We start from the raw sequence: 55,948 nt of genomic DNA on the forward strand, positions 1-55,948 counted from the left end.
ATCCCGATCTGCAGGGCAGGTTGCCCACGTGTTACTCACCCGTCCGCCGCTAAAGTTGAAGAGCAAGCTCTTCAACTTCCGCTCGACTTGCATGTATTAGGCACGCCGCCAGCGTTCGTCCTGAGCCAGGATCAAACTCTCCATTATAGAGTAGTTGATTGCTCAAATACTTGCTGGCGTCTCGCCACCCCGAAAGGTGCGCGAGTCGCTTGATCTGGCCGAAGCCTGATCAGTAAATTTTGCGCGGGCCGTTTTGCGCGGCCGTTGCTATCTGTTGACGTTTTGCTGTTCAGTTTTCAAGGTTCATGTTGTGTCGCCGTTATCGTTTATGTTGTTCGTTGTTGCTTGGCGACTTTTATTATATTAAAGCATGTTTATATTCCTGTCAACACATTTGAGAAAGTTTTTTCTAAAGTTCTTTTTTCTTTTTTGCTTTCTTTATCGTAACGCTTCTAAAAGCTTGCTGTTATGCGTTTTCACCAGCAACTCAACCTTCATATTTTTACATTTCATCCTCCTATTTTAACTCCAATTTGTTTTTCTGAAATTTTAATCATTGGCGTATTTATTCAAAGTTCTTTCATTCCCTATCCACTAAAAAATCACCTTAGCTTCCTTCTATTAAGAAAGAACCCAAGGTGATTTTAAAGGAATATTATTTTTTAGGGTTTGCTTGTGCTGCAGCTCTGCGCGCCGCCCGCCGCTCTTCCAGCTTCTGGCGGTCAATATCAGACTGCTCATTGTATTTTGGCAGCACCAATAGTTGATAGGCATTTACCGCCAGGAATGGAAACAACAATAAGGTCACCCAGCTGTCGATGTTTCCTGCGTCTACCATCAATGCCGGCAGCCATTCAACCGTCGTAATGACAATCATAAAGAACAAAGCAGAAATGAAAGCCTCTTTGTTTGTCCATTTCGCTTTAAAGTACGCTGTTGTAAATGCTGTTACCAGCAGAATCGCCAACAGGATGCCGTACAGCCAAACCTGTCCGGATGTTTCTGCGTTCGGACCGAATCGGAACACGATTAAATCCAAAATTACTACTACAATAATCAGCACTTGGACCCAATTCCACAGGCGCAAGGTCCGGAAAATATTCATGCCGATCTGATGCACCGTCAAATAAGCGAAAAAGCACAGCTGGCTGATGATGCTCATCGTTAATCCGATAATGACCAGCCAAACAAATGCTGCAAGGACTTCTCCCCACTCACCGTTTGCTACAGGCTTTGAAAATATATCATTCCAGCGGATGAAGATGCCGAGAATACCGGTTACTGCTCCACCGATTAAAAGCGCTTTAAAGAAAAATTTAACCCAATTTCGTATAGTCACGTAAATGCCTCCATTGTTTGAAATCCTCTTAAGATTGTATCAACCCCCAACCAAAAAATCCATTGGCCGCACGTGTTTGATGTGAACAATGCTTGACAGTCGTGACAATTTGTCAAATATGAAAAAATCCCGAAAGCCAAAATCGGCTTTCGGGATCGCTTTTTTTATTTTTTGGCAAACTGAACCAAAATCTGTTCAGCAATTTCGCCGTAAATTTTACCTGTCGGATGATCTTCGAGATATACCGACGGCGCAAAGTCTGCTTCGTTCCAATCCGGCTGGCCTAAAGGAATCTGGCCAAGCAATGGCACTTGCAGTTCTTCTGCAAGCTTAGGGCCTCCGCCTTGGCCGAATAAATATTCTTTCTTGCCTGTTTCCTTGCTTTCAAACCAAGACATGTTTTCAATAACCCCTAGAACTTCATGGTCCGTTTGAATAGCCATCGCACCAGCACGAGCTGCTACGAATGCGGCAGTCGGATGCGGAGTCGTCACGACGATTTCTTTTGAAGCTGGCAGCATCTGGTGGATGTCCAACGCAACGTCGCCTGTTCCTGGCGGCAAATCGAGAAGAAGATAGTCCAGGTCTCCCCATTCAACGTCGCGGAAGAATTGATCCAACACTTTCCCAAGCATTGGGCCGCGCCATACAACTGGCATATTGTCTTCTACAAAGAAGCCCATTGAAATTACTTTCACGCCAAAGCGCTCTACTGGAATAATGGTCTCTCCGCGAACCACAGGCACTTTATCGATTCCCATCATATCCGGAACACTAAAGCCGTATATGTCCGCGTCAATCAACCCGACTTTTTTGCCAAGGCGTGCAAGGGCAACAGCCAAGTTGACAGAAACCGTTGATTTGCCGACGCCGCCTTTTCCGCTCGCAATCGAAATAAATTCGACTTTATTCAGCGGAGACAGTAGATCCTGTGCTTCCGACTCACTTGCCGTTCCACGGAACTGTGCCAAAGTTTCCGGCGCCAATTCTTCAAAGCGGATACCGACAGATCCGGCTCCCGCTCCTTTTAAAATTTCTACCACTTTCATTTGCATTTGCATCTGTTCAGGCGTATTCGTTTTGGCAATCGCCAGCTTAACGCTTACGTGATTTTTTTCTTCTTTTATTTTCACAGACGTGATGCCGTTTGTTTCCGTCAGCGATCTATGTAAAAACGGATCTTGTAACTCTCCGAGTAACTCGCGAACTTGTACTTCAGTCAACATATCCTACACTCCCTATCACTTTTGCTCACCGTAAATTATATCATAGACCCTTTCATTTTAAATGTATTCTGTCTTCTAAACGAAAAGAGGAAAGAGCCGGTTAGCTTCAGTGTGCAAGAAGCATGAAGTGCCGGAACGGTTTTTCATGTCTCGACGCCAGCCCAGCGATGCAACGCTCTTTCATGTCCCGAAGCTAGCGCAGCGATACAGGCACAGAGACAGGAGCAATAAGAAGTTTGACCAATTGGCGGCGGCGCTCTTTGCCGCACAGCCAGAGCGCCTTATGACCCGATAAGCTGGCTCTTGCAGCTGGACAAGACAAGCGGAAGCATCGCTGCACGCAAAACTCTCAGGACCAAAACAAAACCCCTTTTCTCCGGAGAGAAAAGGGGTTTCTGTAATATTAACGTTTTGAGAACTGTGGTGCACGACGAGCTGAACGCAAACCTGGTTTCTTACGTTCTTTCATACGTGGGTCACGAGTTAGCAATCCAGCAGATTTCAAAGCTGGACGGAAAGCAGGGTCTACAGTAAGTAGAGCGCGTGCGATTCCGTGGCGTACTGCTCCAGCTTGACCTGTGAAGCCTCCGCCTCTTACGTTTACAAGCACATCATAGCTTCCTAGAGTTTCAGTAGCTACTAGTGGTTGTTTGATGATTTGTTCAAGTGTTTCGTATGGAACGTAATCCGATACGTCACGGTTGTTGATTGTAATTGTGCCGTCTCCTGGTACTAAACGTACGCGAGCTGTAGAGTTTTTACGGCGACCTGTACCAATATATTGAACTTGTGCCAAGGGTGTATCCTCCTCTTATTTACTAATGATTAACCGCGAAGCGTGTAAGCTTCTGGCTGTTGTGCTTGGTGGTTATGATCTGGTCCAGCGTATACGTGCAATTTTTTGAACTGCTGACGGCCTAAAGTGTTTTTAGGAAGCATCCCTTTGATAGCCAATTCAAGCATTTTTGTTGGGTAGTTTGTGCGCATTTCAAGAGCTGTACGCTGTTTCAAACCACCTGTGTATTGCGTGTGGCGGTAGTAGATTTTGTCAGTAAGCTTTTTGCCTGTAAGGTGAATCTTTTCAGCGTTGATGATGATTACGTGATCACCTGTGTCAACGTTTGGTGTGAATGTTGGTTTGTATTTACCGCGTAAGATTGAAGCGACTTCAGAAGCTAAACGTCCAAGAGTTTGCCCTTCTGCATCGACAACTAACCATTTACGCTCGACTTCGTGACCTTTAGCCATGAATGTTGTACGCATGTATATTGTCCTCCTAAAATATCATCTCTTTTTATAATCATGTTCCAATGTTCCGTTGTTACATGTTCGTTTCGTTGTTCCGTTTTTTCGTTATCCCATAACACAAATAACCTTCCGGGGCATATCGTGGGGGTAATGAAAATACCATACATCATCATATAACGGATGAACTCGAAAGTCAAGGGTTTTTCCAAAAACACCTGGAAAAGTTGTTTCAGCTTTCGTAGGCCACATTTTCCAGGTATAAGCCGTGGGCTGCTGCGGTTTTCCCCGCCTTGCTCCGGTCCGCTGCTGCGACGATTCCGGCAAGGTCGGAAGCAGCTCTTCGGCCGGTTCCCACTTCCATCAAAGTACCTGCAATGATGCGCACCATATTGTACAGAAAGCCGGATCCTTCAATCACCATATGCAATTCTTCCCCGTGCTCTTCCAGCTCCAGGCGCCGGACAGTGCGGACTTTGTCTACGACACCGGTATTCGCCGCACAGAAACTTGAAAAATCATGGGTGCCGAGAATCGCTTCTGCCGCTATCCTCATTTGTTCCACATCCGGTCGCTGTTTGACATGCACCATGTAGTTGCGGGTAAACGGGCTGATGATCGGGCTGCGGTCCCATTTGTAGCGGTAAGTTTTGCCGCTTGTATGGTAACGCGCATGGAAAGAAGGATCCGCTTCCGCAATCGCATGCACCCGGATGTCTTCCGGCAGCAGCACATTCAGCGCTTTTAGCCAGCCGCTCAAAGGAATATTGAACGGGCTGTCGAAATGGATGACCTGGCCTGTGGCATGTACTTTGGCATCCGTGCGCCCGCTCGCCACGACTTGGACCGTTTCCCCTTTATGGATCGTTTTTAAAACCTTCATCAATTCTTGCTGGACGGTACGCGAATCCGGCTGGACCTGATAGCCCGCAAACCCGGAACCGTCGTAAGCAATGGTTGCTTTGTATCGTTTCATAGTTCTCTCCTTACGTCCGGAAATACCAGAGCACTGCCGTGAATCCAACCAGCATCAACAAGCTCAGCGTATCTCTCATCCGCCAATCCAGCTGGCGGTAGCGTGTTCTGCCTTCCCCTCCCCGGTAACCGCGCACTTCCATGGCAGTTGCCAAGTCTTCAGCGCGCTTAAAGGCGCTGACAAACAAAGGAATCAGGAGCGGCACGACCGCTTTAATCCGCTTCTTCAACGGACCGGAGCCGATATCTGAACCTCTTGCCATTTGCGCTTTCAGGATTTTGCCCGTCTCATCCATCAAAGTCGGAATGAATCGCAGCGAGATTGACATCATCAGCGCCAATTCATGGACCGGCAGTTTGATGCGTTTAAAAGGCCCAAGAAGCACTTCAATGCCGTCCGTAATCGAAATCGGTGACGTCGTCAGCGTTAAAATGCTCGTGATGAACACCAGCACCAGGAAGCGGATTGAGATGAATATCCCTTGCCGAAGCCCCTCTTCGTAAACCTCGACAAAACCGAAGCTAAAAAGAAGGTCGCCTCCCTTCGTAAAGAAGATATGCAGCATAAAAGTAAAAATCAACAGAATAAAGACCGGCTTTAAGCCATTCACTAAGAAATAAAGGCGTATTTTTGATAAAAACACCACAAAAAAGGTAAAAGCCAGCAAGAGCAAATACGTCAGCGTATTATTGGCCACAAAAACAATGGCAATAAACAAAAAGACAAACAGAATTTTCGCCCGAGGGTCCATTCGATGGACGAAAGAATCACCTGGAATAAAACGGCCAAATATCATTTTTTCCATCATTCAGCTTCACGTCCTTCCAAAAAAGCAAGGGCCAGATTTTTAGCCAGGGCTTCTTCAGTCAGCGAAATGCTATCCAGTTTTATCCCCATCTTTTCCTCGAATTTCCGTTGAAGCCGAATTGTCCGCGGCGGCTCCAGGCGGTAATCAAGCAATTGCTCTTCATTTGAAAAAATGTCCTTAGGTTCCCCTGTCGCCACGCATTTGCCCTGATGCATGATGGCCACTTGATCGGCATATCGGGCAGCATCTTCCATGCTATGGGTAACGAGAACCGTAGTTAAGCCTTTCTTTACGTGAAGCTCATGAAACAGATCCATGATTTCACGCCGGCCCTTCGGATCCAGTCCGGCTGTCGGTTCATCCAATACCAGTACGTCCGGCTCCATCGCCAGAACACCGGCAATGGCCACACGGCGCATTTGCCCACCGGATAAATCAAATGGCGATTTTTCTAACACGTCTGCCGGCAATCCCAGTTGTTCCACCAGTTCGTGTGCCCGCCGGCTTGCTTCTTCTTCAGAAACTCCATAATTCAACGGCCCGAACATGATGTCTTTCAGCACCGTTTCATCAAATAGCTGCTGTTCCGGAAATTGGAAGACAATGCCGACTTGGCGGCGGATGTCCCGCAAATGCTTGCCTTTTGTCTTGGCATCCACTTGCTGCTCACCAATTACCACCGACCCTTCAGTCGGCTTTAGCAAAGCGTTCAGATGCTGCAAAACGGTCGATTTCCCCGACCCCGTATGGCCAATGATTGCTGTATACGAGCCGGACGGAATATGAATATTGACATTGTGCAGCGCCCTTTTTTCAAACGGCGTATTCATGGCATAACTGTATCCTACTTCTTGGAGTAAAATGTCCATAATTCCTCCACCAGCTCGTCTTCTGTCATATGTTCTCCTAAAACCTGGACACCCGCTTCTCTCAGCAAATGCGTCATGCGCATCGCAAAAGGCAGATCCAGGCCGAGCGTTGTCAGTTCATTGCCGGTCAGAAATACTTCTTCCGGCGTTCCTTCTTTGTGCTTACGGCCCGCATTCATCACAATGATGCGGTCTGCAAGCGCCGCCTCTTCCAAGTCATGGGTAATGGAAATAACCGTCAGGCCGGTTTCTTCCCGCAATTCACGGATGGTCTCAATTACTTCCATCCGCCCTTGTGGATCGAGCATGGAAGTGGCTTCGTCCAAAATCAACAGCCGCGGCCGTAAAGCGAGAGCTCCTGCTATGGCCACCCGCTGCTTTTGCCCCCCTGAAAGGTGATGCGGTTCATGGTCAAGGAATTCCTCCATTTTTACTTGGCGGAGAGATTCTTTCACGCGCACCACCATCTCTTCATGGGGCACTCCGTTGTTCTCCAAAGCAAAAGCGACATCGTCCTGGACGGTAGCCCCTACAAACTGGTTGTCCGGATTTTGAAAGACCATCCCCATTTGGGAACGGATATCCCATAAACTTTCTTCGGACATCGTCAGGTTCATCGCTGCCACTTCTCCCGCTTGCGGAAACAGCAATCCATTCATCAATTTGGCAATGGTCGATTTGCCTGAGCCGTTATGGCCGACTAAAGCAATCCATTCCCCTTCTTCTATTGAAAAGGACAGGTCCGCAACTGCGGGCCTTACCGACTGATCGTCCGGCGTATATGTAAATGTCACATCTTTGAATGACATAATAATCGAATTCATCTCAGCTAACCTCCTCTGTACTGCCTATCTCTACTCTACTCGGTCTAGTAAGCATATGTAAAATGGTAAATAAATAAAAAAAGCGCGCACCTCATTCAGAGAAATGCGCTTATCTGTCTATGGCTCTCCGGGTGCTTAAGCCGGAGCTGAATGAGGTGCGTAGAGCTAGACAAGTCGCCGCCTTTCGGCTCGCTCATCGTAACGCTCAGCTTTTCATATTTGTCGTATAAATCATGATGCTAAAAGAAGAGGGCGCGAACCCTCTTCAACTAATTTAATGGTGCTTCGGAATATTTCATCCGAAGGCTTTGATCCGAATCGGATGATTCAGATTAAACTAATTCGATGATAACGATTGGTGCACCGTCTCCGCGACGAGGACCCATTTTCATGATACGCGTGTAGCCGCCTTGGCGTTCTGCGTAGCGTGGAGCAACGTCATCAAACAATTTTTGCAAAGCAAAGATTGTGTTTTCGTTACCTTCTGCGTCAGTAGATGTTACTAGCTCACGGCGGATATATGCTGCAGCTTTACGGCGTGCGTGAAGATCTCCACGTTTACCAAGCGTAATCATTTTTTCTACAGTAGAACGCACTTCTTTCGCACGAGCTTCAGTCGTTTGAATGCGCTCATGTACGATTAAGTCTGTTGTAAGGTCACGTAATAGTGCTTTACGTTGAGAACTTGTACGTTGAAGCTTTCTCATTGAAGTTTCCCTCCTTTGTTAAATAGTTCGGATCAGATTCCTGGTATTCAGTCTTCTTTGCGAAGGCCTAGCCCTAAATCTTCCAACTTCACTTTAACTTCTTCTAGTGATTTGCGTCCAAGGTTGCGGACTTTCATCATGTCGTCTTCCGACTTGCTTGCCAGTTCGTGTACCGTGTTGATACCCGCACGTTTTAAGCAGTTGTAAGAGCGAACCGAAAGATCAAGTTCTTCGATAGTCATCTCAAGCACTTTTTCTTTTTGGTCTTCTTCTTTTTCAACCATGATTTCAGCCGTTTGTGCCTCGTCAGTCAATCCAACGAAGATATTTAAATGCTCAGTAAAGATTTTAGCCCCAAGTGCAATTGCCTCTTTTGGACCAATGCTGCCATCTGTCCAAACATCAAGAGATAATTTATCGAAATTAGCGAGTTGACCCACTCGTGTATTTTCTACTTGGAAGTTAACACGTGAAACGGGCGTATAGATTGAATCAACCGGGATAACGCCAATCGGCAAATCGTCACGTTTGTTCTGATCTGCACGTGCATATCCACGGCCTCGGTTCGCATACATGCGCATACGTAGGTGGCCGCCTTTAGCGATCGTTGCAATATATAAATCCGGATTCAAAATTTCCACGTCACTGTCGTGCGTGATATCTGCAGCCGTAACCGTTCCATCACCTTTGACGTCAATTTCAATGACTTTTTCTTCGTCAGAGTAAATTTTCAAAGCCAGCTTCTTAATGTTCAAAATGATAGAGGCTACATCTTCTTCTACACCTTCAACAGTGGAGAATTCGTGTAATACACCGTCAATTTGAATCGAAGTAACAGCAGCGCCTGGTAAAGATGAAAGTAAGATTCGACGTAAGGAGTTACCTAAAGTGGTTCCATATCCACGCTCAAGCGGTTCAACAACAAATTTTCCATATTTGGAACTGCTGTCGATCTCGACCGTTTCAATTTTTGGTTTTTCTATTTCGAGCATTCATTTTACCCTCCTTCAAAACGTCGGTGTTTTTTTCGTTTAATCAAGAATTCGATAGTCACAGACTTTCGCTACAAGTTGGTACACATTCAGTAAGTCGTGATGTTCAAAAATCTTATTCAGATTAACGATTACACGCGGCGGCGTTTCGGTGGACGGCAACCGTTATGAGGTACTGGAGTTACATCTTTGATAGCTGTAACTTCTAGTCCGGCAGCTTGAAGCGCACGGATTGCAGCCTCACGACCTGAACCAGGACCTTTAACTGTAACTTCTAGAGTTTTAAGACCGTGTTCAATTGAAGTTTTAGCAGCGGTTTCAGCAGCCATTTGAGCAGCGAAAGGTGTAGATTTACGAGAACCTCTAAATCCTAGAGCACCAGCGCTTGACCATGATACTGCGTTCCCTTGCATATCTGTAATTGTAACAATTGTGTTGTTAAATGTTGAGCGGATGTGAGCAATACCTGATTCGATATTCTTTTTCACACGACGCTTACGAGTTTGTTGTTTACGTGCCATGTTAAGAAGAAACCTCCTTTACTGATTATTTTTTCTTGTTCGCTACAGTTTTACGAGGACCTTTACGCGTACGCGCATTGTTCTTCGTATTTTGACCGCGTACAGGTAGTCCACGGCGGTGGCGGATGCCACGGAAGCTTGCAATTTCCATCAAGCGTTTGATGTTCATTGATACTTCACGGCGAAGGTCACCTTCAATTTTGTATTGATCCAATTGTTCACGGATATTGTTCAACTCGTCTTCAGTAAGATCACGAACGCGTGTATCTTCAGAGATACCAGCAGAAGCAAGTACTTTCTGAGCCGTAGTTTTACCAATACCGAAAATGTATGTTAATGAAATAACAACGCGTTTGTCGCGCGGAATGTCAACACCAGCAATACGTGCCATGTGTATGATGCACCTCCTTCATATTAGCCTTGTCTTTGTTTATGTTTCGGATTTTCACAGATTACCATTACTTTACCGTTTCTGCGAATAACTTTACATTTTTCACAGATCGGTTTTACAGATGGTCTCACTTTCATCTAACCCAACCTCCTTAGTAGTCCGGAGTGCAAAAGATTATTTAAAACGGTATGTGATACGACCGCGTGTTAAATCATAAGGAGATAATTCTACTGTAACTTTATCCCCTGGCAGAATGCGGATGAAGTGCATGCGGATCTTGCCGGATACATGCGCAAGAATCGTATGGCCGTTCTCCAGTTCCACTTTAAACATCGCGTTAGGCAAAGTCTCAACGACTGTTCCTTCAATTTCGATTACATCGTCTTTCGCCATCGACCCAGTCTCCCTTCTGTATACAAATCAGGTTCTCATCTTCAAACAGTATTTGCTGATTGAATTGTTCTATTCATTCACCAGGAATGCATGAGTGACATTCGAAAGACAGTCTCCGAGTTCCACTGCCCGCAGATGCGGAGAGGGGGTAATCCGGTTTAGCCAGTCTGACTCATGTTTCCTCGACCGTCCGGACTGCCTTGGATGAGTTCCAAACCCGTTACACAGATGCTTCCACGAAACCCATTATACTATTTCCAGTGCATAATTGCACATCGTGCACCCTGCACCGGATTTCATATAATTAGGCATTGTTTGCTTTTGCAGCTCTCGAAAATTCATATCTCCGGTGCTCCTTAAAGCCACATGGAGGCAACTAACTGCGCCCGGCGCCGGGACTTAACCTCGGTCGCCCTTTAGAAGAGCATCAATGTCAGCAAATACTTTTTGAATATCCTGCTGTCCATCTATATTTTTCAGCACACCTTTGTCTCCGTAGAAATCAAGAAGCGGCTGTGTTTGGTTAATGTTGACTTCTAAACGTTTCGTGACGGTTTCAGGCTTATCATCTTCACGCTGGTAGAGTTCTCCGCCATCTTTGTCGCAAACGCCCTCAACTTGAGGAGGATTGAACGCAGTATGGTAAGCAGTTCCACAAACTTTACAGATCCATCGGCCTGTTAAACGTGCAATTAGTTCATCTTGTTCAACTTGGATGTTTACGACATGCTCGATTCTTTTGCCAAGGTCGGCAAGAAGAGATTCCAGCGCTTCAGCTTGTGGGACTGTACGCGGAAAGCCATCTAATAGAAAGCCTTCTGCACAATCCACTGCACTAAGACGCTCACGGACGATACCGATAGTCACTTCATCAGGCACTAATGCCCCTTGATCCATGAACGATTTTGCTTCCAAGCCTAGTTTCGTTCCGCCTTTGATGGCGGCACGGAACATATCACCTGTAGAAATATGAGGGATGTCGTACTTCTCAACAATTTTGTCTGCTTGTGTACCTTTGCCGGCACCTGGCAGACCCATTAATACGATATTCATACGGTTTTGCCCCCTCAGACAAGTAGCAAGGAACGTGTTAGCGTTCCAAAGACCCTTGATTATTTCATAAAGCCTTTATAATGACGTTTAACAAGTTGCGATTCCAGTTGTTTCATCGTCTCCAGTGCTACCCCTACGATAATCAGAAGGCTAGTACCGCCGATTTGAGCCGATTGGGGCAAGCCCGCAAGGTTGATGAAAAGGATCGGCATAACCGCAATGACTGCAAGGAAAATAGCGCCGACGAATGTTAAACGGTACAACACACTTGTTAAATAATCTTGCGTATTTTTACCCGGGCGGATTCCTGGAATATAAGCGCCTTGCTTTTTCAGGTTATCCGACATGTTTTCAGGGTTCACCTGAATGAATGCGTAGAAGTACGTGAATGCAATAATCAAAGCGACATAAATAATCATGCCGACTGGACGCGTGTAGTCAAACGTATTCTGGACCGCATCCGTAAACGCGTTGGCACCAAAGAATGAAGCAATGGTTTGCGGCGTGATGATAAACGCCACTGCGAAGATTACCGGAATAACCCCAGCCGAGTTTACTTTCAAAGGTAAATGCGTTTGTTGTGCATTCGTTGTCTGGCCGCGGCCAGCAACTCGTTTTGCATACTGGATTGGAATTTTGCGCAGCGCTTGCTGAACATAAATGACCAATACAGTAACAGCAACAACTGCTAATGCCAGCAATGCCATGATAGCAAGGTTGATCGGGAGTTGATCTCCAGCCCCTTCGATCTGCTGAGCATATAATTGGTTGATAGCTCCAGGTATTGCAGCGACAATCCCAGCGAAGATGATAATCGAAATACCGTTCCCCACACCTTTTGCCGTAATCTGCTCACCAAGCCACAGTAGAAAAGCTGTACCGCCAGTCAAAACAATCGCGATGACTGCATAAGTTGCAATCGTATCGTTCTGAATTAAAGATCCGCCATAAATCTGGTTGAATCCGTAAGACATTCCGATCGCTTGAATAAAGGCTAGTACAATTGTGAAGTAGCGAGTGAATTGAGCAAGTTTCCGTCTTCCGACTTCTCCTTGTTTCGCCCACTCAGCAAATTTCGGTACAACGTCCATCTGCAATAATTGCACGATGATTGACGCTGTAATGTATGGCATGATTCCCATCGCTAAAATCGAGAAATTAGCAAGGGCGCCTCCACCGAAAGTATTTAAGAATCCAATCAAGCCAGCTTGATCGGTAGCTTGCAGAACTGCTGCATCGACATTAGGCACCGGAATGAAAGTTCCGAGCCGGAAAATGACGAGCATCAGTAATGTAAAGAAAATTTTATTTCGAATATCAGTCACGCGCATAAAATTAGAGATTGTCTGAAACATTAAAGCACCTCGGTTTGTCCACCGGCAGCTTCAATCGCTTCTTTAGCTGATCCAGAGAATTTGTGAGCTTTAACAGTCAGTTTCTTCTCCAAGCTACCGTTGCCCAGAATCTTGATTCCAGAACGTTCGTTGCTCACAACACCTGATTCGATAAGCAATGCAGGTGTAATTTCTGTGCCTTCGTCGAAACGGTTCAATACATCAAGGTTTACGACAGCATAGTCTTTGCGGTTGATGTTTGTAAACCCGCGTTTAGGCAAACGACGGAACAATGGGTTTTGTCCACCCTCGAATCCAGGACGAACTCCGCCGCCTGAACGTGCGTTTTGACCTTTATGACCTTTACCTGCTGTTTTACCAGTACCTGAACCGATACCGCGTCCGATACGCTTTCTAGAACTGCGTGAACCTTCTGCTGGTTTTAATTCATGAAGTTTCATTTGGTTGGCACCTCCTTCTATAGAAATCAGGGATTAAACTTCTTTGATAGTTACTAAGTGAGCGACTTTATCAAGCATACCGCGAACGGCTGCATTGTCTTGCTGCTCAACTGTTTGATGCATTTTGCGAAGTCCAAGTGATTGAACGACTTTGCGTTGATTCGGTTTTGCGCCGATTACGCTTTTTGTGAGGGTAATTTCTAGTTTAGTAGCCATGTAATTTTCCCTCCTTATCCTAATAGCTCTTCTGTAGTTTTGCCACGAAGTTTTGCAACTTCATCAGCACTTTTCAGTTGAGTTAAACCGTTGATAGTTGCACGTACCATGTTGATTGGTGTGTTTGAACCAAGAGATTTAGACAAAATGTCTTGTACTCCAGCAAGTTCAAGTACCGCACGGACAGGTCCGCCTGCAATTACTCCAGTACCCGGTGAAGCAGGTTTGATAAGAATTTGGCCTGCACCAAAGCGGCCGATTACTAGATGTGGAGTTGTACCTTTAACCATAGGTACTTCGATTAGGTTTTTCTTCGCATCTTCAATAGCTTTACGGATCGCATCTGGAACTTCTTGTGCTTTACCAGTACCGAAACCGACATTACCATTTTTGTCGCCTACAACAACTAATGCGGAGAAACGGAAACGACGTCCACCTTTTACAACTTTCGCTACGCGGTTAATCGTAACTACGCGTTCTTCAAGTTCAAGTTTGTTTGGATCAATACGACGCATGAAATGTGTCCCTCCTTCTTTTAAAATTGTAAACCATTTTCACGTGCAGCTTCTGCAAGTGCTTTAATACGCCCGTGATACAAATAACCACCGCGGTCAAAAACAATCGATGACAATTGCTGTTCTACAGCACGTTTAGCGATAGTTTCGCCAACTTTAGCTGCAGCTTCGATATTGCCTTTTGAACCTTCGAAGTCTTTTTCCATTGATGATGCGCTAACTAGTGTTACACCGTTTACGTCATCGATCAATTGAGCGTAGATATATTTATTTGAACGGAATACGTTTAAACGCGGGCGTGATGCTGTACCCGTGATTTTTGAACGTACGCGAGCATGACGCTTTTTACGAGATGCGTTTTTATCGAGTTTCGTAATCACTGAGGTCACTCCTTTCAGCCTGCCTAAGCAGCATTATTTACCTGTTTTACCTTCTTTGCGGCGAACTTTTTCCCCTTCGTAACGAATCCCTTTGCCTTTATATGGCTCTGGAGGACGTACTTGGCGAATGTTAGAAGCTAGAGCTCCAACGCGTTCTTTGTCGATCCCTTTAACGATTACTCGTGTGTTCGATGGAACTTCAACAGAGATTCCTTCTTCCGGAGTGAATTCTACCGGGTGAGAGTAACCTACGTTAAGAACCAATTTCTGGCCTTGCAGCTGAGCACGGTATCCAACCCCAACCAATTCAAGCACACGCTCGAATCCTTGTGAAGTTCCTAGAATCATGTTAGCAAGCAAAGCACGAGTAGTTCCGTGAATTGTGCGGTGTTGTTTCGAGTCAGAAGGACGTGTTAGTGTTAGCACGTTTTCTTCTTGAGAAATTGTAATATCTTGGTTAAATGCGCGAGTCATCTCGCCTTTAGGTCCTTTAACAGTTACTACATTGCCGTCAGCGACAGTTACAGTAACGTCAGCAGGTACCTCGATTGGTTTTTTACCTACACGTGACATTCTATTGCACCTCCATTCGTTTGTTTCTGATTACCAAACGTATGCTATAATTTCTCCGCCGATTTGTTTCGCGCGGGCTTCTTTATCAGTTACCAAACCTTGTGATGTCGATACTAAAGCGATTCCTAGACCGTTTAGTACACGAGGCACCTCATTAGTTTTTGCGTAAACACGTAGTCCTGGTTTTGAAATACGTTTCAATCCAGTAATAACGCGTTCGTTGTTAGCTCCGTATTTCAAGAAGATACGGATCATGCCTTGTTTGTCATCTTCAACGTATTCAACGTCACGGACGAAACCTTCACGCTTCAAAATTTCAGCGATGTCTTTTTTCACATTAGAAGCCGGAAGCTCTAATTTCTCGTGACGAACCATGTTCGCATTACGAATGCGTGTCAGCATATCTGCAATCGGATCTGTCATTGTCATTACTTTTACCTCCTTCCCAAATTAGGGGATTACCAGCTGGCTTTTTTGACGCCAGGAATTTGTCCCACATATGCAAGTTCACGGAAACAAATACGGCAAAGTTTAAATTTGCGTAATACTGAATGCGGACGTCCGCATCGTTCACAGCGTGTGTACTCTTGTACTTTAAACTTTGGCGTGCGTTTTTGTTTTGCGATCATAGATTTTTTAGCCACGTTTACGCCTCCCTCACGTTTACTTTTGGAACGGCATTCCGAATTGTGTTAATAACTCACGAGCTTCTTCATCAGAGTTCGCAGTTGTTACAATTACGATGTCCATACCGCGTACTTTAGAAACTTTATCATAATCGATTTCAGGGAAGATCAATTGTTCTTTCACACCAAGTGTGTAGTTACCGCGTCCGTCGAAAGATTTTTTCGAAACGCCACGGAAGTCACGTACACGTGGAAGAGAGATAGCAATCAATTTATCCAGGAAGTCATACATACGCTCTCCGCGTAGTGTAACTTTACATCCGATAGGCATACCTTCACGAAGACGGAAGCCAGCGATAGATTTCTTAGCTTTAGTAATAACTGGTTTTTGACCAGTGATCGTTTGTAATTCTTCAACAGCCGAGTCTAGAGACTTAGTGTTTTGAACAGCTTCACCCACACCCATGTTGATAACGATTTTATCGACTTTAGGTGTTTGCATTACTGATTTATATTCAAACTTGCTCACTAGAGCAGGAGTGATTTCATTCACATATTTTTCTTTTAGGCGGTTCATGTGTGTACCTCCCTTCATTCAGGAATTTTATTTATCTAATTTTTCACCGGATTTTTTTGCAACACGAACTTTTTTACCATCTTCAACCTTGTATCCTACACGAGTCGGCTCGCCGGATTTAGGGTCAAGTAACATAACGTTAGAAACGTGAATTGCTGCTTCTTGGCTGACAATTCCACCTTGTGGGTTTGCCTGGTTCGGTTTTGTATGCTTTTTGATGATATTGATACCTTCAACAAGCACACGGTCTTTCTTAGGTAGAGCAGCCAAAACAACACCTGTTTTGCCTTTATCTTTACCGGAGATTACCTTAACTGTATCGCCTTTTTTAACATGCATTCTGTCGCACCTCCTTGGTATGGCACATTGATTTATTAAAGAACTTCAGGAGCAAGTGAAACGATTTTCATGAAGTTGTTGTCGCGAAGTTCGCGTGCAACAGGTCCGAAAATACGTGTTCCACGTGGACCTTTATCGTCACGGATAATAACACATGCATTTTCATCAAATTTAATGTAAGTACCGTCTTTACGGCGAGCTCCGCTTTTCGTGCGAACGATGACAGCCTTAACGACTTCACCTTTCTTAACAACGCCACCTGGTGTTGCTTTTTTCACGGTACAAACGATTACGTCACCGATGTTTGCAGTCTTACGACCAGAACCACCAAGTACTTTAATCGCTAGTACTTCACGAGCACCCGAGTTGTCTGCAACTTTTAAACGACTTTCCTGTTGGATCACTTAGGTTACCTCCCTTCGGAATTTCTTAGGTTCCGAAATTATTTAAATTAGATAATAACCGCTTTTTCTACAATTTCCAATACGCGGAAACGTTTAGTAGCTGATAGCGGACGAGTTTCCATGATGCGAACGATGTCGCCCATTTTAGCTTCGTTTAGCTCATCATGAGCCTTGAATTTCTTAGAGTATTTTACACGTTTGCCATAAAGTGCGTGCTTCTTTTGAGTTTCAACCATTACTGTAACGGTTTTGTCCATTTTGTCAGACACAACACGGCCTGTGTATACTTTGCGTTGGTTACGCTCAGTCATACTTGCAAACCTCCTCTCGAATTATCAGTTATTGCCACTGATTTCTCTTTCATGAATCACAGTTTTCATACGCGCGATCGCTTTACGTACTTCGCGGATGCGAGCAGTATTTTCTAATTGACCAGTAGCCAATTGGAAGCGAAGGTTGAAAAGCTCTTCTTTCAGTGATTTCACTTTTTGTTCGATTTCAGCAGTGGTTAAGTCACGGATTTCATTAGCTTTCATTCGATTCACCACCAATTTCTTCACGTTTTACGAACTTTGTTTTGATCGGAAGTTTGTGAGATGCAAGGCGCAATGCTTCGCGTGCCACTTCTTCAGATACTCCAGCTAGTTCGAACATTACTTTACCTGTTTTAACAACCGCTACCCAGCCTTCAGGCGAACCTTTACCGGATCCCATACGTACCTCAAGAGGCTTTTTCGTATAAGGTTTATGCGGGAAAATTTTAATCCAGACTTTACCGCCACGTTTCATGTAACGAGTCATGGAGATACGAGCTGCTTCGATTTGGCGGTTAGTGATCCAAGATGATTCCAAAGCCTGGAGACCAAATTCACCGAATGCGATTTCTTTGCCGCCTTTAGCTTCTCCGCGCATTTTTCCGCGGTGCTCACGACGATATTTAACGCGTTTAGGCATTAACATATTATTTGCCTCCTTCCTCAGATTTCTTCTTAGTTGGAAGGACTTCACCGCGGTAGATCCATACTTTTACGCCAAGTTTGCCGTAAGTAGTGTCTGCTTCAGCATGTGCATAGTCGATGTCAGCACGAAGCGTATGGAGCGGAACAGTACCTTCACTGTAGTGTTCAGCACGCGCAATGTCAGCGCCGCCTAGACGTCCAGATACTTGAGTTTTGATCCCTTTAGCGCCAGAACGCATAGTGCGCTGGATTGCTTGTTTTTGTGCACGGCGGAAAGACACGCGGTTTTCCAATTGACGTGCAACACTTTCAGCAACTAGTCTCGCATCAAGGTCAGCTCTTTTGATTTCGATAATGTTGATGTGTACACGCTTGCCAGTCATAGAGTTAAGCTGTTTGCGAAGTACTTCTACTTCAGAACCACCTTTACCAATTACCATACCTGGTTTCGCAGTGTGAATTGTTACGTTTACACGGTTTGCAGCGCGCTCAATTTCGATTTTAGAAACTGAAGCTTCTTTCAAACGTGCTTCGATGTATTCACGGATTTTAATATCTTCGTGAAGAAGTGTCGCATAGTCTTTTTCAGCGTACCATTTTGACTCCCAGTCACGAATGATTCCGATACGCATCCCGATTGGATGTATTTTTTGTCCCACGAATTATCCCTCCTTCTTCTCAGATACCACTAGTGTGATGTGGCTTGTACGTTTGTTGATTGCGCTCGCGCGTCCCATTGCACGTGGACGGAAACGTTTCAATGTTGGGCCTTCGTCAACGAATACTTCGCTAACAATCAGGTTGTCCAAGTTCATTTCGTAGTTGTGTTCAGCGTTAGCAGCTGCAGATTTCAATAACTTCTCAATTACAATCGATGACGATTTTGGAGTATGTTTTAAAATTGCAACGGCTTCGCCGATTTGCTTGCCTCGGATCAAATCTACTACTAAACGGACTTTACGAGGAGCAATACGTACTGTTCTAGCAACAGCTTTTGCTTGCATGGGGAAATCCTCCTCTCAATTAACGTCTTGTTTTCTTATCGTCTGCACCATGACTAGCGTATTTGCGTGTTGGCGCAAATTCACCTAGTTTATGGCCTACCATATCTTCAGTTACGTATACAGGGATGTGCTTACGGCCATCGTATACTGCAATTGTTTGTCCGATGAATGTCGGGAAAATTGTAGAACGGCGAGACCAAGTTTTAATCACTTGTTTTTTCTCAGAGTCCTTTTGCGCTTCAACTTTTTTCATAAGATGATCGTCAACAAAAGGTCCTTTTTTCAAGCTGCGGCCCATTTGGGATCCTCCCTTCGTGATTGCACCACGGTTCTTATGCTGAACCGCAGCGGAATCAAATTATTTTTTACGACGACGCACGATGAACTTGTCTGACTTGTTCGTTTTCTTGCGTGTTTTGTATCCAAGAGTCGGTTTGCCCCATGGAGACATTGGTGATTTACGTCCGATTGGCGAACGTCCTTCACCACCACCGTGTGGGTGATCGTTCGGGTTCATTACAGATCCGCGGACTGTTGGGCGTTTGCCTAACCAGCGGCTGCGGCCTGCTTTACCAATGTTAATCAATTCGTGTTGTTCGTTGCCTACAGCACCGATTGTAGCGCGGCAAGTAGCAAGGATCATGCGAACTTCGCCTGATTGCAAACGAACAGTTACGTATTTGCCTTCTTTACCAAGAACCTGAGCTGAAGTTCCTGCAGAACGAACTAGCTGTCCGCCGCCGCCTGGCTTCAATTCAATGTTATGGATTGTAGAACCCATTGGGATGTTAGACAACGGAAGTGCGTTACCTGGTTTGATATCAGCTTCAACGCCTGACATGATTTGCGTTCCAACTTCGATTCCTTTAGGAGCCAAGATGTAACGTTTTTCTCCGTCAGCGTAGTGAATTAATGCAATGTTAGCAGAACGGTTTGGATCGTACTCGATTGTAGCAACGCGTCCTGGAATGCCATCTTTGTTACGTTTGAAATCGATGACACGGTATTGGCGTTTATGTCCACCACCGTGATGGCGTACAGTTATTTTACCTTGGTTATTACGGCCGCCTTTGCGTCTAGTTGGTTGCAGAAGCGACTTTTCCGGCTTGTTCGTTGTGATTTCAGCGAAATCCGAAGTAGTCATGTTACGACGACCGTTAGTGGTAGGTTTGTATTTTCTAATCCCCACGTTGTTTCCCTCCTTCGTTAGTAGTTCTTTAAGAACTTATAGAAATTAAATTTCGAACAATTCGATGTCTTTAGAGTCAGCAGTCAATTTAACAATCGCTTTGCGGCGTTTGTTTGTATAGCCTGCGTGTTTGCCCATGCGTTTGAATTTGCCTTTGTAGTTCATGATGTTGACTTTCTCAACCTTCACGCCAAAGATTTCCTGAACAGCATGTTTAACTTGTGTTTTGTTAGCGCGAGTGTCCACTTCAAAAGTGTACTTCTTATCTGCCATTACTTCAGAAGAACGCTCAGTAATGACCGGACGCTTTAGAATATCACGTGCTTCCATTAACTAAGCACCTCCTCAATTTTCTCAATCGCTGCTTTAGTCATAACAACTTTGTCATGTCCAAGCAAGTCTAAAACGTTGATGCCAGTTGCTGCTACCACTGTCATACCTTGGATGTTGCGAGCAGACAATGCTACGTTTTCATCCGGGTCAGCAGTTACGAACAAAGCTTTTTTACCAATTGAAAGATCTTGCATCAATTTAGTAAATGCTTTTGTTTTTGGTGCATCAAAAGTCAATCCTTCAAGTACCATCAATTTTTCTCCAACTACTGCAGATGAAAGCGCAGAGCGTAGAGCCAAGCGACGGACTTTCTTAGGCAATTTATAGCTATAGCTACGTGGTGTCGGACCGAATACGATACCGCCTCCACGCCATTGTGGTGAACGGATCGAACCTTGACGGGCACGTCCAGTTCCTTTTTGGCGCCATGGCTTTTTACCACCACCAGCTACTTCAGAACGGTTTTTTACTTTATGGTTACCTTGGCGAAGTGAAGCGCGTTGCATCACTACTGCGTCGAATAACACGGCTTCATTTGGCTCGATACCGAATACATAGTCGTTCAATTCGATGTCGCCAACTTGAGAACCAGTTTGATTTAATAAAGCTACTTTAGGCATTCGTGTTTCCTCCTTCCTCTAAAAAAATATTATTTCGATTTGATAGCTGATTTAACGCGTAGCAATGCTTTGCGTGAACCAGGAACATTACCTTTGATTAGAAGCAAGTTACGTTCAGTATCAACCTTAACGATCTGAAGGTTTTGAATCGTAATTGTCGTTCCACCCATTTGACCAGGCAATTTCTTCTGTTTGAATACGCGGTTAGGAGCAACCGGACCCATTGAACCAGGACGACGGTGGTAACGTGAACCGTGAGCCATTGGCCCGCGTGATTGTCCGTGGCGTTTAATAACACCTTGGAAACCTTTACCTTTTGTTGTTCCTGTAACATCTACTACATCGCCTTCTGCGAATACATCTACTTTGACTTCCTGACCAATCTCGTAATCAGCTAAGTTTACATTGCGAAGTTCGCGAATGAAGCGCTTAGGAGCAGTGTTCGCTTTTGCTACGTGTCCTTTAGCAGGTTTGTTAGAAAGCTTTTCGCGCTTGTCTTCAAAACCTAATTGGATTGCTTCGTAGCCATCAACCTCAACTGTTTTCTTTTGAAGCACTACGTTTGGAGCAGCTTCAACTACAGTTACAGGGATTAAATCACCGTTCTCAGCAAAAACTTGCGTCATACCGATTTTTCTACCTAAGATTCCTTTGGTCATGTTGTCACACCTCCTGTGATTATTTGTGTTTTTCTATTTCGTTTGCCGATTAAAGTTTGATTTCAATGTCGACGCCTGATGGTAAATCTAATTTCATTAACGCGTCCACTGTTTGTGGAGTAGGGTTAACGATATCGATTAAGCGTTTGTGTGTGCGCATTTCAAATTGCTCGCGTGAGTCTTTGTAAATGTGCACTGAACGCAAGATTGTGTAGACCGACTTTTCAGTTGGCAACGGGATTGGACCCGATACACTTGCACCTGAACGTTTTGCAGTTTCTACAATTTTCTCAGCAGACTGATCAAGTACTCTGTGATCATATGCTTTCAAACGGATACGAATTTTCTGTTTTGCCATTACTTTCCCTCCTTTTCGCCTATTTTGGATAGACATTCTCCACGAAAATTTTCCAATCACTCGCCATGGCAAAGCGGCCGGGTGTATCGGTAACCTCTCGCTTCATCGCAGTCAAAGACCAACATTCACCATTATACATAAGAAAAAAGAATTCCGCAAGGCTTTCCACGAAATTCTTTCTGATTCGCTTTTATTAGTATAACAGGATATTTTAGATATTCAACTCTCAAGCAAATAGTCCGAACATTTTTTTCTTAAGCCAAGAACATGACGGCAATCCAGCCGAAAACAATCAGCGGAATATTGTAATGGAGGAAGGTCGGCACGCACGTATCCCAGATGTGATTGTGCTGGCCGTCGACATTCAGCCCGGCTGTCGGCCCGAGTGTCGAGTCGGAAGCAGGCGATCCGGCGTCCCCTAGTGCCCCCGCAGTTCCAATCAGCGAAATGATGGCAATCGTCGAGAATCCGAACTCCATACTCAGCGGCACAAAGATTGCAGCGATGATTGGAATGGTTGCAAACGACGACCCAATTCCCATCGTCACGAGCAGGCCGACCACCAGCATGAAGAATGCAGCGACTCCTTTATTGCCATCGAATACATCCGCCACACTGGAAACAAGCGGCTCCACCGCTCCTGTCGCAGTGATAACCGATGCAAATCCGTTCGCTGAGATCATGACAAATCCGATAAAGGCCATCATGCGCATGCCGGCAGTCAGTACATCGTCAGCCTCACGCCATTTCATTGCCCCAAAGACATATAACACCAGAATGCCCGAAAGCGCCCCGATAATCATCGAATCCGTCTGGATCTGCCCATACAATGCCGCTGCCAATGCAACGAGCGTAACGATGACGTCTTTCGTCGAAGCCGTCTTTGTTTGAGTTTCTTCTATAGTATTAGTTGCTCTCGCATGATAGTCGCGAGGTTTTCGGTAAGAGATGAACACCGCGACTGCCAATCCCACCGCCATGCCTGCAACCGGAATCGCCATTGCTTTTGGAATGTCGGCCATGTCGATCGGCAATCCCGCCAGCTTCATCTGTGTGGCGACGATTTCGTGAAAGATCAACCCGAAGCCATACGGTAATAAAATATACGGTGCAGTCAGACCGAACGTCAGCACCGACGCAATCAGGCGTCGGTCGATCCGCAGCTCATTCATAATATGCAAAATTGGCGGCACCAATAATGGGATAAAGGCAATGTGAATCGGAATGGCATTCTGCGATAAAATCGCCATGGCAAGCAAAGCAAAAATCACCAAAGCTTTCGCCAGATTTTCTCTTGTCCCTTCCCCTTCTTTGTTTACGAGCTTCAAAACTTTTGAAACCAGCAGCTCAGGTATGCCTGTCCGTGAAATGGCCACGGCAAATCCGCCAAGCATTGCGTAGCTGAGTGCAATCGTCGCCCCTGCCCCTAAACCTTCAGTATAAGCTGCTACGGTATCCATAAGCGATAAGCCGCCGCTCAGTCCTCCGGCAAGCGCTCCAATCAATAAGGCAAACACCACATTGACGCGGAACAAACTTAAGACCAGCATGACCAGGACAGCAAGTATTACTGCATTCATATTTATTATCTCCTTTAGTGTGCTAAAGCGTTAAAGTACACTGTTAAAATTAACAAAATGCCAAAAGGATGTCAATACTAAACCCCGTGTTTGCTGGAATTAGAAAAACTCAGAAAATAAGGAGAGGTTGTTTATGTTTTAATACAAAAAAATCCCCCGCTTGCAGCGAAGGATTTTCATTTTCTACTATATATAATTACTGTTGTTGCTGTTGCTGCTGCTCGTATGCCGTGATGTAGTCATCGTACTGGAACGTCAAAGCAATCTCATCCCAGCCTTTCAGCAGCATTTCTTTCCAATAAGGGTCGATTGTGAATTCATAGCGGCTGCCGTCTTCCGCAGTCACCGTTTGCTCTTCCAGATTGACTTCCAGACCCAAAGGGGCTTTTTGCCCTTTTTGAATCAATTCATCTACCTGGCTATCGGTTAAGCGAATTGGCAAGATGCCGTTTTTGACGCAGTTATTATAGAAGATATCCGCATAACTCGGCGCAATGACCACATTAAAACCGTAATCTTGAATGGCCCACGGGGCATGTTCACGTGAAGAGCCGCAGCCGAAGTTCTCTTGGGCAACTAAAATTTCGGAGCCGCTGTAGCGGGGATCATTTAGCACAAAGTCTTCTCTTGGGGAACCGTCCGGATGGAAACGCCAATGATAGAACAAGTACTGGCCGAAGCCCGTCCGTTCAATCCGCTTCAAGAACTCCTTGGAAATGATTTGGTCGGTATCTACGTTTTTTCGGTCAAGCGGCGTTAAGACGCTGTTAATTTTATTGATGGGCTTCATCGCATTGCCTCCTTGTCCATTTCACTCATACTGTTGGCACAGGTTCTTTCATGTAATTGCGGACATCCGTCAAACGCCCTTCGATTGCGGCTGCGGCTGCCATGACAGGGCTGACCAGATGCGTCATCGAACCCGCACCTTGGCGCCCTTCGAAGTTCCGGTTCGAAGTGGAGGCACAGCGCTCTCCTGCCGGCACCGAGTCTTCATTCATCGCCAGGCACATGCTGCATCCCGTTTCGCGCCATTCAAATCCAGCTGCAAGGAAGATTTTATCCAAGCCCTCCGCTTCTGCTGCGCGTTTTACCGTTTCCGATCCCGGCACCACAATCGCCGTTACTGCTGGATGGACTTTTTTGCCTTCCACAATGGCACTTGCTGCACGCAAATCGCCGATGCGGGCATTTGTGCAAGATCCGATAAAGACATGCTGGATTTCAATCGAAGACAACGGCGCCCCTTCTTCTAATTGCATATAGCTCAACGCTTGTTTTAACGCTTCCCGGTCAGCCGGATCTTCATAGTCTGATGCAAAAGGCACGTGTTCGGCAATGCCAGAGCCCATCGACGGGTTGGTCCCCCATGTCACAAAAGGCGAAATCTCATCTGCATGGATGGTATGCGTGACATCGTAAGCGGCGCCTTCATCAGTTGCGAGTGCCAGCCAACCAGCTGCCGCTTCCTCAAATGCTTCTCCTTGCGGGACGTATCTCCGGCCTCTCATATAGTCAATCGTCGTATCATCCGGGCTGATCAAGCCTGCGCGTGCACCGGCTTCAATCGACATATTGCAGATAGTCATGCGTTCTTCCATTGAAAGTGACCGAATGGCATCTCCCGTATATTCGACAATATGGCCGGTTCCCATATCAACGCCAAATTTCGCGATGATTGCCAGGATGACATCTTTCGCAGCAACACCGAAGCCCAGTTCTCCGTCAATCCGGATTTGCATCGTTTTCGGTTTGGATTGCCAAAGCGTCTGTGTCGATAACACATGCTCCACTTCACTCGTCCCGATGCCAAACGCCAAGGCCCCGAATGCGCCGTGTGTGGAAGTGTGGCTGTCTCCGCAAACAATCGTCTTGCCGGGTTGCGTGAGCCCAAGTTCCGGCCCAATGACGTGGACGATTCCCTGGTCCGGATGGTTGATGCCTGCAAGCGGGACACCGAACTCTTCGCAATTTTCCTGCAGGGTTTTAATTTGCTTGCGGGAAATCGGATCCGTAATTTTGTCCCGGTTGCGCGTCGGCACGTTATGGTCCATGGTCGCAAAGCACAAGTCCGGCCGCCGTACCTTCCGGCCATTCAATCTAAGGCCTTCGAATGCTTGTGGAGACGTCACTTCATGCAATAAATGAAGATCGATGTAAAGCAGGTCCGGCTTTCCCTGCTCTTCGTATACAATATGCTGTTCCCAAATTTTTTCAATAATCGTTTTTGCCATCCGAACCGCTCCTCCCGATCAAACGTAAGAATACATGATGTGCTCTGACACCAATTCTCTTTCCAATTCTTCAATCACTTTTGTCACAAATCGCTCAGTGGATACTACTTGTTTGCCCGCGCTGGACAAATCGCCTGTGCAATAACCGTCTTCCAGTACACTCATCACCGCTTCTTCGATTGCTGCCGCTTCGGTATGCATACCGAACGAATAGCGCAGCATCATCGCCGCCGACAAAATAGCCGCTGAAGGATTGGCTTTGTTCTGGCCTGCGATATCCGGCGCCGAACCATGTACCGGTTCGTAAAGGCCGAAACCGTCTGACCGGACACTGGCTGATGGCAGCATGCCAAGCGATCCCGTGATAACGGACGCTTCATCGCTCAAGATATCGCCGAACATGTTCTCCGTCACCATGACATCGAATGCCCGCGGATCGGTGATCAGTTTCATCGCAGCAGAATCAACCAGCATGTGTTCCACTTCGACATCGGGATAAAACGCTTTACGCTCTTCGACCACTTCACGCCATAGCTTGCTTGTTTCCAATACATTCGCTTTATCGACCGACGTTACTTTGCCTCTGCGCCCACGCGCGATTTCAAACGCCTGATCGACAATCCGCTCGATTTCATCCCGTGTATAGACGAGTGTATCGACTCCTGCTTTTTCGGTCCGGCGCTTCGGTTCCCCGAAGTACAACCCGCTTGTCAGTTCGCGCACAATGACCATGTCCACTTCTTTTGCCACTTCTTCTTTTAATGGCGATGAACCAAGCAAAGCAGGGATTGCTTTGACCGGCCGGATATTCGCAAACAAATCGAAATGCTTGCGGATGTTCAACAAACCTTTTTCCGGGCGAAGATGCCCTGGATTCTGGTCCCATTTCGAACCTCCGACTGCACCGAGGAGAATTGCGTCGCTTGCCTCGCATGCGGCAATGGTTTCGTCAGGCAGCGGGTTATTATGTGCATCGACCGCACTGCCTCCGATCAACGCGTGTTTCAAATGAAAAGTATGTCCATAACGCATTGCGATGGATTGCAGCACCTTTACCGCCGCATCTGTTACTTCTGGTCCGATTCCGTCTCCTGGCAATACCGCTATTGTTTTTTTCATTTTAAATTCCTCCTCTTTCGATTCATCCGTTTTATACCACTGCTACTTTCACTTTCTGTCCTGCCTTCACCAATTGGCGGTTTACTGTATTCAAGTAAGCTTTTGCTGTCGCTTCCAAAACATCCTGTGCGACGTCGCGCCCTGTGACGGTTTCGCCGTCATACGTCATATTGATCACCGCTTCACCCAATGCGTCGCGCCCTTTGCCGATTGATGTGACCCGGTAATCGAGAATGTGGACTTCACCGGCAACAATGCGCTCTAAGGTGTTGAATATCGCTTCCACTGATCCGGCGCCTGTTGCGGCTTCTGTCACCAGTTCCCCGTTTGGCTGATAAGCGGAAACCGTTGCCGTCGGGATATTCGCTGTGCCGTAATGCACTTGGACGTTTTCCAATTTGTAGACCGGAATTTCGCTGTCATTGATTTGCTGGTCAGTCAGCAAGACAAGCAAATCATCTTCGACGATGACTTTTTTGCGGTCCGCCAGTTTCTTGAATTCCACAAAGGCTTTTTTCAACTTTTCATCGCTCAATTCAAAGCCCATTTTAAGTGCACGGTCTTTGAATGCGTGCCTGCCGGAATGCTTGCCGAGCACCAATTCGGTTTTCGCATCGCCAATCAATTCCGGCGTAATAATTTCATAAGTCAACGGGTTCTTCAGCATGCCATCCTGGTGAATGCCCGATTCATGGGCAAAGGCATTTTTCCCGACTACCGCTTTGTTCGGCTGAATAATGCTGCCGGTCAATTGGCTGACCAATTGGCTGGTGCGCTTGATTTCTTTTAGATGAATATCCGTTTCAACACCGTATACTTGTTTGCGGATATGAAGAGCAACGGCAATTTCTTCAAGTGCCACATTTCCTGCCCGTTCACCGATGCCGTTGATTGTGCCTTCAATTTGCGTAGCGCCGTTTTCAATGGCAGCCAACGTATTTGCTGTCGCCATCCCAAGATCATTATGGCAATGCGCCGACAGCTTGACGTTTTCAATGCCCACCACGTTTTCCGTAATGTAGCGGAACAATGCACCGTATTCTTGCGGCGTCGCATAACCGACTGTATCCGGAAGATTAATGGTTGTGGCGCCCGCTTTAATGACTTCCCGGATAATGCGGGCCAAAAATTCGGGTTCGGAACGGGACGCGTCTTCTGCCGACCATTGCACCAGCGGGAAGAACTGCTTGGCGTACTTAACAGAAGCTACAGCCGTCTCAATGACTTGTTCCGGTGTTTTCATCAATTTATGTTCCATATGGATCGGCGAGGTTGCCAGGAAGATATGGACATGCGGCTGTTCGCTGCCTTTCAACGCTTCCCATGCTGCCGAAATATCACTTTCAACCGAACGGGCCAAGCCCGTCACGATTGAATTTTTCACTGTTCCTGCGATGCGCTGGACCGCATCGAAATCTCCTGGTGAAGCTGCTGGAAATCCTGACTCAATGATCGTCGCACCAAAACGTTCGAGTTGGCGGGCGATTTCGATTTTCTCAGCAGTGTTCAAGTTGATCCCAGCCGACTGTTCTCCGTCCCGTAGCGTTGTATCAAAGATGTCAATTTTGCGCACTGGCGACCACCTCTTTTGTTTTTGTCTTTTTGCCTTCGTTGACGAATGGCATCATTTCGCGAAGCACTCGGCCCACTTGTTCGATTTGATGGTTTTCTTCCGCTTTTTCGATAGCCGTGAATTCCGGACGATTCAATTGGTTTTCAAGCAACCAGCCTTTAGCAAACTTTCCTGTTTGGATATCGGTCAAGATATCTTTCATGCGGCCTTTTGTCGCTGCATCCACCACTCGCGGTCCTGATACGAAATCTCCCCATTGCGCAGTGTCTGAAATCGAGTAGCGCATTCCGGATAGTCCGCCTTCGTACATTAAATCGACGATTAACTTCAGTTCGTGCATACACTCAAAGTACGCAACTTCCGGCTGATAGCCTGCTTCCACTAGGGTTTCAAATCCCGCTTTCACTAAGGAAGTGACTCCGCCGCAAAGTACGGCCTGCTCTCCGAATAGATCCGTTTCCGTCTCTTCTTTGAACGTCGTTTCCAAAACTCCCGCACGCGCTGCCCCGATGCCTTTGGCGTAAGCCAGCGCTACTTCCTGTGCTTGCCCTGACACGTCTTGATGAATGGCGATCAACGCTGGTACACCTGCCCCCGCTTCGTATGTACGGCGAACCAAATGCCCTGGACCTTTTGGAGCTACCAAGAAGACATCCACATCTTCCGGTGCGACGATCTGGTTAAAGTGGACGTTGAAGCCATGGGCAAAGACGAGTGATTTGCCAGCCGTCAATGTCGGTTTGATTTCTTCGTTGTAGATTTTTGTTTGCTTCTCGTCCGGCACCAAGATCATGATCACGTCAGCTGCCTGCGCCGCTTCTTTTACCGTTGTTACGTTCATGCCGTCTTCTTGAGCTTGCTTAAATGATTTACCGGGTCTTACACCGACTACAACATCAAATCCGGATTCCTTTAAGTTCTGAGCATGTGCATGTCCCTGTGAACCATAGCCAATGATTGCGATTGTCTTTCCTTCTAATACCTGTTCGTTTACGTCTTGGTTATAATACATTTTCGCCATTTTTAATTTCCTCCTCGAGTGTTTGGGTTTTTTAAAGAATTGATACTTGTTCGGTTTGCGCTTTTTGCGTTTCTCGTACAAACGCCGATACGCCTGTCCGGGTGATTTCTTTAATGCCGTAAGGCCTCATTAAATCAATGAATGCCTCGATTTTCTCCGGATCGCCTGCGACTTGATAAGTAGTGACATTCTTGCTCATATCGACCACCGTCGCCCGGAACGGTTCGACAATGGCGTAAATCTCATTTCGGACCGATGGCGGCGACACCACTTTCACCATCGCCAGTTCTCTCATGACCATCGCCTTATCCGTAATGTCATGAACTTTGATGACGTCGATCTGTTTTTGAAGCTGCTTCAACAGCTGCTCCAGCTTCCCTTTGTCTTCTACATTGACGACAAAGGTCATCTTCGACATTCCCGGCTGTTCTGTGTGCCCGACCGATATGCTTTCAATGTTGAATTGCCGTTTCATCAGCAAGCCGGTCACCCGGTTCAACACGCCGCTTTGATTGATTACCGTTGTTGTTATCACTCGCTTCATTCGCCTTTCACTCCGATCATTTCATTCAGCCCCTTGCCTGGCGCAACCATCGGATAAACGTTTTCCATTTGCACCACCCGGCAATCGATCAGCACCGGTCCGGTTGAAGCAAACGCTTCTGCAAATACCTTTTCCGCTTGTTCCATCGTTTCCACTTTGTATCCTTCGATATCGTAAGCTTGTGCCAATTTCACAAAATCCGGCTGTACATGAATCAACGATTGAGAGTAGCGCTCTTCATAAAACGTTTCCTGCCATTGCCTTACCATGCCAAGGCTTTGGTTGTTTAAGATCACTACTTTTACCGGTAGGCGCAATTCCTGCAGCAGCGACAGTTCCTGCAGCGTCATTTGGAATCCAGCGTCTCCGACTACCGCAACGACCGTTTCATTCGATCTTGCCAATTGGGCGCCAATTGCTGCCGGGAAGCCGAAGCCCATAGTCCCTAAGCCGCCTGACGTTACCCAATTATGCGGATGGTTGAATCGGTAATACTGCGCTGTCCACATTTGATGTTGCCCGACGTCCGTCGTAACAACCGCATCTCCTCCGGTTAAGCGGTGAATCAATTCAACCGCTTGTTGAGGTAAGATCCCGCGTTCCTTGTCCGCTTTGTAGTGAAGCGGGTATTCTGCCCGATTTGCCGTTAGCCGCTGCAACCAGGCCTCCGTATCCGGCGATTCGAAACTTTGATTGGATAATGCCTGCAGCGCTTCTTTCGCATCGGCCACAATAGGGATGTCAGTGGGAACGTTTTTTCCGATTTCAGCTGGATCGATGTCAATGTGGATCACTTTCGCATTGGGTGCAAAATGTGCCAGGTTTCCGGTCAGTCTGTCATCGAAACGGGCACCAATATTGATGAGTAGATCGCATTCGCAAATGGCTGTATTGGCTGTATACGTTCCGTGCATTCCGGCCATTCCCAGAAACAGTGGATGATCGCCTCCGATAGAGCCGAGTCCCAATAAAGTGTTTGTGACTGGAACTTTATGGCGTTCCGCAAAAACCTGAAGTTCTTCAGATGCTTGAGCGGCTAAAACTCCCGCACCTGCCAGAATCAATGGTTTTTTCGCTTCCGACAATGCTTGGCCGGCTTTTTGGATCTGCAGGTAATTCGGTTTCGTCGTCGGCTGGTATCCCGGCAGATTCACTTGTTCATTCTGCGGATAATCCGTTAAAAACATTTCCGTTGAAATGTTTTTGGGAATGTCTACAACGACCGGTCCCGGACGCCCCGTTGAAGCGATGTAAAATGCTTCTTTAATGATTCTCGGGAAATCTGCTACGCTCTTCACCTGGTAATTGTGCTTGGTGATCGGCTGCGTGATCCCGATGATGTCCGCTTCCTGGAAAGCATCTGTTCCAATGACCGTACTGGCAACTTGCCCTGTGAAAACGACCAGTGGCAGCGAGTCGAGCATCGCATCTGCAATTCCTGTTACGAGGTTGGTGGCTCCAGGGCCCGAAGTGGCAATAACCACACCCGTTTTTCCCGATACCCGGGCATATCCTTCTGCCGCATGGATCGCGCCTTGTTCGTGTCTTGCAAGTACGTGCCGGATGGGATTTCTGTGCAAGGCATCGTAAATGGGAAGTACCGCCCCTCCCGGGTAACCGAAAATCACTTCAACACCTTGTTCTTTCAGCGATTGAATCAGGACATCTGCCCCGCTGCCTTTCAGCTTCTGTTCTGTTTCTTCTCTTACTTTAAGGTTTACACCCATTCTGTCCGCCTCCTTTTGGATTATGTCTTCCGTAGAATAAAAAAAGCTTTTTCATCCTACACAAAGAAACTTGTTCTTTGTATAGGGATGAAAAAGCTTCATGGTACCACCCTATTTCGCCGCGCAACCGCAGCCTCACAGATAAGCTAGGCTTATCTATTGGTAACGATAGCCTTATGGAACCGGCTACCGGGAGTGCCTAATCAGTCTGAACCTTTAAGCACTCCACTCAGAGGGGATGTCGCGAATGGGAGTATTGCCGGCTTCCACCATTACCGGCTCTCTGTGAATACAATTTCCATTAACTTTAACCTCGTCATTGAGTTGGCGTTATGAAATTTTATTTATTTGCTTAAACTGCGTTTAAATGTTCGTCGTATACTTTCACTCCATCTTGCTGAACGAGTTCCCGGAAAGAAGCAAGCAAATCATTTGTAACAGGACCCGGTTTGCCGTCTCCAATTACTCGTCCATCCACTTTAATAACCGCAATCACTTCTGCAGCCGTTCCTGTCAAGAACACTTCATCAGCGACATACACGTCATGTCTTGTAAAGACCCCTTCCTGAACTTCGTAGCCTTTTTGTGCGGCAACTTCCATAATGGCGTTTCGCGTAATTCCTTCAAGTGCTCCGACATAACCAGGAGGCGTTAGTATTTTGTTCTTTCGGACAATGAATATATTATCAGCCGATCCTTCAGCTACATAGCCTTGATCATTCAGCATAAGCGCTTCCGATACACCGGCCAGATTGGCTTCGATTTTTACTAGGATATTGTTCATGTAGTTCAGTGATTTCACTTTCGGGCTTAACACATCCGAACGGTTTCTCCGGGTCGCCACCGAAACAATTTCAATGCCATTGTCGTATAGCGACTTTGGAAATAATGATAAAGCTTCTGCAATGACAATGACACTCGGCTTTGAACACGTTAACGGGTCAATCCCCAGATTGCCGACCCCTCTTGAAACAATCAATCGGATGTAAGCATCTTTTAACTCGTTGCGCCGAAGCGTTTCGACTACTAACTTTGTCATTTCTTCGAAAGTATGTGGAATTTCTAGCATGACGGACTTTGCCGAATCGTAAAGACGTTCTAAATGTTCTTCTAATCGAAAGACGTTTCCGTTATAAGAACGAATTCCTTCGAACACTCCATCTCCGTATAAGAAGCCGTGATCATAGACCGAAACTTTAGCATCTTCTTTTCTAACAAATTCACCATTCAAGTAGATTAGTTGTTCTCCCATGCTTTCCACTTCTTTCTCCAAAAGATTTATTGATCTCGAGTTATCAGATTCTTATGTGCTCTTGTAAATTGTTGCTATCATATCGCCTATTTTAAAGTGTGTCAATCGACTTTATCTAAGTTTTTAGTCTATTTTGAATATTGTTTCTCTATGTATGCGTTTCCATTGCTTTAACATCAAGCTTTTAAAGAATCGAAAAAATTTGTGAAAAATTTGTGAATGCAATATATTATATACCTCATACACGAAAAAAGAGCAGACACTTGTCTGCTCTTAAACGCAAAAAAACTCCCGGCTTATCAAAAGATAAACCGGAAGTTTTGGACACTTAATAAAATTATTTAGTGATTTTAGCTACGACGCCAGCGCCTACAGTACGTCCACCCTCGCGGATAGAGAACTTAGTGCCTTCTTCGATAGCGATTGGAGAGATCAAAGCAACAGTCATTTCGATGTTGTCGCCAGGCATAACCATTTCTACGCCTTCAGGAAGGTTACAAACACCAGTTACATCAGTTGTACGGAAGTAGAACTGTGGACGGTAGTTTGAGAAGAATGGAGTGTGACGTCCACCCTCTTCTTTTGAAAGAACGTAAACTTCAGCAGTGAACTCAGTGTGTGGAGTGATTGTGCCTGGTTTAGCCAATACTTGTCCACGTTGTACGTCATCACGAGAAACCCCGCGAAGAAGTGCACCGATGTTGTCGCCAGCTTCAGCATAGTCTAACAATTTACGGAACATTTCTACACCTGTTACAGTTGTAGCTTTTGGTTCTTCAGTAAGACCGATGATGTCAACAGTGTCACCGATTTTAACTTGTCCGCGTTCAACGCGTCCAGTAGCAACCGTACCACGGCCAGTGATTGAGAATACATCCTCAACAGGCATCATGAATGGTTTGTCAGTGTCACGTGTTGGAGTTGGAATGTACTCATCAACAGCGTTCATCAATTCCATGATTTTTTCTTCCCATTCTGCTTCTCCTTCAAGAGCTTTAAGAGCAGAACCTTTGATGACAGGAATGTCATCGCCAGGGAAGTCATATTCAGAAAGAAGATCGCGAACTTCCATTTCAACAAGTTCAAGAAGTTCTTCGTCGTCTACCATGTCACATTTGTTCATGAATACAACTAGGTAAGGAACACCTACTTGTTTAGACAATAGGATGTGCTCACGTGTTTGTGGCATTGGGCCGTCAGCAGCAGATACTACTAGGATCCCGCCGTCCATTTGTGCAGCACCAGTGATCATGTTTTTAACATAGTCAGCGTGTCCTGGGCAGTCAACGTGTGCATAGTGGCGAGAAGCAGTTTCATACTCAACGTGTGAAGTGTTGATAGTGATACCGCGTTCTTTTTCTTCAGGTGCGTTATCGATTTGGTCGTAAGAACGAGCTTCCCCGCCTGATGCTTTAGCAAGAACTGTAGCGATTGCAGCAGTTAAAGTTGTTTTACCATGGTCAACGTGACCGATTGTACCAATATTCGCATGTGTTTTAGAGCGATCAAATTTAGCTTTTCCCATTAGAAAAATCCTCCTCGAAATGTAAGTTAATTGGTCGTTTGAAGTGCCGGAATAATAGGGCCCTACTATTCCAGGCATACAAACTATTTATACTTTATTAAAGATCAAAATTCAATTATTGACCTTTATTTTTTTTGATAATTTCTTCAGAAATTGATTTTGGTACTTCTTCATAGTGATCGAAGTGCATTGAGAACACACCACGGCCTTGCGTATTAGAACGCAATGAAGTCGCATAACCAAACATTTCTGCAAGTGGAACCATAGCACGGACAACTTGCGCGTTTCCGCGAGCATCCATACCTTCTACACGGCCGCGGCGTGACGTAATGTCACCCATGATATCTCCAAGGTATTCCTCAGGGATAACAACCTCAACGCGCATAATCGGTTCAAGAATAACCGGGTTAACTTTAGAGATAGCGTTTTTAAGAGCCATTGAAGCAGCTACTTTAAATGCCATTTCGTTGGAGTCAACATCATGGTAAGAACCATCGAACAAACGAGCTTTGATATCGATCAATGGATATCCGGCAATAACACCGTTGTCTAGAGAGTCGCGAAGACCCGCTTCAACAGCTGGGATGTATTCACGAGGAACAACACCACCAACGATACCATTTTCAAATTCAAAACCTGCTCCTTCTTCGTTTGGAGAGAATTCAATCCAAACGTGTCCGAATTGTCCGCGTCCACCAGATTGGCGTACGAATTTACCTTCAACTTGTGCAGAGCTGCGGAATGTCTCACGGTAAGATACCTGAGGTGCACCCACGTTAGCTTCTACGTTAAACTCACGGCGCATACGGTCAACGAGGATATCAAGGTGAAGCTCACCCATACCTGCGATGATTGTTTGACCAGTTTCCTGATCTGTATGTGCTCGGAAAGTTGGATCTTCTTCTTGCAATTTCGCAAGGGCTTGACCCATTTTGTCTTGGTCCGCTTTTGATTTCGGCTCTACTGACAATGAGATAACCGGTTCCGGGAACACCATGCGCTCTAAGATTACTTGGTGTTTCTCGTCACTTAAAGTATCTCCAGTAGAAGTATCTTTCAAGCCGATTGCAGCGGCGATGTCTCCGCAATATACTTCAGAGATCTCTTCACGGGAGTTTGCGTGCATTTGCAGGATACGACCTACGCGCTCACGCTTGCCTTTTGATGAGTTCTGAACATATGAACCAGATTTAAGAGTACCAGAATATACGCGGAAGAACGTTAGTTTTCCTACATATGGGTCTGTCATTACTTTAAACGCTAGCGCAGAGAAAGGCTCGTCTTCGCTAGGTTTACGAATTACTTCTTCATCTGAATCAGGAAGAACACCAGTCATTGGTGGTACATCAAGTGGTGATGGCAGGTAATCAATTACTGCATCAAGCATTAATTGAACACCTTTGTTTTTGAATGCAGTTCCGCATACCACTGGGTAGAACTCAACATCCAACGTTCCTTTACGGATTGCTGCTTTAAGTTCTTCTTTCGTGATATCTTCGCCGCCAAGGTATTTTTCCATCAAGTCTTCATCAAGCTCAGCTACAGCTTCCACTAGTTTAGTGCGCCATTCTTCAGCCAGCTCTTTGTAGTCTTCAGGAATATCACCTTCAGTAATATCAGTTCCCAAATCGTTCGCGTAGAAGCGTGCGTTCATTTCAACAAGGTCAATAATCCCTGAGAACTCATCTTCTGCGCCGATTGGCAATTGAATTGGGTGAGCATTTGCTTGCAGACGATCGTGCAAAGTCTTTACAGAGTAAAGGAAATCTGCTCCGATTTTATCCATTTTGTTGACGAATACAACACGCGGTACACCATATGTTGTAGCTTGACGCCATACTGTTTCAGTTTGAGGCTCAACACCTGATTGAGCATCAAGAACTGTTACAGCACCATCAAGTACACGCAACGAACGTTCAACTTCAACAGTGAAGTCTACGTGTCCAGGAGTATCGATAATGTTGACGCGGTGGCCTTTCCATGCAGCTGTTGTCGCAGCAGAAGTAATCGTGATTCCACGCTCCTGTTCTTGCTCCATCCAGTCCATTTGAGAAGCACCTTCATGCGTTTCGCCGATCTTGTGGATACGGCCTGTGTAATATAAAATACGCTCCGTAGTAGTCGTTTTACCGGCATCAATGTGTGCCATGATTCCGATATTACGTGTTTTGTCTAAGGAGAACTCTCTAGCCATGTTGTTTTTCTCCTTCCATCTCGGATTAAGATTTTAACATCTTGAAAGAAATTACCAACGGTAGTGAGCAAACGCTTTGTTCGCTTCTGCCATTTTGTGAATATCTTCGCGTTTTTTAACTGAAGCTCCAGTGTTGTTTGCAGCATCCAGAATTTCGTTAGCCAAACGCTCTTCCATTGTTTTTTCTCCGCGTAGGCGTGAGTAGTTTACAAGGTAGCGAAGGCCTAAAGTTGTACGGCGTTCAGGGCGAACTTCAACCGGTACTTGGTAGTTAGCTCCACCAACACGGCGAGCACGTACTTCAAGAACTGGCATTACGTTTGTCAACGCTTGTTCGTATACTTCAATTGGATCTTTTCCGCTGCGTTCTTTAACTAGTTCGAACGCTCCGTATAGGATCTTTTGTGAAGTACCTCTTTTTCCGTCAACCATCATTTTATTAATTAAGCGTGTCACCAATTTGGAGTTATAAATTGGATCTGGCAACACGTCACGTTTCGATACAGGACCTTTACGAGGCATGTGTGTTCCTCCTTTCAACGAAATCACTTCGTTATTTTAACTTATTATTTTTTGACTTTAGGACGTTTTGTTCCGTATAGGGAACGGCTTTGCATACGGCCGTTTACTCCAGCTGTATCAAGTGCTCCACGTACGATGTGGTAACGCACACCCGGTAAATCTTTTACGCGTCCGCCGCGAAGAAGAACTACACTGTGCTCTTGAAGGTTGTGGCCTTCTCCAGGGATGTAAGCATTAACCTCAATTTGGTTTGTTAACCGTACACGCGCGTATTTACGCAATGCAGAGTTAGGTTTTTTCGGTGTCATTGTACCAACACGTGTGCAAACTCCGCGTTTCTGAGGAGAGCTTACGTTAGTCTGTGACTTTGTAAAGCTGTTATATCCTTTGTTTAACGCTGGTGAGTCTGATTTAGTGCTTTTTGGTTTACGAGGCTTGTTAACTAATTGGTTAATTGTAGGCATCGATTTTTTCCTCCTCTCAAAAGGTGTTCTAATTCCACATATCCAGGTGGATCATTTTTTGGGTAAAAACAAAGTCTTTGTGTTTTTCACACAAAAACTGTCATCCAGTAATCGCTACAGCAGCTGCTCCGACATGAATGCCGTATGCTTTGCCAAGCTTTAAGCGTGATTCTGCAAATTCGATCGGAATACCTTTTTCTCTAGCTAGCTGAATAATCTGTTCAGTCATTCGATCGTCCGCGTCCTTTGCCACTATTACTTCTTGGACAATGCCGCTTTTTAAGGCTTTTACTGTTTGCTTTGTACCTATGATTGTTTTGTTTGCCTGGTTTACTTTTTCATAAGACATTTGCATATCCTCCAAAGTGTCAGACGGTTAAACCATCAACCCTCAACATATTATCACTGTATGAATTTGATGTCAACAGTATTCTTAAAAAATCCCGGGGAGTTTGTAAAAGACTCCCCGGAACAGATTAACTTATGATTCTGTGCCGACGATTTCCTGCTGCGCTTCTTTTTCGCTGCGCGCAATTTTAATCTGGCGGTAACGCTGCATTCCTGTTCCAGCTGGAACAAGTTTACCGATGATGACATTCTCTTTCAGACCTAACAGCTCATCGCGTTTTCCTTTGATCGCTGCATCCGTAAGGACACGAGTCGTTTCCTGGAACGATGCGGCTGATAAGAAGGATTCTGTTTCAAGAGAAGCTTTGGTAATACCAAGAATGACTGGGCGGCTTGTCGCTGGCAAGTTGCCTTCTAGAACAGCCTTTTCATTCGCTTCTGTAAACTGGTGAATATCCAATAGTGAACCAGGCAGCAAGTCAGTATCTCCAGCTTCAATGACGCGGACTTTACGGAACATTTGTCGAACCATAACTTCAACGTGCTTATCGCCGATTTCTACCCCTTGCATACGGTAAACTTTTTGAACTTCTTTCAGCAAGTACACTTGAACAGATTGAACATCTTTTACTTGCAGCAATTGTTTCGGATCAATCGAACCATCCGTCAATACTTCGCCGCGGCGGATGACATCATCCACTTGGACTTTCAGACGCGCATTATATGGCGCCAAGTATTTGCGTGTTTCGACGTCGCCTTGAATCGTGATTTCTTTTTGGCCTTCACGGATTTCATCCACTTCGGTAATCGTACCATTGATTTCTGAAATAACCGCTTGCCCTTTTGGATTTCGTGATTCAAAAATTTCCTGGATACGTGGAAGACCTTGTGTAATATCGTCTCCCGCAACCCCGCCTGTATGGAATGTACGCATTGTAAGCTGAGTTCCCGGCTCACCGATTGATTGAGCCGCAATGATACCTACTGCTTCGCCCACTTCAACTTCGTCGCCAGTCGCCAAGTTCGTGCCATAACATTTCTTACAAACGCCGTGCTTCGTGTTGCATGTAAACGCAGAACGGATTGTCACTTCTTTAATTCCTGCTTCCATAATTAAGCGAGTCAGGTCTTGTGTGATCAATTCGTCTTTCGCTACAATCACTTCTTTTGTTTCAGGGTGGCGGATTGTTTTCTTCGCATGGCGGCCTAAAATACGCTCATCCAGCTCTTCAATCACTTCAGTGCCTTCCATCAATGCTCCAACAAGCAAACCGCGGTCTGTACCACAATCGTTTTCGCGGACAATAGCATCTTGTGCTACGTCTACTAGACGGCGTGTCAAGTACCCTGAGTCGGCTGTTTTCAGTGCTGTATCGGCAAGACCTTTACGTGCACCGTGAGTAGAGATGAAGTATTCAAGTACGGTCAAACCTTCACGGAATGAAGATTTGATCGGAAGTTCGATAATGCGTCCAGCCGGGTTGGCCATAAGTCCGCGCATACCAGCAAGCTGAGTAAAGTTGGATGCGTTACCCCGAGCTCCGGAATCACTCATCATGTAAATCGGATTCAATTTATCAAGAGATGCCATCAGTTTTTCCTGAATGATATCTTTTGCATTGCTCCAATGAGAGATGACACGTGCATAACGTTCTTCTTCAGTAATCAATCCACGGCGGAATTGTTTCATTACTTTATCAACATTTGTTTGGGCCTCAACCAGGATTTCACCTTTATCAGGAAGTACGACGATATCGGCAACCCCAACTGTGATACCTGCTTGTGTTGAATATTTGAATCCAAGGCTCTTCATGCGGTCAAGCATTCTTGAAGTTTCCGTAATGTGGAAACGTTTGAACACCTCTGCAATGATTTCGCCAAGAATTTTCTTCTTGAATGGCGTTACCAATTCAGCTTCCGCGATATATGTGCGGATATCTGTGGTAGTCGGTACAAAATATTTCGCTGGTGTTTCCACCTGCAAATTATAATCAGTCGGTTCGTTAATGTACGGGAACGACTCCGGCAGAATTTCATTGAAGATAATTTTACCGACAGATGTCAATAGAAGCATTTTGTTCTGCTCTTCTGTAAACGTCGGATTCTTCAAAGAACCGGCAAGAATTGCAATTCTTGTATGAAGGTGAACATGCCCTGTCTGATAAGCAACAAATACTTCTTCAGGTCCAGAGAACGTAGCACCTTCTCCTGTAGCCCCTTTGCGCTCAAGTGTTAAGTAATAGTTTCCTAAAACCATATCCTGAGATGGAGTTACAACCGGCTTTCCGTCTTTCGGGTTCAAAATGTTCTGGGCAGCAAGCATCAGAAGGCGTGCTTCCGCTTGTGCTTCAGAAGAAAGCGGTACGTGGACGGCCATTTGGTCACCATCGAAATCGGCGTTGTATGCAGTACATACAAGCGGATGCAGACGGATTGCTTTGCCTTCCACAAGCGTTGGTTCAAACGCCTGGATACCGAGTCTGTGAAGCGTTGGTGCACGGTTCAATAGAACCGGATGCTCCTTGATCACATCTTCGAGTACATCCCAAACTTCCGAATGCAAACGCTCGATTTTGCGTTTCGCGCTCTTGATGTTATGGGCTAAACCACGTTCAACAAGTTCTTTCATGACGAAAGGCTTGAACAGCTCAATTGCCATTCCTTTCGGCAATCCGCATTGGTACATTTTCAAGTTCGGTCCTACAACAATAACGGAACGGCCTGAATAGTCAACACGTTTACCAAGAAGGTTTTGACGGAAACGCCCTTGTTTCCCTTTCAGCATGTGAGAAAGAGATTTTAATGGACGGTTACCCGGTCCAGTAACAGGACGGCCGCGGCGGCCGTTATCGATCAACGCATCAACAGCTTCCTGCAGCATACGTTTTTCGTTTTGAACGATGATGCTAGGTGCACCAAGGTCTAACAAGCGTTTTAAGCGGTTGTTCCGGTTAATTACGCGACGATACAAATCGTTTAAGTCGGAAGTCGCAAAACGTCCGCCGTCCAATTGAACCATCGGGCGCAATTCCGGTGGAATAACCGGAAGAACGTCGAGAATCATCCAGTCCGGATTGTTTCCGGAGTTACGGAAAGATTCCACTACTTCAAGGCGTTTGATCGCACGTGTGCGGCGTTGTCCTTGAGCAGTTTTCAATTCTTCTTTCAACGAATCTGTTTCGCGTTCAAGATCGATTTCCTGAAGAAGTCGTTTGATCGCTTCAGCACCCATAGCAGCTTGGAATTTTTTGCCGAACTTATCGCGATAAGCGCGGTATTCTTTTTCCGAAAGAAGCTGTTTCTTTTCAAGCGGTGTATCCGCAGGATCGATCACTACATAAGAAGCGAAATAAATAACTTCTTCAAGTGAGCGCGGAGACATGTCCAAGATAAGGCCCATGCGGCTCGGAATTCCTTTGAAATACCAAATATGTGATACAGGAGCTGCAAGTTCAATATGGCCCATGCGCTCACGGCGTACTTTTGAACGTGTGACTTCAACGCCACAGCGGTCGCAGACTACACCTTTATAACGGACACGTTTGTATTTTCCACAATGGCATTCCCAGTCTTTTGTAGGACCGAAAATACGTTCACAGAACAAACCGTCTTTTTCCGGCTTTAATGTACGGTAGTTAATTGTTTCTGGCTTTTTGACTTCTCCATAAGACCATGAGCGGATTTTATCGGGTGACGCCAATCCGATTTTCATATACTCAAAATTGTTAACATCTATCAAGGAGCCTACCTCCCTTTTGTCTCGAGTTTCTGTACGGCTTGTCCTCGTTTAAGACCAAGTGATTAGAAGCCGGACGGCAGGCTTGGACCGTCCGCTTCCAAAATTTTATCAATCAACTGTTCCAACAGGTGCTTCTGTATCTGCAATTGGCAGGATATTTAATGAATCCGCAGGCTGAAGGTCTTCTTCTTCATCCAAATCGCGCAATTCAATTTCTTCGTCGTCAATCGTCAACATTTTAACATCCATACCCAAACTTTGAAGTTCCTTGATCAAAACTTTGAATGATTCCGGAACGCTTGGCTCTGGAACACTCTCGCCTTTAACAATTGCTTCATAAGTTTTGACGCGTCCTACAACATCATCCGACTTCACCGTTAAGATTTCTTGGAGCGTGTGGGCAGCACCATATGCTTCAAGCGCCCAAACTTCCATCTCACCAAAACGCTGTCCACCGAATTGCGCTTTACCGCCAAGAGGCTGCTGCGTAACCAATGAATAAGGACCAGTAGAACGGGCGTGCAATTTATCATCGACCATGTGTGCAAGTTTGATCATGTACATGATCCCTACAGATACGCGGTTATCAAATGCTTCCCCTGAACGGCCGTCATAAAGAACGGTTTTTCCGTCGCGCGGCATGCCTGCTTCTTCCATTGTTTCCCACACGTCTTCTTCATTGGCTCCATCAAATACGGAAGATGCCATATGAATTCCAAGTGAACGGGATGCCATACCTAAGTGAAGCTCAAGTACTTGTCCGATGTTCATCCGTGATGGTACGCCAAGCGGGTTAAGCATGATGTCAACAGGAGTTCCGTCCGGCATAAACGGCATATCTTCTTCTGGAAGGATGCGTGAGATTACACCTTTGTTCCCGTGACGTCCGGCCATTTTATCGCCGACTTGGATTTTACGTTTTTGAACGATGTATGCGCGCACCAATTGGTTTACACCCGGTGGCAATTCATCGCCGTCTTCGCGGTTGAAAATTTTCACATCAAGGACGATTCCGCCGGCGCCGTGTGGCACTCGTAGAGACGTATCGCGCACTTCACGTGCTTTTTCACCGAAAATCGCGTGCAAGAGACGTTCTTCCGCTGTCAGTTCGGTAACCCCTTTTGGAGTGACTTTCCCAACAAGGATATCGCCATCTTTCACTTCTGCGCCGACACGGATGATTCCGCGGTCGTCAAGGTTGCGAAGCGCATCTTCACCGACATTCGGGATGTCGCGTGTGATTTCTTCCGGCCCAAGTTTCGTATCGCGCGAGTCTGATTCATATTCTTCAATATGGACAGATGTATACACATCATCTTTCACCAAACGCTCACTCATGATGATCGCATCTTCATAGTTGAAGCCGTCCCAAGTCATGAATGCTACTAATACGTTGCGGCCAAGTGCCATTTCCCCGCGTTCCATCGAAGGTCCATCTGCTAAAATATCACGTGGTGATACCCGGTCGCCGACTTTTACAATCGGACGTTGGTTATAGCTCGTTCCTTGGTTGGAGCGGACAAATTTCTGTAATTTATAAGATGTAAGATCGCCTTTCACTTCACGGCCATCCACTTCTTCAATACGGCGTACTTTGATTTCTCTCGCTTCAACTGATTCAACAATGCCGTCATATTTTGCAATGACTGCTGCTCCTGAATCACGTGCGGCCAAATGCTCCATCCCAGTCCCTACAAAAGGTGCTTCCGGATTTAACAATGGAACCGCCTGGCGCTGCATGTTCGCTCCCATCAATGCCCGGTTGGAGTCATCGTTTTCAAGGAACGGGATACACGCTGTCGCCACTGAAACGACTTGCTTCGGAGAAACGTCCATATAATCAATGCGGTTGCGTTTGATCAATGTGTTTTCCCCACGGAAACGTGCCACTACTTCTTCTTCTACGAACGACCCATCATCCGATAAGCGCGAGTTGGCCTGAGCCACTACGTAATTATCTTCTTCGTCAGCTGTCAAGTAGTCGATTTGCGGTGTTACGATTCCCGTTTCCGGGTCAACCCGGCGATAAGGTGTTTCAATGAAACCGAATTTGTTCACTTTCGCGAAAGTGGAAAGCGTGTTGATCAACCCGATGTTCGGACCCTCAGGTGTTTCAATCGGACACATACGGCCATAATGCGAGTAGTGAACGTCACGTACTTCAAAGCCGGCACGTTCACGCGTTAAACCACCAGGCCCAAGCGCTGATAGACGGCGTTTGTGCGTTAATTCGCCCAGCGGGTTTGTTTGGTCCATAAACTGGGAAAGCTGAGAACTACCAAAGAATTCTTTAATAGATGCAATAACCGGACGGATATTGATCAATTGCTGCGGTACGATTGCTTGTGTGTCATTAATTGACATCCGCTCACGTACAACACGTTCCATACGGGACAAACCGATGCGGAATTGGTTTTGCAGCAATTCCCCAACTGAACGAAGACGACGGTTACCCAGGTGATCGATGTCATCTGTGTTTCCAACTCCGTAAAGAAGGTTAAAGAAGTAACTGATGGATGAAATGATGTCAGCCTGCGTTACATGTTTGATCTTGTCTTCAATGTAAGCGTTGCTGATCACATTGATTTCTTTTTGGTTTTCATCATTTGGCGCATAGATCTTCACTGACTGCAATGTAACATCGCCTTCAAGAACGCCGCCTGTTTGAGAAACGGTATGGAAGTTAACGCCGCTTTCCAGGTAAGGAATCAAACGGTCCAAGACACGGCGGTCAATAACCGTACCTGCTTCAACCAAAATTTCGCCTGTTTCCGGATCCACTAATGTTTCCGCAATCGTCTGATTGAAAAGACGGTTTTTGATGTGAAGCTTTTTGTTCATTTTGTAGCGGCCCACATTTGCTAAGTCATAGCGTTTTGGGTCGAAGAAGCGTGAGTAAAGCAAGCTTTTCGCGCTTTCCACTGTTGGCGGTTCGCCCGGACGCAAGCGCTCATAAATTTCAAGCAACGCTTTTTCCGTGCTTTCCGTATTGTCTTTTTCAAGCGTATTTTGCAGGTATTCGTTGTCGCCAAGCAAATCAATGATTTCCTGGTCGGAGCCGAAACCAAGCGCTCTCAAAAGAACAGTCACCGGCAATTTACGCGTGCGGTCGATTCGGACATACACGACATCTTTTGCATCGGTTTCATATTCAAGCCAAGCACCACGGTTTGGAATAACCGTAGCTCCAAAGCCTTTTTTACCATTCTTGTCGGTTTTGTCGTGGAAGTAAACACTTGGTGAACGCACTAATTGAGAAACGATAACGCGTTCAGCGCCATTGATCACGAAAGTTCCGGTTTCAGTCATTAATGGGAAATCACCCATAAAGACGTCCTGTTCCTTCACTTCGTCTGTTTCTTTGTTGTGTAGACGCACTTTCACGCGAAGCGGCGCTGCGTAAGTAACGTCCCGTTCTTTCGATTCAGAGACTGGATACTTTGGTTCTGCGAGACTGTAATCAACAAACTCAAGCGATAGATTTCCAGTGAAATCTTCAATCGGTGAGATATCTCGGAACATTTCGCGCAATCCTTCTTCGAGGAACCACTCATAAGACGCTGATTGGATCTCAATCAGGTTAGGAAGTTCGAGCACTTCTTTAATTCTCGAAAAACTTCTACGTTGACGATGTTGCCCGTACTGAACTAGTTGACCTACCAACTTATTCACCCCTCAATAAAACGATTATAGGTCTTTGCGATTCCTACAAAATAGTGTATGATATCGAAAAGACAAAAAGAAAACGAGACTAAATTCATCCCATTTCCGGTTTACCCGTGATTAATACTGTCGCCATGCCATGCCCGAAAAAGGGCAAACGACCTCAAAATAATAAATTTTGCATTTCATTATAATAACATAGCCGTTTTGTCAAGTCAAACTTTTCTTGCCTCAAAAATAAAGTAACCTTTCTTTTTGTCAACCGTGCGACAATTCCCGAAAAGCCCTTCTAATTTCTCCTGAGTCGACGGAGCCCCTTGCTTTTTCTGTATGACTACCCACAACGAACCGCCATCCTGCAGTTTCCCATATGCTTCTTCATAGAAACGGAAGATCGTTTCCTTTCCTGCCCGGATTGGAGGATTGGTTAAAATGGAAGAAAATCCGTCCGCCTCGACCGAAGCCAAGCCGTCACTTTCATAAATCCGAACGTTTTGAATGCCGTTTTTTTCGGCATTTTTTTTTGCCAATTCGACTGCCCGCGTATTCACATCTACCATATGGACTTCTTTTTGAGGAAATGATTTTGCGATGGCCATTCCGATCGGTCCATACCCACAGCCGACGTCCAGAATCGGACCGTCTTGCGCCGCTTCTTCAAAAGTCTCAATCAATAATCGCGATCCGAAATCGACATCGCTTTTGCTGAATACACCCGTGTCTGTTTGGAAGTGGAATTTCTCGCCCCGCAATGTGTATGCCCATTCTTGAGGTTTGCTTTTTGTTTGAGGATTTTTGGAATAATAATGCTGTGACATTTGGAGCCCTCCTTACCTTTATCCGCTCATCCCGGACTGTTTGATCTAGAAAGAAGAAAAAAGCCCGCCGGAAAATACGGACGAGCTTTCTTTCTTATTCATAAATTGATGAAATTATTTAACTTCTACTGAAGCGCCAACTTCTTCAACTTTAGCTTTGATTTCTTCTGCTTCGTCTTTAGAAACGCCTTCTTTAAGTGCTTTAGGAGCTTCGTCAACTAGTGCTTTAGCTTCTTTCAAGCCTAGGCCAGTAACTTCGCGTACTGCTTTGATAACTTTGATTTTTTGGTCTCCAGCTGAAGTCAAGATTACGTCGAATTCAGTTTGCTCTTCAACAGCAGCACCGCCAGCAGCAGCTGCAGCAACAGGAGCAGCAGCAGTTACGCCGAACTCGTCTTCGATTGCTTTTACTAGGTCGTTAAGTTGAAGAACTGTCATTTCTTTGATTGCTTCTAAGATTTGTTCTTGTGTCATTATAGTTTCCTCCTATGGAAAGGTAATTTTTTTGTCTTGCTTATCCGGCTAACTTATTAAGCGCCTTGTTCTTCTTTGCTGTCTGCAACTGCTTTTGTAATAGCAGCGAAGTTGCGGACTGGTGCTTGTAGTACGCTGAGTAGCATAGAAAGTAGGCCTTCGCGTGATGGAAGTTCTGCCAATGCTTTCACATCTTCAGCAGATGATACAGTACCTTCGATGATACCCGCTTTAATTTCAAGCGCTTCGTTCTTTTTAGCGAAATCATTGATGATTCTCGCTGGCGCTACTACATCTTCGTTTGAAAATGCAATGGCGTTTGGTCCTGTCAAGTGTTCGTTGATTGCTTCTAGTCCGTGCATTTCTGTAGCACGGCGAGTCATTGAGTTTTTGTAAACTTTAAACTCAACGCCTGCTTCACGAAGCTGTTTACGAAGTTCTGTTACTTGCGCAACGTTCAAACCACGGTAATCGACAACTACAACAGAAGCTGCAGCACCGAATTTGTCAGCGATCGTTTGCACAACTACTTTTTTCGTTTCAACTGCTTTGGTCATTTGGGCACCTCCTATAGATTTTTCATTCGTACCGGTACGTCCATAAGAAAAGCCTCTGGTCTTTTTACAGACACAGAGGCATAAGATCAGCATCAATAAAGATGTTATCTGAATTCATCATGTCCTCGGCAGGGATAAATTAAGCGGCTGGCGCCCCTGCTGTCTGCGGTACAAATATACATTTCACAACTCCGCTATTGTAGCAAAGGCGAAACGGTTTGTCAAACTCTTATTTTCCTACAGTAGTAGAATCCACTTTAACAGCAGGTCCCATAGTAGTAGTTACGTTAAGAGATTTGATGTAAGTTCCTTTAGCAGAAGATGGCTTCGCTTTAAGGACTACATCGTAGATCGCTTCTAAGTTTTCAGCAAGTTTGCTGTCATCGAAAGAAACTTTTCCGATTGGCGCATGGATGATACCTGTTTTGTCTGCACGGTATTCCACTTTACCAGCTTTGATTTCCTGAACAGCTTTTGTTACATCAAATGTAACTGTGCCTGTTTTAGGGTTTGGCATTAAGCCTTTTGGTCCTAAAACGCGTCCAAGTTTACCAACTTCACCCATCATATCAGGAGTTGCTACGATCACGTCGAAGTCAAACCATCCTTGTTGGATTTTTTGGATATATTCAGCATCGCCAACAAAGTCAGCGCCTGCAGCTTCAGCTTCTTTAAGTTTGTCGCCTTTTGCGAAAACCAATACGCTTTGAGTTTTACCAGTACCGTTTGGAAGCACTACTGCTCCACGGATTTGCTGGTCGTTCTTGCGCGTGTCGATTCCTAGACGGAAAGCTACCTCTACTGTTGCATCGAAGTTCACTGTGCTTGCTTTTTTCGCAAGTTCGATTGCTTCTTTAGCTTCGTATAGTTTTGAACGGTCGATCAATTTTGCTGCTTCTTGCAGCTTTTTGCCTGTTTTAGCCATTTTAAACGTCCTCCTTGTTGTGGTCTAACGGTTTTAAACCTCCCACGATTAAAGGCTGCGTGGTTCACTTGGAACTCACGCAACCCATCCAAAAACAACTACTGTATTAGTCTTCGATTGTAATGCCCATGCTGCGAGCAGTACCTTCAACCATCAACATTGCAGCTTCAACTGAAGCAGCATTTAGATCTGGCATTTTAGTCTCTGCGATTTCGCGAACTTTGTCGCGTTTCACAGTCGCTACTTTATTGCGGTTCGGTTCGCCTGAACCTGATTCAATACCGGCTGCTACTTTAAGTAGTACAGCTGCGGGTGGAGTTTTCGTAATGAAAGTAAATGAACGGTCTTCAAATACCGAAATCTCAACTGGAATGATCAGTCCTGCTTGATCTGCCGTACGCGCGTTGAACTCTTTACAGAAGCCCATGATGTTAACACCTGCTTGACCCAATGCTGGACCAACTGGTGGCGCTGGATTAGCTTTTGCTGCAGGGATCTGCAATTTTACAACTTTAATCACTTTTTTAGCCACGAAACACACCTCCTTAAGTCCGTGATGTGGTAATAGGGTTTCCCCTCCCACTCAATATCTCTGTCAACTATGTTGATAGAATTAGTTATCTTGTACAAATTGTCTGATGACAGTCTGACCTATGAAATAATACCACTTCCCAAGCGGAATAGCAAGTGGCTTTTATACTTTTTGTACTTGATCGAAATCAAGTTCCATTTTTGTCTCGCGTCCGAAAATATCAATCGAGACTTTAACCTTGCCTTTGGTCTCGTCGATTTCTTCGACTTTCCCTTGGAAGTTCGCAAATGGCCCTTCCATCACTTCTACTGTATCGCTGACTGCAAAGTTGATTTCCACCTTGCGTGAAGTCATGCCCATCTGTTTCAAGATGAACTCCACTTCTTCATCCAATAGAGGCGTCGGTTTCGCTCCACCGCCTGATGAACCGATAAAGCCGGTTACACCCGGAGTGTTTCTAACCACGTACCAAGATTCGTCTGTCATGATCAATTCCACCAAAACGTACCCAGGGAAAGTTTTGCGCATGACTGTGCGTTTTTTGCCGTCTTTAAAATCTGTTTCCTGTTCCTCTGGAATGATGACGCGGAAGATCAAATCTTCCATGCCCATTGTTTCTACACGTTTTTCCAAGTTCGCTTTTACCTTGTTCTCGTAACCGGAATACGTATGGACTACATACCAATTTTTCTCCATATTCGTGCGGACTGTACGTCCATCCCTCCTTTTTTCCCAAATGAAAAAACCCGTTCTCAAAAACTGACGGGCTATTTTTTACCTGTTATTCTTGATGATCACATTAAAGTGCTAAGAACCATCGGAACAATTCTGAAATCACTGTATCAACCAATGCAAAGAAAAGAGCCATAAAGATTACAGTTGAAAGAACGACGATTGTATAACGAGTCAATTCTTTTCGTTTAGGCCAGCTTACTTTTCTCATTTCCGAAACGACATTCTTGAAGAAACTGCCAATGTTGCCCATTGTTTAAAAAACCTCCGAAATTCAAAATTACTCTATATCGTTCGGCCTTGACTTAAAATTCATAACGTTTGTTTATGCACGGTATGCCCATTGCAATGAGCACAGAATTTTTTAAGTTCCAAACGTGTGCCGGATTCCGATTGTCCTGGAACCGTATAATTGCGGGATGCACATTTCGAGCAGCTTAAGACGATTTTTTTAGCCATTTTTCTCACCCTATTCGAGTTTCCAGCTTTTTCAAGGGTATCACCTTAAAAGTCAACTGTCAACTGCACTTTACGACATGCGCGTCTCATCGAATTGAAGGTGCCGCTCCAGCTTTCGCTTGACTCGCTGAAGGGCGTTGTCGATTGATTTCACGTGGCGTTCGAGCTTTTCGGAGATTTCCTGATACGATTGGCCGTCCAGATAAAGGGCCAGGACTTCGCGTTCCAAATCGCTCAGCACTTCTCCCATCTTGGCTTCCATATAAAGAAATTCCTCGTTGTTGATCATCATCTCTTCCGGATCGTCAGCGCCGTTCCCAGTCAATACGTCCATCAGCGTCCGGTCCGATTCCTCGTCGTAAATCGGCTTGTCGAGAGAAACATAGGAATTTAGCGGAATATGCTTTTGGCGGGTGGCGGTTTTAATCGCGGTAATGATTTGGCGGATAATGCACAATTCAGCGAACGCCCGGAACGAAGACAATTTGTCGCTTCTAAAATCCCGGATCGCTTTGTATAAGCCGATCATGCCTTCTTGGATAATGTCTTCTTTGTCAGCACCAATCAGAAAATAGGAGCGGGCCTTCATGCGGACGAAATGCCGAAACTTCGTGATTAAAAAATCCAGGGCTTCAGTGTTTCCGCTGTGGACTAAACTAACAAGTTCTTCATCTGTCATTTCTGTGAATCGCTGGGCTTGAACTTGCTCATGATTTACCACGGCTATCCCTCCGGTTGCGCGAGCCTCGATACCAACAGTATACAGGAAGCAAAAATTGAGCGTCAACCTATCATTTCTGCCCACGTCTCCATTTTTCAAAAACTTCTGTCACTTCATCCGAAAGTGAAATCTTGGAAAATGCCCGCTGCTCCTGGATTTCTTTCACTTTTTTTGAAATATTCTGTTGTATTTCATCCATCTCAATTTTTAATTCCCTAGCAGAAATTCTTAGAGCCCCTTTGCCGAATATCACGCGTTGTTCCGTCATATCGGACGTAGCCACATGAATCTGGTCCCGGCGGTTGCTTAAGCTTGTTGCCAGCTTTTCAATCCGCTCATCTGCCGTTTCGCTTTCTTTCGTGTAAATCACTTCAATATCGTGCCGCTTGTTTTTCGCTTCTATCCCAGGGACCAGATGGGCGTCAAATACAATAATGACGCGCCACCCTTTATAGCTCTGGTACTCGGCCATTTGCTCAATAAGCCGGTCCCGGGCATCGGCAAGCTTTTCTTTTTTCAATTCCTTCAGTTCTGACCAGTCTCCAATGATGTTATATCCATCAACCAGTAGAATGTCCATGGCATCAACCCAGCAGATTGCGCTTCCTATAGACTTCGTACATCAAAAGGCTAGCGGCAACAGAGGCATTCAATGATGTCACGTGGCCAACCATCGGCAACTGATACAAAAAATCGCATTTATCGCGGAGGATCCGGCTCATGCCTTTTCCTTCGCTGCCAATGATGACCGCAAGCGGCAATCCGGCATCCATATTGCGGTAATCCGTGGATTCCTTGGCGTCCGTCCCGGCAATCCAAACACCGCGTTTTTTCAATTCATCCACCACTTGCGACAGATTATTGACCCGCACGACCGGCACGTGTTCAATGGCGCCTGTTGAAGATTTCGCTACAACTGCAGTCAGGCCGACTGCCCGCCGTTTCGGAATGATGATGCCATGAACTCCGATGGCATCGGCCGTTCTCATGATTGACCCCAAGTTATGCGGATCTTCCAGTTCATCGAGTATCAAAAAGAAAGGATCTTCCGAACGCGCTTCAGCTGCTTTAAACAAATCTTCCAGTTCCGCATAATTGTAAGCCGCCACTGCTGCTGCAATGCCTTGGTGATTGGAGTCTGTCAGCCCGTCTATTTTTTTCTTCGGAACAAACTGGACCAACACGCCTTTCTCTTTTGCCAGCTGCAGCAATTCTGTGATTCCTTTTTTCTGGACGCCTTCTGCCACCCAGATTTTGTTGACATCCCGGTCAGCGCGCAATGCTTCCAGTACAGGGTTTTTGCCGCCGATGATTTCCGGTGTTAATTCCTCGCTCATTTGACCACTCCTCTCAGCTCTTCTACGATATCGATCGCATACGCAATAATTTCATCGACCCGCTCCTGCTGCTCTTTTAAATACAGCCAGCCGAGCACCGCTTCAAATGCGGTACTGAAATTATAGGTCTGGACATCGGTGTTTTTCGGCACCGAGCCCGATTTCGCGTTGCGGCCTCTTCTCATGACAGCCAGTTCCGCTTCGGTCAAAAACTCTTCTTCCGTCAAGCGCTTCAACACCATCGCTTGCGCTTTGGCCGAAACGAATGTTGTCGACTGGCGGTGAAGGATATTCGGTTTTGCACGGCCTGAACGCAGGAGATGCTCACGCACCGCCTGTTCATAAACCGCATCGCCCATATAGGCAAGCGCCAGCGCATTCAATTGGTCAACGTCGCTGTTTCGTAATACGTTCACGCCGTTACCCCCTTTTCCAACGCGTGCCTTGCGCTGTATCTTCTAAGATGATGTTCTTTTCCTTAAACAAATCACGGATTTCATCCGCTCTGGCAAAATCACGGTTTTTGCGGGCTTCAATCCGCTCTGCCAAAAGTGCTTCCACTTCCGCATCCAATAGTTCCTCTTCTTGTTTAAACGGCAATCCAAGAACATTCATCAGTTCATCGAACATGGCAATGAACGCCTCAAGCACTTCGGAAGCTGTCTGTTTTTCCAGTAAGTACGTATTGGACAAGCGGGATAAATCAAAGATTTTCGAAATGCCGGCTGCTGTATTGAAATCATCGTCCATTGTTTCAATGAAAGCTTCTCGGATGCCGTTGATTTTTGCCAGCCAAATATCGGAATGATCCCCTAGATCAGCAGACGTTTCCAATCGATGCTTCAAATTCGCATAGGCGGTGCGCAAGCGTTCAAGGCCTGCAATCGCATCCTCTACCAAGCTTTGGGAATAGTTGATTGGATGGCGGTAATGCACCGATAGCATAAACATGCGAAGCACTTGCGGATCCAGCTCTTTTAGAATGTCATTGACCAGCACGAAGTTGTTCAGCGACTTGGACATTTTTTCGTTGTCGATATTGATGTAGCCGTTGTGCATCCAGTAGCGGGCAAATGTCTTGCCTGTCAGTGCTTCCGACTGGGCAATTTCATTTTCATGGTGCGGGAACGTTAAATCCTGTCCGCCAGCATGGATGTCAATCGTATCTCCTAAATGCTCACGTGCCATGACGGAACATTCGATATGCCAGCCAGGGCGTCCTGCTCCCCATGGGCTTTCCCATGAGATCTCGCCAGGTTTTGCCGATTTCCATAATGCGAAATCCAAGGCGTCTTCTTTTTTATCGCCGGTTTCAATGCGGGCGCCGATTTTCAGTTCATCAACCGATTGATGCGACAATTTGCCGTAGCCTTCGAATTTGCGGGTCCGGTAGTAGATGTCTCCCTGTGATTCATACGCATAGCCTTTTTCAACCAACACTTCGATAAAATCGATAATTTGCGGGATATGGTCCATTACGCGCGGGTGGACATCCGCTTCTGCACAGCCAAGCGCTTTTGTGTCTTCAAAATAGGCCTTGATAAACCGTTCGGCAATCTGCGGCACTTCCTCACCCAGCTCGTTGGCTGCTCGGATCAATTTATCATCGACATCTGTGAAATTGGAAACGTACGTCACATCAAATCCACGGTAAGCAAGGTAGCGGCGAACCGTGTCATATACAATCACCGGCCGCGCATTGCCGATATGGATGTAGTTGTACACCGTCGGGCCACACACATACATTTTTACTTTTCCCTCTTCCAACGGGATAAACTCTTCTTTTTGGCGTGTTAACGAATTAAAAATTTGAATCGTCATTTGGAGCTACCTTCTTTCTTCAATGCATTTTTCAACTGGTTAATTTCCCGTTCCATAGCGGCGATTTTCAGTTCCATCGACTCGCATTTGTCCATCACCGGATCCGGCATATTCTGATGATTCAAATCCGGCTTTACTTTCACGCCGTCCTGAATGACGACTTTTCCCGGTATGCCGACAACGGTTGCGTTTGCCGGTACATTCTTCAACACCACAGAACCTGCTCCCACTTTGGAATTGGCCCCAATGACAATCGACCCGAGAACTTTCGCACCGGTCGCCACCAGTACATTGTCTTCCAATGTCGGATGGCGCTTGCCACGTTCTTTCCCGGTTCCGCCGAGGGTCACTCCCTGGTACAGTGTGACGTTGTCGCCGATGATGCAGGTCTCTCCAATCACGACCCCCATGCCATGGTCAATAAAAAAGCGGCGGCCAATCATAGCGCCCGGATGGATTTCAATGCCGGTAAAAAAGCGGCTGATTTGCGAAATGACACGAGCGATAAAAAACAACTTCTTCTTGAAAAAGAAATGTGCCAGCCGGTGCGCCCAAATGGCGTGCAAACCGGAATAGGTCAAGATGACTTCCAAATAGCTCCGGGCCGCTGGGTCTTGTTCGAAGATGACATCGACATCATCTTTTAATAGTTTCCACACAATTCCCGTCTCCTTTCTTGAGCAAAATAAAAAGCGCCCCTGTCAATTAAATGACAGAGACGCATCGTTGCGCGGTTCCACTCTGATTAGAAAGGCAAAAGCACCTTTCTCTCTTGAACACCTTTAACGCAGGCGGTACGTCTGGTCTACTTGATTCGACTCAGCACTCGGAGAGGCATTTCGATGCAGCAGCGGCCCGGATCACTTTCAGCCGGTGATGATCCTCTCTTTGGAGCTTGCTGCATGTACTTCTTCTCGTCAACGATTTCCTAATAGTAAGTCCATTTTACACGTTTGGACCGATAAGTCAATTTTATCCGCTTTTGCTCTAAGCTTACGCTTTAACAAATTGGGAAACGCGGGCAATTGATTTCTCTTTGCCCAATAAAGCGATCGAATCCGGCAATTCCGGGCCATGCGATTGGCCGGTTGTGACAACACGGATCGGCATGAACAAGTTTTTGCCTTTATGGCCGGTCGCTTTTTGCACCGCTTTGATGGCTGCTTTGATTTCTGCCGGTTCGAAGGTTTCCAGTGATTCCAGCTGCTCTTTAAAAGCCGCCATCACTTCCGGAACTTGTTCTCCTGCCAATACTTCCTGTTCAGCTTCACCGTAAGACAGCTCATCTGAGAAGAACAAATCAGACAGTTCCACAATCTCCGCACCGAAGCTCATTTGGTCGTGGTACAAAGCAATCAGTTTTTCAGCCCAGGCTGCTTGTTCTTCGGTTAACGCTTCAGGCAATTTGCCGGCTTTTTGCAAATGAGGAAGCGACAGCTTCACCACTTCTTCCAGCGGCAATTGCTTGATGTATTGGTTGTTCATCCACATCAATTTTTGCTTATCAAACATAGATGGCGATTTCGACAAACGCTTCACATCGAAAATGCGGATCAATTCTTCTTTCGAGAAGATTTCCTCTTCGCCTTCCGGAGACCAGCCGAGCAGCGCAAAGAAATTGAATAGCGCTTCCGGGATATAGCCCAGTTCTTTGTACTGGGAAATAAACTGCAAAATCGACTCATCGCGTTTTGACAGTTTTTTGCGGTCTTCGTTGATGATCAATGTCATATGGCCAAATGATGGGTATTCCCATCCAAAGGCATCAAAAACCATCAATTGTTTCGGTGTGTTCGACAAATGCTCTTCCCCGCGGAAAATATGCGTCATTTTCATCAAATGATCGTCTATAACAACGGCAAAGTTGTATGTCGGGATGCCGTTTGTTTTAACCAGCACCCAGTCACCCACATCTTTCGATTCGAAAGAAACCGTACCGCGAACCAAGTCTTCAAACTCATACGTTACGTCGGCCGGCACTTTCATGCGGAGCGTATACGGCAAACCAGCTGCTTCTTTTTCTGCCACTTCTTCAGCTGTCAAATTGCGGCAAGTGCCTGCGTATTGCGGTGCAGCAATGCCTGATGCTTTTTGCGCTTCACGTTCTGCTTCCAGTTTTTCCGGTGTACAGAAACATTTATAAGCCGTGCCGTTTTCAAGCATTTCGGCAGCATAG

68 protein-coding genes, 1 rRNA gene and 2 other annotated features (1 of these 71 cut by a window edge) are annotated in these 55,948 nt (G+C 45.8%); all 69 genes read right to left on the reverse strand.

Annotated elements, in window-relative coordinates:
• Positions 1-147 (reverse strand): 16S ribosomal RNA (locus BLQ32_RS17375); the annotation flags it as partial.
• Positions 148-655: 508 nt separating this feature from the next.
• Positions 656-1,339 (reverse strand): KinB-signaling pathway activation protein, encoded by a 684-nt coding sequence (locus BLQ32_RS17380; protein ID WP_074511471.1) that lies wholly within the window; start codon positions 1,337-1,339, stop codon positions 656-658.
• A gap of 164 nt (positions 1,340-1,503) precedes the next feature.
• The gene (locus tag BLQ32_RS17385; protein WP_036803986.1) at positions 1,504-2,565 is read right to left on the reverse strand and encodes an Mrp/NBP35 family ATP-binding protein; all 1,062 of its coding nucleotides are present in this window, start codon (positions 2,563-2,565) and stop codon (positions 1,504-1,506) included.
• Between the two features lie 403 nt (positions 2,566-2,968).
• On the reverse strand, positions 2,969-3,361 hold the full coding sequence (gene rpsI, locus BLQ32_RS17390) for a 30S ribosomal protein S9 (protein WP_036803984.1): 393 nt from the start codon (positions 3,359-3,361) through the stop codon (positions 2,969-2,971).
• A 29-nt stretch (positions 3,362-3,390) separates the two neighbouring features.
• Complete coding sequence (gene rplM, locus BLQ32_RS17395; protein ID WP_036803970.1) at positions 3,391-3,828, reverse strand: 50S ribosomal protein L13; 438 nt, start codon at positions 3,826-3,828, stop codon at positions 3,391-3,393.
• A gap of 214 nt (positions 3,829-4,042) precedes the next feature.
• Positions 4,043-4,786: a tRNA pseudouridine(38-40) synthase TruA gene (gene truA / locus BLQ32_RS17400; protein ID WP_074511473.1), complete on the reverse strand. Its 744-nt coding sequence runs from the start codon at positions 4,784-4,786 to the stop codon at positions 4,043-4,045.
• Between the two features lie 10 nt (positions 4,787-4,796).
• The gene (locus tag BLQ32_RS17405) at positions 4,797-5,594 is read right to left on the reverse strand and encodes an energy-coupling factor transporter transmembrane component T family protein (RefSeq protein WP_074511475.1); all 798 of its coding nucleotides are present in this window, start codon (positions 5,592-5,594) and stop codon (positions 4,797-4,799) included.
• Positions 5,591-6,463, reverse strand: a complete 873-nt coding sequence (locus BLQ32_RS17410) for an energy-coupling factor ABC transporter ATP-binding protein (protein WP_074511477.1) — start codon at positions 6,461-6,463, stop codon at positions 5,591-5,593. Before BLQ32_RS17410 ends, BLQ32_RS17405 begins: the two co-directional genes overlap by 4 nt.
• Positions 6,439-7,287 carry an energy-coupling factor ABC transporter ATP-binding protein gene (locus BLQ32_RS17415; protein WP_074511479.1) on the reverse strand — a complete coding sequence of 283 codons (849 nt, stop codon included), beginning with the start codon at positions 7,285-7,287 and terminating at the stop codon, positions 6,439-6,441. Before BLQ32_RS17415 ends, BLQ32_RS17410 begins: the two co-directional genes overlap by 25 nt.
• A 332-nt stretch (positions 7,288-7,619) precedes the next feature.
• Positions 7,620-7,994, reverse strand: coding sequence for a 50S ribosomal protein L17 (gene rplQ, locus BLQ32_RS17420; protein WP_036803955.1), 375 nt, complete (start codon positions 7,992-7,994; stop codon positions 7,620-7,622).
• Positions 7,995-8,041: 47 nt separating this feature from the next.
• Complete coding sequence (locus BLQ32_RS17425; RefSeq protein ID WP_036803951.1) at positions 8,042-8,986, reverse strand: DNA-directed RNA polymerase subunit alpha; 945 nt, start codon at positions 8,984-8,986, stop codon at positions 8,042-8,044.
• A gap of 131 nt (positions 8,987-9,117) precedes the next feature.
• Complete coding sequence (gene rpsK, locus BLQ32_RS17430) at positions 9,118-9,507, reverse strand: 30S ribosomal protein S11 (RefSeq protein ID WP_006828953.1); 390 nt, start codon at positions 9,505-9,507, stop codon at positions 9,118-9,120.
• Between the two features lie 25 nt (positions 9,508-9,532).
• A complete protein-coding gene (rpsM, locus tag BLQ32_RS17435; RefSeq protein ID WP_036803947.1) occupies positions 9,533-9,898 on the reverse strand; it encodes a 30S ribosomal protein S13 in 366 nt (121 codons plus the stop codon).
• Positions 9,899-9,921: 23 nt separating this feature from the next.
• Positions 9,922-10,035 carry a 50S ribosomal protein L36 gene (rpmJ, locus tag BLQ32_RS17440; protein ID WP_006828951.1) on the reverse strand — a complete coding sequence of 38 codons (114 nt, stop codon included), beginning with the start codon at positions 10,033-10,035 and terminating at the stop codon, positions 9,922-9,924.
• A 37-nt stretch (positions 10,036-10,072) separates the two neighbouring features.
• On the reverse strand, positions 10,073-10,291 hold the full coding sequence (gene infA / locus BLQ32_RS17445; RefSeq protein WP_006828950.1) for a translation initiation factor IF-1: 219 nt from the start codon (positions 10,289-10,291) through the stop codon (positions 10,073-10,075).
• Between the two features lie 399 nt (positions 10,292-10,690).
• Complete coding sequence (locus BLQ32_RS17450) at positions 10,691-11,344, reverse strand: adenylate kinase (RefSeq protein ID WP_036803944.1); 654 nt, start codon at positions 11,342-11,344, stop codon at positions 10,691-10,693.
• 59 nt (positions 11,345-11,403) lie between these two features.
• Positions 11,404-12,699 carry a preprotein translocase subunit SecY gene (gene secY, locus BLQ32_RS17455; RefSeq protein WP_036803942.1) on the reverse strand — a complete coding sequence of 432 codons (1,296 nt, stop codon included), beginning with the start codon at positions 12,697-12,699 and terminating at the stop codon, positions 11,404-11,406.
• Complete coding sequence (gene rplO / locus BLQ32_RS17460; RefSeq protein ID WP_036803939.1) at positions 12,699-13,139, reverse strand: 50S ribosomal protein L15; 441 nt, start codon at positions 13,137-13,139, stop codon at positions 12,699-12,701. The genes secY and rplO overlap by 1 nt, the downstream gene beginning before the upstream one ends.
• Positions 13,140-13,172: 33 nt before the next feature.
• Positions 13,173-13,355 carry a 50S ribosomal protein L30 gene (gene rpmD, locus BLQ32_RS17465; protein WP_036803937.1) on the reverse strand — a complete coding sequence of 61 codons (183 nt, stop codon included), beginning with the start codon at positions 13,353-13,355 and terminating at the stop codon, positions 13,173-13,175.
• A 14-nt stretch (positions 13,356-13,369) separates the two neighbouring features.
• Entirely contained in the window at positions 13,370-13,870 is a 501-nt protein-coding gene (gene rpsE, locus BLQ32_RS17470) for a 30S ribosomal protein S5 (RefSeq protein WP_036803933.1), read from the reverse strand.
• Between the two features lie 20 nt (positions 13,871-13,890).
• Positions 13,891-14,250, reverse strand: coding sequence for a 50S ribosomal protein L18 (gene rplR / locus BLQ32_RS17475; protein WP_036803929.1), 360 nt, complete (start codon positions 14,248-14,250; stop codon positions 13,891-13,893).
• 33 nt (positions 14,251-14,283) lie between these two features.
• Positions 14,284-14,823 (reverse strand): 50S ribosomal protein L6, encoded by a 540-nt coding sequence (gene rplF, locus BLQ32_RS17480; protein WP_036803926.1) that lies wholly within the window; start codon positions 14,821-14,823, stop codon positions 14,284-14,286.
• 30 nt (positions 14,824-14,853) lie between these two features.
• Positions 14,854-15,252 carry a 30S ribosomal protein S8 gene (rpsH, locus tag BLQ32_RS17485; RefSeq protein ID WP_006828942.1) on the reverse strand — a complete coding sequence of 133 codons (399 nt, stop codon included), beginning with the start codon at positions 15,250-15,252 and terminating at the stop codon, positions 14,854-14,856.
• 29 nt (positions 15,253-15,281) lie between these two features.
• Complete coding sequence (gene rpsN / locus BLQ32_RS17490) at positions 15,282-15,467, reverse strand: 30S ribosomal protein S14 (protein WP_006828941.1); 186 nt, start codon at positions 15,465-15,467, stop codon at positions 15,282-15,284.
• A gap of 19 nt (positions 15,468-15,486) precedes the next feature.
• Positions 15,487-16,026, reverse strand: a complete 540-nt coding sequence (rplE, locus tag BLQ32_RS17495; RefSeq protein ID WP_036803924.1) for a 50S ribosomal protein L5 — start codon at positions 16,024-16,026, stop codon at positions 15,487-15,489.
• Positions 16,027-16,053: 27 nt separating this feature from the next.
• On the reverse strand, positions 16,054-16,365 hold the full coding sequence (gene rplX, locus BLQ32_RS17500) for a 50S ribosomal protein L24 (protein WP_036803921.1): 312 nt from the start codon (positions 16,363-16,365) through the stop codon (positions 16,054-16,056).
• A 35-nt stretch (positions 16,366-16,400) separates the two neighbouring features.
• Positions 16,401-16,769, reverse strand: coding sequence for a 50S ribosomal protein L14 (gene rplN, locus BLQ32_RS17505; RefSeq protein WP_036803916.1), 369 nt, complete (start codon positions 16,767-16,769; stop codon positions 16,401-16,403).
• A 47-nt stretch (positions 16,770-16,816) separates the two neighbouring features.
• Positions 16,817-17,080 (reverse strand): 30S ribosomal protein S17, encoded by a 264-nt coding sequence (rpsQ, locus tag BLQ32_RS17510; protein ID WP_036803914.1) that lies wholly within the window; start codon positions 17,078-17,080, stop codon positions 16,817-16,819.
• Positions 17,081-17,104: 24 nt separating this feature from the next.
• The gene (gene rpmC / locus BLQ32_RS17515; RefSeq protein ID WP_036803912.1) at positions 17,105-17,305 is read right to left on the reverse strand and encodes a 50S ribosomal protein L29; all 201 of its coding nucleotides are present in this window, start codon (positions 17,303-17,305) and stop codon (positions 17,105-17,107) included.
• A complete protein-coding gene (gene rplP, locus BLQ32_RS17520) occupies positions 17,295-17,729 on the reverse strand; it encodes a 50S ribosomal protein L16 (protein WP_036803910.1) in 435 nt (144 codons plus the stop codon). The genes rpmC and rplP overlap by 11 nt, the downstream gene beginning before the upstream one ends.
• Before the next feature lies 1 nt (position 17,730).
• Positions 17,731-18,387, reverse strand: a complete 657-nt coding sequence (gene rpsC, locus BLQ32_RS17525) for a 30S ribosomal protein S3 (protein WP_036803908.1) — start codon at positions 18,385-18,387, stop codon at positions 17,731-17,733.
• Positions 18,388-18,390: 3 nt separating this feature from the next.
• Positions 18,391-18,732, reverse strand: a complete 342-nt coding sequence (gene rplV / locus BLQ32_RS17530) for a 50S ribosomal protein L22 (RefSeq protein ID WP_036803906.1) — start codon at positions 18,730-18,732, stop codon at positions 18,391-18,393.
• 19 nt (positions 18,733-18,751) lie between these two features.
• On the reverse strand, positions 18,752-19,030 hold the full coding sequence (gene rpsS / locus BLQ32_RS17535; protein WP_006828932.1) for a 30S ribosomal protein S19: 279 nt from the start codon (positions 19,028-19,030) through the stop codon (positions 18,752-18,754).
• Positions 19,031-19,090: 60 nt separating this feature from the next.
• Positions 19,091-19,921: a 50S ribosomal protein L2 gene (rplB, locus tag BLQ32_RS17540; protein ID WP_036803904.1), complete on the reverse strand. Its 831-nt coding sequence runs from the start codon at positions 19,919-19,921 to the stop codon at positions 19,091-19,093.
• Between the two features lie 45 nt (positions 19,922-19,966).
• On the reverse strand, positions 19,967-20,251 hold the full coding sequence (gene rplW, locus BLQ32_RS17545) for a 50S ribosomal protein L23 (RefSeq protein ID WP_036803901.1): 285 nt from the start codon (positions 20,249-20,251) through the stop codon (positions 19,967-19,969).
• Positions 20,251-20,874, reverse strand: coding sequence for a 50S ribosomal protein L4 (gene rplD / locus BLQ32_RS17550; RefSeq protein WP_036803899.1), 624 nt, complete (start codon positions 20,872-20,874; stop codon positions 20,251-20,253). The genes rplW and rplD overlap by 1 nt, the downstream gene beginning before the upstream one ends.
• A 29-nt stretch (positions 20,875-20,903) precedes the next feature.
• Positions 20,904-21,533 (reverse strand): 50S ribosomal protein L3, encoded by a 630-nt coding sequence (gene rplC, locus BLQ32_RS17555; protein ID WP_036803897.1) that lies wholly within the window; start codon positions 21,531-21,533, stop codon positions 20,904-20,906.
• 49 nt (positions 21,534-21,582) lie between these two features.
• Complete coding sequence (rpsJ, locus tag BLQ32_RS17560; protein ID WP_036803896.1) at positions 21,583-21,891, reverse strand: 30S ribosomal protein S10; 309 nt, start codon at positions 21,889-21,891, stop codon at positions 21,583-21,585.
• Positions 21,892-22,145: 254 nt separating this feature from the next.
• Positions 22,146-23,471, reverse strand: coding sequence for a Na+/H+ antiporter family protein (locus BLQ32_RS17565; protein WP_074511483.1), 1,326 nt, complete (start codon positions 23,469-23,471; stop codon positions 22,146-22,148).
• 196 nt (positions 23,472-23,667) lie between these two features.
• Positions 23,668-24,261, reverse strand: a complete 594-nt coding sequence (leuD, locus tag BLQ32_RS17570; RefSeq protein WP_074511485.1) for a 3-isopropylmalate dehydratase small subunit — start codon at positions 24,259-24,261, stop codon at positions 23,668-23,670.
• A gap of 25 nt (positions 24,262-24,286) precedes the next feature.
• The gene (gene leuC, locus BLQ32_RS17575) at positions 24,287-25,705 is read right to left on the reverse strand and encodes a 3-isopropylmalate dehydratase large subunit (RefSeq protein WP_074511487.1); all 1,419 of its coding nucleotides are present in this window, start codon (positions 25,703-25,705) and stop codon (positions 24,287-24,289) included.
• Between the two features lie 18 nt (positions 25,706-25,723).
• Positions 25,724-26,824, reverse strand: coding sequence for a 3-isopropylmalate dehydrogenase (gene leuB / locus BLQ32_RS17580; RefSeq protein WP_036803888.1), 1,101 nt, complete (start codon positions 26,822-26,824; stop codon positions 25,724-25,726).
• Positions 26,825-26,855: 31 nt separating this feature from the next.
• Positions 26,856-28,397 carry a 2-isopropylmalate synthase gene (locus BLQ32_RS17585; RefSeq protein WP_036803886.1) on the reverse strand — a complete coding sequence of 514 codons (1,542 nt, stop codon included), beginning with the start codon at positions 28,395-28,397 and terminating at the stop codon, positions 26,856-26,858.
• On the reverse strand, positions 28,384-29,499 hold the full coding sequence (gene ilvC, locus BLQ32_RS17590; RefSeq protein ID WP_280513370.1) for a ketol-acid reductoisomerase: 1,116 nt from the start codon (positions 29,497-29,499) through the stop codon (positions 28,384-28,386). The genes BLQ32_RS17585 and ilvC overlap by 14 nt, the downstream gene beginning before the upstream one ends.
• A complete protein-coding gene (gene ilvN / locus BLQ32_RS17595) occupies positions 29,450-29,962 on the reverse strand; it encodes an acetolactate synthase small subunit (protein ID WP_036803882.1) in 513 nt (170 codons plus the stop codon). The genes ilvC and ilvN overlap by 50 nt, the downstream gene beginning before the upstream one ends.
• Positions 29,959-31,689 carry an acetolactate synthase large subunit gene (ilvB, locus tag BLQ32_RS17600; RefSeq protein WP_074511491.1) on the reverse strand — a complete coding sequence of 577 codons (1,731 nt, stop codon included), beginning with the start codon at positions 31,687-31,689 and terminating at the stop codon, positions 29,959-29,961. The genes ilvN and ilvB overlap by 4 nt, the downstream gene beginning before the upstream one ends.
• A 352-nt stretch (positions 31,690-32,041) precedes the next feature.
• Complete coding sequence (ilvE, locus tag BLQ32_RS17605; RefSeq protein WP_074511493.1) at positions 32,042-32,941, reverse strand: branched-chain-amino-acid transaminase; 900 nt, start codon at positions 32,939-32,941, stop codon at positions 32,042-32,044.
• A gap of 337 nt (positions 32,942-33,278) precedes the next feature.
• The gene (gene tuf, locus BLQ32_RS17610) at positions 33,279-34,466 is read right to left on the reverse strand and encodes an elongation factor Tu (protein ID WP_074511495.1); all 1,188 of its coding nucleotides are present in this window, start codon (positions 34,464-34,466) and stop codon (positions 33,279-33,281) included.
• A gap of 115 nt (positions 34,467-34,581) precedes the next feature.
• On the reverse strand, positions 34,582-36,660 hold the full coding sequence (gene fusA / locus BLQ32_RS17615) for an elongation factor G (RefSeq protein WP_074511497.1): 2,079 nt from the start codon (positions 36,658-36,660) through the stop codon (positions 34,582-34,584).
• A gap of 51 nt (positions 36,661-36,711) precedes the next feature.
• Positions 36,712-37,182: a 30S ribosomal protein S7 gene (gene rpsG, locus BLQ32_RS17620; protein ID WP_036803872.1), complete on the reverse strand. Its 471-nt coding sequence runs from the start codon at positions 37,180-37,182 to the stop codon at positions 36,712-36,714.
• Between the two features lie 44 nt (positions 37,183-37,226).
• On the reverse strand, positions 37,227-37,646 hold the full coding sequence (rpsL, locus tag BLQ32_RS17625; RefSeq protein WP_036803870.1) for a 30S ribosomal protein S12: 420 nt from the start codon (positions 37,644-37,646) through the stop codon (positions 37,227-37,229).
• 100 nt (positions 37,647-37,746) lie between these two features.
• Positions 37,747-37,995, reverse strand: coding sequence for a 50S ribosomal protein L7ae-like protein (locus tag BLQ32_RS17630; RefSeq protein ID WP_036803868.1), 249 nt, complete (start codon positions 37,993-37,995; stop codon positions 37,747-37,749).
• A 132-nt stretch (positions 37,996-38,127) separates the two neighbouring features.
• Complete coding sequence (rpoC, locus tag BLQ32_RS17635) at positions 38,128-41,733, reverse strand: DNA-directed RNA polymerase subunit beta' (protein WP_036803865.1); 3,606 nt, start codon at positions 41,731-41,733, stop codon at positions 38,128-38,130.
• 108 nt (positions 41,734-41,841) lie between these two features.
• Positions 41,842-45,396, reverse strand: coding sequence for a DNA-directed RNA polymerase subunit beta (rpoB, locus tag BLQ32_RS17640; protein ID WP_074511499.1), 3,555 nt, complete (start codon positions 45,394-45,396; stop codon positions 41,842-41,844).
• Between the two features lie 215 nt (positions 45,397-45,611).
• Positions 45,612-46,214, reverse strand: coding sequence for a class I SAM-dependent methyltransferase (locus tag BLQ32_RS17645; protein WP_053167081.1), 603 nt, complete (start codon positions 46,212-46,214; stop codon positions 45,612-45,614).
• Positions 46,215-46,328: 114 nt separating this feature from the next.
• The gene (rplL, locus tag BLQ32_RS17650; RefSeq protein ID WP_036803859.1) at positions 46,329-46,688 is read right to left on the reverse strand and encodes a 50S ribosomal protein L7/L12; all 360 of its coding nucleotides are present in this window, start codon (positions 46,686-46,688) and stop codon (positions 46,329-46,331) included.
• Between the two features lie 56 nt (positions 46,689-46,744).
• Positions 46,745-47,245, reverse strand: a complete 501-nt coding sequence (rplJ, locus tag BLQ32_RS17655) for a 50S ribosomal protein L10 (protein ID WP_074511501.1) — start codon at positions 47,243-47,245, stop codon at positions 46,745-46,747.
• Positions 47,246-47,281: 36 nt separating this feature from the next.
• Positions 47,282-47,432: a sequence feature (ribosomal protein L10 leader region), on the reverse strand.
• Between the two features lie 42 nt (positions 47,433-47,474).
• Entirely contained in the window at positions 47,475-48,170 is a 696-nt protein-coding gene (rplA, locus tag BLQ32_RS17660; RefSeq protein ID WP_036803855.1) for a 50S ribosomal protein L1, read from the reverse strand.
• Positions 48,171-48,276: 106 nt separating this feature from the next.
• Positions 48,277-48,702 (reverse strand): 50S ribosomal protein L11, encoded by a 426-nt coding sequence (gene rplK, locus BLQ32_RS17665; protein ID WP_033542812.1) that lies wholly within the window; start codon positions 48,700-48,702, stop codon positions 48,277-48,279.
• Positions 48,703-48,864: 162 nt separating this feature from the next.
• Complete coding sequence (gene nusG / locus BLQ32_RS17670; RefSeq protein ID WP_036803853.1) at positions 48,865-49,398, reverse strand: transcription termination/antitermination protein NusG; 534 nt, start codon at positions 49,396-49,398, stop codon at positions 48,865-48,867.
• A gap of 103 nt (positions 49,399-49,501) precedes the next feature.
• On the reverse strand, positions 49,502-49,687 hold the full coding sequence (gene secE / locus BLQ32_RS17675; protein WP_036803851.1) for a preprotein translocase subunit SecE: 186 nt from the start codon (positions 49,685-49,687) through the stop codon (positions 49,502-49,504).
• A gap of 59 nt (positions 49,688-49,746) precedes the next feature.
• Positions 49,747-49,893 (reverse strand): 50S ribosomal protein L33, encoded by a 147-nt coding sequence (gene rpmG / locus BLQ32_RS17680; protein ID WP_074511505.1) that lies wholly within the window; start codon positions 49,891-49,893, stop codon positions 49,747-49,749.
• Positions 49,894-49,963: 70 nt separating this feature from the next.
• The gene (sigH, locus tag BLQ32_RS17685) at positions 49,964-50,680 is read right to left on the reverse strand and encodes an RNA polymerase sporulation sigma factor SigH (protein ID WP_412178101.1); all 717 of its coding nucleotides are present in this window, start codon (positions 50,678-50,680) and stop codon (positions 49,964-49,966) included.
• Positions 50,681-50,684: 4 nt separating this feature from the next.
• Positions 50,685-51,194 (reverse strand): NYN domain-containing protein, encoded by a 510-nt coding sequence (locus BLQ32_RS17690; protein WP_036803847.1) that lies wholly within the window; start codon positions 51,192-51,194, stop codon positions 50,685-50,687.
• Positions 51,195-51,198: 4 nt separating this feature from the next.
• The gene (rlmB, locus tag BLQ32_RS17695; RefSeq protein WP_074511507.1) at positions 51,199-51,951 is read right to left on the reverse strand and encodes a 23S rRNA (guanosine(2251)-2'-O)-methyltransferase RlmB; all 753 of its coding nucleotides are present in this window, start codon (positions 51,949-51,951) and stop codon (positions 51,199-51,201) included.
• Positions 51,948-52,367: a Mini-ribonuclease 3 gene (locus tag BLQ32_RS17700; RefSeq protein ID WP_036803841.1), complete on the reverse strand. Its 420-nt coding sequence runs from the start codon at positions 52,365-52,367 to the stop codon at positions 51,948-51,950. The genes rlmB and BLQ32_RS17700 overlap by 4 nt, the downstream gene beginning before the upstream one ends.
• 4 nt (positions 52,368-52,371) lie before the next feature.
• Positions 52,372-53,772, reverse strand: a complete 1,401-nt coding sequence (gene cysS / locus BLQ32_RS17705) for a cysteine--tRNA ligase (RefSeq protein ID WP_074511509.1) — start codon at positions 53,770-53,772, stop codon at positions 52,372-52,374.
• The gene (gene cysE / locus BLQ32_RS17710) at positions 53,769-54,431 is read right to left on the reverse strand and encodes a serine O-acetyltransferase (protein ID WP_074511511.1); all 663 of its coding nucleotides are present in this window, start codon (positions 54,429-54,431) and stop codon (positions 53,769-53,771) included. The genes cysS and cysE overlap by 4 nt, the downstream gene beginning before the upstream one ends.
• A gap of 52 nt (positions 54,432-54,483) precedes the next feature.
• Positions 54,484-54,702 (reverse strand) — a binding site (T-box leader).
• A gap of 63 nt (positions 54,703-54,765) precedes the next feature.
• On the reverse strand, positions 54,766-55,948 hold the 3' portion of the coding sequence (gene gltX / locus BLQ32_RS17715; protein ID WP_053167077.1) for a glutamate--tRNA ligase. It continues 281 nt past the right edge of the window; only the last 1,183 of its 1,464 coding nucleotides appear in the window; its start codon lies off the right edge, out of view — the gene reads right to left on this strand; it ends in the stop codon at positions 54,766-54,768.

The organism is Planococcus glaciei, from assembly GCF_900099655.1.
GTDB classification, from domain to species: domain Bacteria; phylum Bacillota; class Bacilli; order Bacillales_A; family Planococcaceae; genus Planococcus; species Planococcus glaciei.

What these genes read in the sequence shown, in the direction of transcription:
- BLQ32_RS17385 (WP_036803986.1), bottom strand. Translation starts at nt 2,565, where the DNA reads ATGTTGACTGAAGTACAAGTTCGCGAGTTACTCGGAGAGTTACAAGAT.
- rplM (WP_036803970.1), bottom strand. Translation starts at nt 3,828, where the DNA reads ATGCGTACAACATTCATGGCTAAAGGTCACGAAGTCGAGCGTAAATGG.
- truA (WP_074511473.1), bottom strand. Translation starts at nt 4,786, where the DNA reads ATGAAACGATACAAAGCAACCATTGCTTACGACGGTTCCGGGTTTGCG.
- BLQ32_RS17405 (WP_074511475.1), bottom strand. Translation starts at nt 5,594, where the DNA reads ATGATGGAAAAAATGATATTTGGCCGTTTTATTCCAGGTGATTCTTTC.
- BLQ32_RS17410 (WP_074511477.1), bottom strand. Translation starts at nt 6,463, where the DNA reads ATGGACATTTTACTCCAAGAAGTAGGATACAGTTATGCCATGAATACG.
- BLQ32_RS17415 (WP_074511479.1), bottom strand. Translation starts at nt 7,287, where the DNA reads ATGAATTCGATTATTATGTCATTCAAAGATGTGACATTTACATATACG.
- rplQ (WP_036803955.1), bottom strand. Translation starts at nt 7,994, where the DNA reads ATGAGAAAGCTTCAACGTACAAGTTCTCAACGTAAAGCACTATTACGT.
- BLQ32_RS17425 (WP_036803951.1), bottom strand. Translation starts at nt 8,986, where the DNA reads ATGCTCGAAATAGAAAAACCAAAAATTGAAACGGTCGAGATCGACAGC.
- rpsK (WP_006828953.1), bottom strand. Translation starts at nt 9,507, where the DNA reads ATGGCACGTAAACAACAAACTCGTAAGCGTCGTGTGAAAAAGAATATC.
- rpsM (WP_036803947.1), bottom strand. Translation starts at nt 9,898, where the DNA reads ATGGCACGTATTGCTGGTGTTGACATTCCGCGCGACAAACGCGTTGTT.
- rpmJ (WP_006828951.1), bottom strand. Translation starts at nt 10,035, where the DNA reads ATGAAAGTGAGACCATCTGTAAAACCGATCTGTGAAAAATGTAAAGTT.
- infA (WP_006828950.1), bottom strand. Translation starts at nt 10,291, where the DNA reads ATGGCGAAAGACGATGTAATCGAAATTGAAGGAACAGTCGTTGAGACT.
- BLQ32_RS17450 (WP_036803944.1), bottom strand. Translation starts at nt 11,344, where the DNA reads ATGAATATCGTATTAATGGGTCTGCCAGGTGCCGGCAAAGGTACACAA.
- secY (WP_036803942.1), bottom strand. Translation starts at nt 12,699, where the DNA reads ATGTTTCAGACAATCTCTAATTTTATGCGCGTGACTGATATTCGAAAT.
- rplO (WP_036803939.1), bottom strand. Translation starts at nt 13,139, where the DNA reads ATGAAACTTCATGAATTAAAACCAGCAGAAGGTTCACGCAGTTCTAGA.
- rpmD (WP_036803937.1), bottom strand. Translation starts at nt 13,355, where the DNA reads ATGGCTACTAAACTAGAAATTACCCTCACAAAAAGCGTAATCGGCGCA.
- rpsE (WP_036803933.1), bottom strand. Translation starts at nt 13,870, where the DNA reads ATGCGTCGTATTGATCCAAACAAACTTGAACTTGAAGAACGCGTAGTT.
- rplF (WP_036803926.1), bottom strand. Translation starts at nt 14,823, where the DNA reads ATGTCACGTGTAGGTAAAAAACCAATCGAGGTACCTGCTGACGTTACT.
- rpsH (WP_006828942.1), bottom strand. Translation starts at nt 15,252, where the DNA reads ATGACAATGACAGATCCGATTGCAGATATGCTGACACGCATTCGTAAT.
- rplE (WP_036803924.1), bottom strand. Translation starts at nt 16,026, where the DNA reads ATGAACCGCCTAAAAGAAAAATATGTGAATGAAATCACTCCTGCTCTA.
- rplX (WP_036803921.1), bottom strand. Translation starts at nt 16,365, where the DNA reads ATGCATGTTAAAAAAGGCGATACAGTTAAGGTAATCTCCGGTAAAGAT.
- rpsQ (WP_036803914.1), bottom strand. Translation starts at nt 17,080, where the DNA reads ATGACTGAGCGTAACCAACGCAAAGTATACACAGGCCGTGTTGTGTCT.
- rpmC (WP_036803912.1), bottom strand. Translation starts at nt 17,305, where the DNA reads ATGAAAGCTAATGAAATCCGTGACTTAACCACTGCTGAAATCGAACAA.
- rplP (WP_036803910.1), bottom strand. Translation starts at nt 17,729, where the DNA reads ATGTTAATGCCTAAACGCGTTAAATATCGTCGTGAGCACCGCGGAAAA.
- rplV (WP_036803906.1), bottom strand. Translation starts at nt 18,732, where the DNA reads ATGCAAGCAAAAGCTGTTGCTAGAACAGTACGTATTGCTCCTCGTAAA.
- rpsS (WP_006828932.1), bottom strand. Translation starts at nt 19,030, where the DNA reads ATGGGCCGCAGCTTGAAAAAAGGACCTTTTGTTGACGATCATCTTATG.
- rplW (WP_036803901.1), bottom strand. Translation starts at nt 20,251, where the DNA reads ATGGAAGCACGTGATATTCTAAAGCGTCCGGTCATTACTGAGCGTTCT.
- rplD (WP_036803899.1), bottom strand. Translation starts at nt 20,874, where the DNA reads ATGCCTAAAGTAGCTTTATTAAATCAAACTGGTTCTCAAGTTGGCGAC.
- rplC (WP_036803897.1), bottom strand. Translation starts at nt 21,533, where the DNA reads ATGACCAAAGGAATCTTAGGTAGAAAAATCGGTATGACGCAAGTTTTT.
- rpsJ (WP_036803896.1), bottom strand. Translation starts at nt 21,891, where the DNA reads ATGGCAAAACAGAAAATTCGTATCCGTTTGAAAGCATATGATCACAGA.
- BLQ32_RS17565 (WP_074511483.1), bottom strand. Translation starts at nt 23,471, where the DNA reads ATGAATGCAGTAATACTTGCTGTCCTGGTCATGCTGGTCTTAAGTTTG.
- leuD (WP_074511485.1), bottom strand. Translation starts at nt 24,261, where the DNA reads ATGAAGCCCATCAATAAAATTAACAGCGTCTTAACGCCGCTTGACCGA.
- leuC (WP_074511487.1), bottom strand. Translation starts at nt 25,705, where the DNA reads ATGGCAAAAACGATTATTGAAAAAATTTGGGAACAGCATATTGTATAC.
- leuB (WP_036803888.1), bottom strand. Translation starts at nt 26,824, where the DNA reads ATGAAAAAAACAATAGCGGTATTGCCAGGAGACGGAATCGGACCAGAA.
- ilvN (WP_036803882.1), bottom strand. Translation starts at nt 29,962, where the DNA reads ATGAAGCGAGTGATAACAACAACGGTAATCAATCAAAGCGGCGTGTTG.
- ilvB (WP_074511491.1), bottom strand. Translation starts at nt 31,689, where the DNA reads ATGGGTGTAAACCTTAAAGTAAGAGAAGAAACAGAACAGAAGCTGAAA.
- ilvE (WP_074511493.1), bottom strand. Translation starts at nt 32,941, where the DNA reads ATGGGAGAACAACTAATCTACTTGAATGGTGAATTTGTTAGAAAAGAA.
- tuf (WP_074511495.1), bottom strand. Translation starts at nt 34,466, where the DNA reads ATGGGAAAAGCTAAATTTGATCGCTCTAAAACACATGCGAATATTGGT.
- fusA (WP_074511497.1), bottom strand. Translation starts at nt 36,660, where the DNA reads ATGGCTAGAGAGTTCTCCTTAGACAAAACACGTAATATCGGAATCATG.
- rpsG (WP_036803872.1), bottom strand. Translation starts at nt 37,182, where the DNA reads ATGCCTCGTAAAGGTCCTGTATCGAAACGTGACGTGTTGCCAGATCCA.
- rpsL (WP_036803870.1), bottom strand. Translation starts at nt 37,646, where the DNA reads ATGCCTACAATTAACCAATTAGTTAACAAGCCTCGTAAACCAAAAAGC.
- BLQ32_RS17630 (WP_036803868.1), bottom strand. Translation starts at nt 37,995, where the DNA reads ATGTCTTATGAAAAAGTAAACCAGGCAAACAAAACAATCATAGGTACA.
- BLQ32_RS17645 (WP_053167081.1), bottom strand. Translation starts at nt 46,214, where the DNA reads ATGTCACAGCATTATTATTCCAAAAATCCTCAAACAAAAAGCAAACCT.
- rplL (WP_036803859.1), bottom strand. Translation starts at nt 46,688, where the DNA reads ATGACACAAGAACAAATCTTAGAAGCAATCAAAGAAATGACAGTTCTT.
- rplJ (WP_074511501.1), bottom strand. Translation starts at nt 47,245, where the DNA reads ATGACCAAAGCAGTTGAAACGAAAAAAGTAGTTGTGCAAACGATCGCT.
- rplA (WP_036803855.1), bottom strand. Translation starts at nt 48,170, where the DNA reads ATGGCTAAAACAGGCAAAAAGCTGCAAGAAGCAGCAAAATTGATCGAC.
- nusG (WP_036803853.1), bottom strand. Translation starts at nt 49,398, where the DNA reads ATGGAGAAAAATTGGTATGTAGTCCATACGTATTCCGGTTACGAGAAC.
- secE (WP_036803851.1), bottom strand. Translation starts at nt 49,687, where the DNA reads ATGGGCAACATTGGCAGTTTCTTCAAGAATGTCGTTTCGGAAATGAGA.
- rpmG (WP_074511505.1), bottom strand. Translation starts at nt 49,893, where the DNA reads ATGGCTAAAAAAATCGTCTTAAGCTGCTCGAAATGTGCATCCCGCAAT.
- BLQ32_RS17690 (WP_036803847.1), bottom strand. Translation starts at nt 51,194, where the DNA reads ATGGACATTCTACTGGTTGATGGATATAACATCATTGGAGACTGGTCA.
- rlmB (WP_074511507.1), bottom strand. Translation starts at nt 51,951, where the DNA reads ATGAGCGAGGAATTAACACCGGAAATCATCGGCGGCAAAAACCCTGTA.
- cysS (WP_074511509.1), bottom strand. Translation starts at nt 53,772, where the DNA reads ATGACGATTCAAATTTTTAATTCGTTAACACGCCAAAAAGAAGAGTTT.